Origin of the sequence: Winogradskyella ouciana (assembly GCF_009709615.1) — a bacterium.
Classification (GTDB): Bacteria; Bacteroidota; Bacteroidia; order Flavobacteriales; family Flavobacteriaceae; genus Winogradskyella; species Winogradskyella ouciana.
Genome location: NZ_WJYA01000006.1, coordinates 173014 through 230684 on the forward strand (window position 1 = coordinate 173014; position 57671 = coordinate 230684).

Consider the following 57671-nt stretch of genomic DNA (forward strand, 5'->3'; position numbering starts at 1 on the left):
TAATAAGGTAGATATAACGTACTGCTAATGCGACAAGCAAAGGTGCGAGTCCAATAGCAAATACTTGCACGCCAATTATCCAGTGCAATGTCATTAGACAAAGCATTATAATTAAAAACTTAAGATAGCTTCTAAACCAGTTCTTTGGTTGTTTCTTAAATAACTGACCAATTACAACAATGTTCAAAGGTACAGCCCATAAAAGATTATAATTATGTGCAGTAGCTGTATGGTCCGTGGCAAACCACAATAACAATAATAAAACACCTATTATCCCGGTAATGCTGAATAATGTTACATCTAACCAATGACTTCTTTTTTTGTTTTTATAATCTTTATAAGTGATGTAAAGTATCAATAAAGCAATAAGACCAAGTATCACTAAAGGACTTAATAGAAAATCAAAAGAAGCTTTTCTTTCTTTTCTTTCGTAGAGCGTAGAAGAAGTTTTTACAAAATCTCGATTCCCAATTTTAGCAACTTCAAAAAAGGAATGGATATACTTTGGTAAAAACATATATTCATTTGCACTTGCATTTCTATCTATTACAGAACCTAAAGCCATATCAATACCCAAACTTCCCCAAGAATTTCGGTCAACATGTTCATGAATAAGTTCTCTAAACGTTTTTTGCTGAAAATCTTCAGGTAAACTAAAATTTATAGGACTATTGGTAACAGTTTCAGAAACATCCCTAATTTTTGTAGCACAATTGTCATAAAAAAAATCGTAAAGATACCTCCGGTTTTCTGGCTTATAGTTATTCTCTAAAAAATCAAAGAGACTTTGTTTTTCTTTAAGGTTAAAATTTAAAACCTGTTGGTCAATAGAACGATTGTAACTCGTATAGTGATAATATATATTTGAAAAATTATGTCTACTGATGAGGTAATTCAATTTGCCTCTTGCAAATTTTAAGTAGAAGTTGGGCGCATCAAAATCATATTCGCCATAACCATATACTAAATCTATTCCTTTGGACTTGTCTTTTATTCTAAAAGCATTATGCCCAAAAGCATCATTAAGCGATTCGCCTGGCCCAAAAGTAAGCACAGAGACTTCTGCGTCCTCGGTTAATTGAATCTGTTGGCCCAAAGAGGAAACGTAAACAAAAAGAAAAAGGAAAAAGGATAGTTTTAGTTTCATTTTTGAAATATACTATCTAAAAACACTAAAATCAATTTTTAACGAGAATACGTTGGAATATAATGCAGCACTTTGATCACCAATGTCAGTAAAGGCATAATCGATCTGAATGCCTTTGTATTTAAATCCAACACCGAAGTTAGGCTGAAACGTTAAATCTTCAGAATTATCAATCTGTCTTTCATTCTGAAAATTACCAACACCGCCTCTAAGAAATACCAAATCCGTGTAACCGAACTCAAAACCTAATGCAGGATTTATACTCGCTACAGAGGTGGAAAATACATCATTGTTCTCTTCAAAACGCACATTAAGATTTGCAGCACCCAATAACGAATAGTCATAGTTGAAAATCCATTTTTTAGACATGCCCAACTGTAGTTTAGGTATAGTAACCTCTGTAGTTTCAGGTAATTCTTGATTTTGCCCTTCTACCGCTCCGCTTATTTGCTCAAATTTTTCTTCGTCTATAGACCAGGCATTATAGGTAGTGGAAATATCTCTTGCCATTAGTCCAAACTTCCAACCAGATTTATTCTCAAACTGAATACCAGCATCAAGGCCAAATCCCCAAGATGACGCAAAATCACCAATAATTCGTCGTATTATTTTAGCATTAACGCCAAAATTTAGTCCGTCCAAAGGTAATTTTCTGGCGTAAGAAAAGGTGAGTCCATAATCTGCTGTAGAAAACGTATTTATTCTATCGTAATTGATATTGCCTTGGTCATCTATCAACTGTGTTGTGTCTAAAATATCATCGACACCAAATCTAATTAGTGAAATACCAACGGCACTTCTATCATCCAAGGGCATACCGTAACCAATGTAGTTGTAGTTGGCAATATTGGCAAAATAACTAGAGTGCATTAGAGCAAGTTGGTTGTCTTCGAGATGTACCAATCCTGCAGGATTCCAATATCCCGAATTTACATCCGCAGTTTGGGAAACCACAGCATTGCTCATACCCAATGCAGCAGCATCTACACCAATATTCATAAATTCATTCGAATACTTTCTGGTGGTTTGGGCCGAAGCAAAAAGTGTAGCAAGTGTTAAGAGAATTACAGCGTAATTTTTCAACAGCAAAATTTTTTACAAATATGCACAATTTTTCTATCTATTTAACTTATAATAAGCGCACTTATTGTTTTATGTACTGGCTATTTGAAAAAAAAGTGAGCTATGCCCAAATACTTTTTTATTTTTACAAAAACTAACCATATATGAGTTTTAAGAGACACATTCCTAATATTGTTACACTACTTAATTTATTTTCCGGATGTATTGCCGTTATTTTTGCCGTTTATGGCAATTTTGTTGCTGCTGCAATATTTGTGTTTTTAGGTATATTTTTCGATTTTTTTGATGGTCTTTTAGCGCGTAAGCTCAATGTACAGAGTCCTCTTGGAATTCAGCTCGATTCCTTGGCAGACTTGGTTACCAGTGGCGTAGTGCCTGGAATTATAATGTTTAAATTAATTTCTATAACAGTTGATGCGCCAGACTACGCTGCTTATAGTGATAGTTGGAATTCTATTTTCCATTGGCAAGGTTTTAAACTATCGGTTTTACCACTCATTGGTTTGTTGATTCCATTAGCATCAGCATATCGATTAGCAAGGTTTAATCTCGATGAAGACCAACAGGCTTATTTCAAAGGTTTGCCTGTGCCTGCCAACACTTTGTTAATTTTATCCTTACCCTTGATTCTAGAATATCAGAATAGTGATGTAATGAATAGTATTATCATCAATAAATGGTTTTTGATAGGTCTAACGCTTTTAAGCTGTTATTTGCTTAACTCTAGAATCAAATTATTCGCACTAAAATTTAAGGATTGGAGTTTTAAGAACAATGCCACACGCTATATCTTTTTAATTATAAGCATCGTGGCACTTATAATTTTGCAATTTGCAGCAATACCAGTTGTAGTTGCACTTTATATTGTTCTGTCTATTATAGACAAAAAGAACATTCACTAATAAAATTTTAAAGACATGGCATCAGGCTTCTTTGCTTTACTAGATGATATTGCGACACTTATGGACGATGTAGCTACTATGACCAAAGTGTCAACTCGTAAAACTGCAGGTATTTTAGGTGATGATTTAGCGGTAAATGCCGAAAAGGCTTCAGGCTTTAGCCCATCTAGAGAATTACCTGTGCTTTGGGCTATTTCAAAAGGATCATTAATAAATAAAATCATCATTTTGCCACTGGCATTTTTAATGAGTGCTTTTGTTCCTAAGTTGGTCGTTGTTGTTTTATTATTAGGAGGCCTATATCTTGCTTATGAAGGTGCTGAAAAAATTTACGAATTCTTTTTTCACAAAAATGAAGATAAAGTAATAGCAGCTACAAAGGACGTATCTCCAGAGGAACTTATAAAACTTGAAAAATCAAAAATAAAATCTGCTATTATTACTGATTTTATACTTTCTGTTGAAATTGTAATTATAGCCTTAGGTACAGTGGTAGAAGAAGTATTAACGACTCAGATTATTGTAGTTTCAATAGTTGCGCTTATTGCTACGGTAGGTGTTTACGGTATCGTTGCCTTCATTGTCAGAATGGACGATATGGGCCTAAAATTAATTAAAAAGAGCAAATCCAAATCTAGCTTTGTATTTAATCTTGGTACAGGATTGATAAAGGCATTGCCATGGGTGGTAAAATCTTTATCCGTAATCGGTACTTTAGCCTTGTTGTTAGTTTCGGGAGGAATTTTTGTTCACAATGTGGAATTTTTACATCATGTTTTAGAAGGTATTCCAGGAATTTTGAGAGATTTTATTATAGGTCTCGGAGTAGGAATAGTTTGTTTGTTGGTTGTAAAAGCTATTAAATTGATGTTGCCAAAAAAGACTTAGCATTTAAAACTCCAACTTCTTCTTACGAAGCTCAAAGTTCTGACCTAAATAAACCTTACGAACCATTTCATCATTTGCCAATTCTTCTGGCTCACCAGCTTTTAGGATACCACCTTCAAACATTAAATACGTTCTGTCGGTAATAGCCAAGGTTTCCTGTACGTTGTGGTCGGTAATAAGAATACCAATATTCTTTTTGGTCAGTTTTGCGATAATACGTTGAATATCCTCTACTGCCACAGGGTCTACACCTGCAAATGGCTCATCCAACAGAATAAAATTTGGGTCGGTCGCTAGAGCACGAGCAATTTCGGTACGTCGTCGTTCGCCACCAGAAAGCAAGTCACCTCTATTGGTTCTAATATGCCCCAAACCAAACTCCTCGATTAGGGATTCCATTTTTTCGTGCTGTTCTTTCTTGCTTAATTTGGTCAATTGAAGTACACTTAGAATATTATCCTCAATACTGAGTTTTCTAAAAACAGAAGCCTCTTGTGCTAAATATCCAATACCGTTTTGGGCACGTTTGTACATTGGGTACTTGGTGATGTTGGTGTTATCCAAGTAGATATTTCCGCCATTGGGTTTAATAATGCCCACAATCATGTAAAACGATGTTGTTTTACCAGCGCCATTAGGACCAAGTAAACCGACAATCTCTCCTTGGTTGACTTCAAGAGAAACATCCTTTACTACTTTTCGTCCGCTGTAGGACTTCATTAAATGTTCTGCACGTAACTTCATAAATACTTGCTTATAACGCTAAAAATAATAAAATGATATAGACTCAGATAAGTGTTGTCCCAGTTTTATTAAAAGTTTAACCTTGTGAGTGATGTTCTTCCAAAGCTTCCCAATACTCATGCGCACGTCTTAAATGCGGAATGACGATTGTACCACCAATTAATGTGGCGATACCCAGCGCTTCACTAATTTCAGCTTTGGTTAAGCCTTCTTTGTGCGAAGACTCGAGATGATATTTTACGCAATCATCACATCGCAAAACAGTTGATGCTACCAAGCCTAAAAGCTCTTTGGTTTTTTTATCGAGAGCACCTTCAGCAAATGCATTGGTGTCGAGATTAAAAATGCGTTTTACAATTTTATTGTTGTCCGCTAAGATTTTATCGTTCATTCTAGAACGGTAATCATTGAATTCTTTAACGATATCAGACATAATTATTTGGTCTTAACTTTTGATTGTTTTCTATTTTGATTTTTCACCACAACTGCCGAAATATAAATACTTACTTGGTACAGTATTAAAATTGGTATGGCTACAATTACCTGACTCGCAATATCTGGAGGTGTAATAATTGCCGACAATATTAAAACAATAACAAGGGCATATTTTCTGTATTTTTTTAAAAACTGCGGAGTCACCAAACCTATTTTAGTTAAAAAGTATATGATAATAGGTAACTCAAAGACAAATCCTGAAGCTAAAGCAGACGAGCGTACTATGGCAATAACAGAGCTAACATCAAACTCGTTGGAAATTTGTTCACTAATCTGGTAGTTGGCTAAAAAGTTAATGGATAACGGAGTCACTATATAATAGCCAAATAAAACTCCTGTAAAAAATAGTAGCGAAGCCACTACCAGAAACCCTCTCGAACTTTTACGTTCGTTGTCCTTTAAGCCAGGACTGATAAAGCTCCATAGTTGATAAAGTACATAAGGAAAAGCGACAATAAATCCTGCGTAAATGGATGTCCAGATATGAGCAGAAAACTGTCCTGCAACCGTTCTATTCTGAATTATAAATGGAAATTTATCAGCACAAAACGTGTTGTCTGTCATTCCGAAAAACTTTGAAACTTGGCAAAGTCCATTATAGGTGAGGAAATCCATTCTTGTTGGTCCAAAAATAATGACATCAAAAATAAATTTCTTGCAGATAAATGCTAACGTCGCAGCAATTACAATGCCCAGAGTCGCTCTTATTAAATGCCATCTTAAATCTTCAAGATGATCTAGAAAAGACATTTCGTCAATATTCTTCTTCGCCATTATATAATGCCTTCTTTTATTAAATCATGAAGATGAACAACACCAGCATATCTGCCATTGCTCTCCACAAGTAATTGTGAGATTCCAAATTCTTCCATAACCTCCTTAGCATCAACAGCCATAGCATCTTCGTTGATAAGTCTTGGGCTATTGCTCATTATATCCTTTGCTTTTAGACCAGCAATATCATCACTTTTGCTCAGCATTCGTCTTAAATCTCCATCAGTGATAATACCAACAATGTTGTCATTATCTATCACAGCGGTAACACCAAGCATCTTTTCTGTGATTTCAACAATCACCTCTTTTAAACTGGCTTCGAGTCCCACTTGAGGTTTCATGTTTTGAGATGATAAATCGTTTACCCTTAAATACAGACGTTTGCCAAGCGCACCACCAGGATGGTATTTAGCAAAATCCTTGCTAGAGAAGCCTCTTAAGTCTAGCAAACTTACTGCCAACGCATCTCCCATAACCAGTTGCGCTGTAGTACTTGTTGTAGGTGCCAAGTTATTTGGGCAAGCTTCTTGCTCCACATAGACATTCAATACAAAATCGGCTTGTTGACCCAGAAAAGAATCTTTATTGCCTGTAATAGCAATCATTTTATTTTTGGCATTCTTAATAAGAGGTACCAAGACTTTAATTTCGGGAGTGTTGCCACTTTTAGATATGCAAATAACCACATCATCTTTAAGTATCAACCCTAAATCGCCATGAATGGCATCCGCTGCATGCATAAAAATGGCAGGTGTTCCTGTGGAATTTAAAGTGGCTACAATCTTATTGGCAATTATAGCACTTTTGCCAATGCCAGTAATGATAACACGACCTTTTGAGTTATATATCAATTCAACCGCATGGGCGAAGTCTTCTGTAAGTAAATCCGACAAGTTTGCAATCGCTTTACTTTCAGTATCTATTGTGCTTTTAGCAATGCTTAAAATGGATGATGCAGTGTTCAAAACTAATTTTGTATTGGGTTTTTTAAATTTAAAGAAATTACTATCTTTAAAGTTATTGCAAATGTATATAAAATAGTTATAGGGATTAATGAGTATTGCAGAAATTGACTTACACTCCGCACTAAAAAAATACTTTGGTTTTTCTGGGTTTAAAGGTCTTCAAGAAGAGGTTATAAAAAATGTTGTAAACGGTAACAATACTTTTGTTATTATGCCCACTGGTGGTGGGAAATCGTTATGCTACCAATTACCGGCTTTAATAAAAGAAGGTACCGCAATTGTTGTGTCTCCGCTTATCGCGTTGATGAAAAACCAAGTGGATGCTATTAGAGCGGTGTCAGAACACGAAGGTGTTGCGCACGTTTTAAATTCATCTTTGAATAAAACCGAGGTAAAACGTGTTAAGGATGATATCAGCAACGGTATTACAAAGTTGTTGTATGTGGCACCAGAGTCGTTGACCAAGGAAGAATATGTGGACTTCTTAAAAACACAGAAAATTTCTTTTATGGCCGTGGACGAAGCGCACTGTATCAGTGAATGGGGACACGATTTTAGACCAGAGTACAGAAATTTAAAAACCATCATTAAACGAATAGGTGATGATATTCCGATTGTTGGATTAACCGCTACGGCCACTCCAAAAGTACAGGAAGATATTCTAAAGAGTTTAGGGATGCCAGATGCCGTAACTTTTAAGGCGTCGTTTAACAGACCCAACCTATTTTACGAAGTACGTCCAAAAACCAAAAATGTTGATGCGGATATTATCCGATTCATTAAACAAAATGAAGGAAAATCTGGTATTGTATATTGCCTGAGCAGAAAACGTGTTGAGGAATTGGCACAGGTGCTACAGGTCAACGGAATTAAAGCCGTGCCTTACCATGCAGGATTGGATGCCAAAACCAGAGTGAAACATCAAGATATGTTTTTGATGGAAGATACAGACGTTGTTGTGGCGACCATTGCATTCGGAATGGGAATCGATAAACCCGATGTGCGTTTTGTGATCCATCACGATATTCCTAAAAGTATAGAAAGTTATTACCAAGAAACGGGTCGTGCTGGTCGCGATGGTGGCGAAGGTCACTGTTTGGCGTACTACGCCTATAAAGATATAGAGAAGCTCGAAAAGTTTATGTCTGGTAAGCCTGTGGCAGAACAAGAAATTGGTCATGCTTTGTTACAGGAAGTTGTGGCATTTGCCGAAACCTCCATGTCTAGACGAAAATTCATCTTGCATTATTTTGGTGAGGAATTCGATAATGAAACTGGCGAAGGTGGAGATATGGATGATAACGTCCGTAATCCTAAAAAGCAAGTTGAGGCACAAGATGATGTTAAGATTCTTTTAGATACGGTACAAAAAACCAATGAAAAATATAAAGCCAAGGATTTAGTACAAGTAATCATTGGTCAATCCAATGCACTTATTGGTTCGCATAAAACAGACACACAACCATTTTTTGGCATCGGGAAACATAAAGATGCCAGATATTGGATGGCGTTGATTCGTCAGGTGATTGTGGCAGGCTACCTTAAAAAGGATATCGAAACCTATGGTGTGTTACGATTGAGCGAATCTGGAAAATCATTTATTGAGAAGCCAAAATCATTTATGATGGCAGAGGACCACGTCTATGACGAAGGTTCTAATGATGGCATTGTGACCAACGCCAAAGGAGGTGGAGCTGTAGCTGATGAAAAGCTAATGAGCATGCTTAAGGATTTACGAAAGCGTAATGCCAAAAAATTAGGTGTGCCACCATTTGTTATTTTTCAGGATCCTTCCTTAGAGGATATGGCTTTAAAATATCCGATAACCATAGACGAATTGTCTAACGTGCATGGAGTAGGTGAAAGCAAAGCCAAAAAGTATGGAAAAGACTTTGTAGCTCTGATTTCGGATTATGTTGAAGACAATGATATAATGCGACCAGATGATATGGTGGTGAAGTCCACAGGCTCTAACTCTGCGCTAAAACTTTACATTATCCAAAATGTGGATAGAAAACTACGCTTAGATGATATTGCGTCTTCAAAAGGTATGGAAATGCCTGATTTTATAAAGGAAATGGAAGCCATTGTCTATTCTGGTACCAAACTTAACATCAATTACTGGATTGATGAAATCCTAGACGAAGACCAACAGGAAGAAATCCATGACTACTTTATGGAATCTGAAAGCGATAAAATCTCTGATGCTATTGAAGAATTTGATGGTGACTACGAAGACGAGGAACTCCGCCTATACCGTATTAAGTTTATGAGTGAGGTGGCGAATTAGAAGAGATTCTTATTATTAAAATTTACGATTCAAGATACTAGAATGGCATTATTTAGAATAGAAAAGCACGAGCAGTTAAAAAACATTAAAGAACAGCCCTTTAAGCTCGAAAAAGATATTCAATCACTAACAGAAAATAATTTAGAGACAATATTCGGACTTGAATTTGTGAAAACCGAATTTAGACTTAACAGTTTTCGAATTGATACATTGGCATTCGATCGTGAATCAGGAACTTTCGTGATAATTGAGTATAAACGAGATAAAAATTTTAGCGTAATTGATCAAGGCTATGCATACTTGTCTTTAATGTTAAACAATAAAGCTGATTTCATCTTGGAATTTAATGAAAATTCAATTGACACCTTAAAGAGAAGAGATGTTGACTGGTCTCAGTCAAGAGTAGTATTTATCTCACCATCTTTTACTACCTATCAAAAGGAGGCTATTAATTTTAAAGATTTACCAATTGAGTTGTGGGAAATTAAAAGGTACAATAACCAAACAGTAAATTTTAATCAAATTAAGACTTCTGGTGCACAGGAAAGTATTAAGTCAATCAGTAGACAAGATGAAACTATAGAAAAAGTAAGTAAAGAGATTAAGGTTTATACGGAAATTGACCATATAAACAATGGAAATACCGAAATTCAGGAATTATATGGTAGATTGAAAGAAGGTATTCTAAATTTGGAAGATAATATTTCTATTCAAGCTAAAAAACAAACCATTGGTTTTAGGATTGAGAACAATATTTTTTGTGATATAGTTGTTTTAGCAAAGAGCATAAAAATGTATTTAAATTTAAAAAGTGGAGAACTAAAAGATGAAAAAGGCATCACTAGAGATGTTTCTAATGTTGGTCATTGGGGAAATGGATCGTATGAAATCAAAATGAGTGATACTGAAAATCTCGAGTATATTTTAAGCTTAATTAAGCAATCCCTAAGAATAAATAAAAATAAAATCTAAGAATAGACTAGATCTAAGAAAACTTTATATAACAACTATTCCTCCTCATCAAAACCTTCATACTTACCAAAGGTAATCTCCTTATTTTTAACCTTTAGTAAGATATTCTTCAACTTAGCTTTTTCTAAAGCCTTAATATCAGCTTCCTCAATCTGAAAGTCTATTTTGGTAATATATCGTCCTTTGACGTCGGTAGGGTCAGATTCAAATTCAATGGAATCAGAGTCTAATTGTAATTCAAAACTCTCACCACTAAAGATCAGCTGAGCACCATTTTTAACCTTAACCTTTAACTGGCCAACAATAATGGTTTGAAAAAAGAAGTAGCCACCCAATTCATTAAGACCAGCAAAAAGCACATTGTTATCAGACACCGCATAAGGTTGATGCTCTATAGACGCAATAATAGCCTCAATAGTGTCATCGGTGTTTTGTGTTGACTCTGTTTTATTAAATAGTTTAGAAAATGAAAAGGCCATAAATTAAATTTTGCCAAAACTAAGAAATTTAATCGTCTAATTTAAAAGATTGCCGCGCTCGTACCTCGCTCGCAATGACACTTAAATTTTATATGGCTGGTTTTTCAACTTACTACTTCGAGCTTCGAGCTTCCAACTTTACTTTGTATCTTTGCACCCTTAAACAAAAGAAAACACAATGCAAGACGGTTTATACGCAAAATTCAACACCTCAAAAGGTGAGATATTGGTTAATTTAGAGTTTGAAAAAACACCAGGTACAGTAGGTAACTTTGTGGCACTGGCAGAAGGGAATTTAGAAAATTCGGCTAAGCCTCAAGGCACACCTTATTATGATGGTTTAAAATTCCATAGAGTGATTCCAGATTTTATGATTCAAGGTGGTTGTCCACAAGGTACTGGTACAGGAAATCCAGGTTATAAGTTTGATGATGAGATCCATCCAGATTTAAAACACGATGCACCAGGGAAATTATCCATGGCAAATGCTGGTCCTGGCACTAACGGAAGTCAATTTTTTATTACTCACGTAGAAACACCTTGGTTAGATGGTAAACATACTGTTTTTGGAAATGTTATAGAAGGACAGGATGTGGTAGATGCTATAGCACAAGGAGACAAGATTGAAAGCTTGGAAATTATTAGAGAAGGCAAAGCCGCTGAAGATTTTAATGCTGTTGAAGCATTTAGAACGTTTGAAGGTGCGCGTGAAAAGCGCGTAGCTGCCGAGCGTGAAGCTGCAAGAGCTGAACTCGATAAATTAGCTGCTGGTTTTGACGAAACGGATTCTGGTTTACGTTATAAAGTCATCCAAAAAGGGGATGGTAAAAAAGCCAATAAAGGAGATATGGTATCTGTACACTACAAAGGTCAGTTGGCAGACGGAACTGTTTTTGATTCCTCATACAAGAGAAACTCACCATTGGATTTTCAGGTTGGAGTAGGGCAAGTGATTCCTGGTTGGGACGAAGGTATCTGTTTACTAAATGTAGGTGATAAGGCACGTTTGGTGATTCCAAGTGATTTAGGTTATGGTTCTGCAGGTGCAGGAGGTGTAATTCCACCAAATGCTACTTTGGTTTTTGATGTTGAGCTTATGGATGTGAAGAGCTAAACGCTTACTTTTTTCGTAACAAAATGTAATTAAAATCGTCTCACTTTTAGTGAGACTTTTTTATTTTCAACAAACCAATCATCTAATCAAAATGAAAACCAAAAGCATAATCTTTATTCTATTACTTACAATAATTACTGTTAGTTGTTCAAAATCAGTAGAATATTCAGAGGAATTCAAAAAGCAGACTTCAGGGAAATATCTTTACAATCCTGATGAATTAATCTTAGTGTATTATGAAGGTGACAAACTTCTTCTCAATTGGAAAGGCGGTGAAATAAAACCCGTAACATTAAGTGAGAATGAATTTTTTGTACCAGATATGTATAAGAAATTTCGATTTGTACAGCATCCTAAAACTAAAGAACGTTATCTGTCCGTGATACCAGAAGATAATGAAGACAAAGTCACGTATGACTATTTAAAGGTTGCGGAAGACTATAAAACACCAAGTCAGCATTTAGTAGATGGAAACTATGAGAAAGCACTGGCTGGTTACTTAGAAATAAAAAAACAAGACTCTACCAGTTCCTATATAAGGGAGCGCGACTTTAATAGCATTGGTTACAACCATTTAAGAAAAAACAGATATGACGAAGCTATTGCGGTTTTTAAGCTAAACACTGTTTTACACCCAAATAGTTCTAATGTGTACGATAGCCTTGCAGACGCTTATTTGCGCAGTGGTGATAGCTTACAGGCTTATAACAATTATAAAAAAGCACTTGAAATGGATCCGCACAACCCACGTGCAGAACGCTATTTGAAAGCTTACAAGCCTAAAAAGAACAATTAAAGTTACATATTATGGGGTAGAAGCTACAACACCAAGCGTATATAATTGCTCCATAGTAGGGCTTTCGCTACCTCCTTCTGGCTCTAGGGTAATACCAAATGCCTGACTTTCGTTAGCATTTGCTATAGCAAAGATTTTATTATCATCGGTATTGAAGTCATCGATTGTACCTAGGCTTGTTGGTATTAACGGATTGAGCGTTAAAGACCATACTTGCCATACTTTACCTTCTGGTGCGTTAGGTAAACCTTCAGCATCTAGATAAATGGTGTTATCAGCTTTGTTCCAATAGACTTTAGCATAAGAATTTGCAAAATCTCCTTGGCCACCAAGTGGTACTGAAATTATATCCTTATCTCTAATAGCATTTAATAGATTCTTAGTTGCTGCCAGGTTCTCTCTAGCATCTTCTATTTGTATTTCGAGATAATTCCTTTCGGTTTCAGCAGTTTGTAACTGCTCTTCTAGTTCAGATTTATTATTCAATGTCCACAATAAGCCTCCAGCCAATAAAATTGAGGCAGCCCAACCAGTGTAGGAAATCCAATTAGGTTTTTGAGGTTTAAGATCAACGACTTTCGTTTCTGTATTGCCTAACTTTCCTTTGAAAGATTCAAAATCTATAGCATGAGGAGATACTGCAGCAGTTAATTTTACAACAGCAGCTTCAATCTCTAAAACTTCTTGCAATATTTCAGGATGTTGTTGCATCAACTCATAGACCTCCTGATTTTCTTTTTCAGAAAGTTGACCAGCTACGTATAGCTCTAAAATACCTGATTCTATGTATGCGTTTATATCCATAATTTATAATACCATGTCTCGTAACTGCTGTATACAGTTTCTATTTCTTGTTTTTACCGTGCCAATAGGCATTTGCAATTCTTCAGAAGCTTCTTTTTGAGTGAATCCTTTAAAATAGAGGAGCTCAATAACTTCTTTACATTTTTGGCCGAGGTTGGTCACAAACTTTTTAATTCCGATAGCATCAGTGCTCCTATCTAAATTGTCATTGCTTGTTATTATATCTACGAAATAATCCGAGTTGAGGTTTTGTTTGGATTGCTTAAATGCTTTAGATCTTGTTTTGTCAATAGCTGCGTTGCGTGCTATATTTAAAATCCAAGTAAAAAATCTTCCCTTTTTTGATGAGTAAGTATCTGCTTTATGCCATGCCTTTATAAAAACATCTTGCATAAGCTCATCAGCAATACTAGAATCTTTTACGATATTGTAAACTACACCATGTATGCTATTGCTATACATACCATAGAGTTCTTTAAACGCCACCTGATCCTTGTTTTGAAATTGTTGTACTAGTGTTTCTAAATCCTTCATAAGGGGTTATTTTAGAATTTTTGCAGACTAGGGGAAGGATAGTGACGCAATAGCTCTAGTTATAAAAAATGTATTTGTTAATGTTGATTATTCAATAATTCCACCACAACTAACTCTGCTACCAGCAGCACCAGAAGGTTGAGATGTAAAGTCGTCTGTACCTTGATGCACAATAATGGCTTTACCTAAAATATCTTTTGTCTCGTCTCCACAGCCAATACACCATTGGTCTGTTGAGAATAGAACATTACCTGTCCCATCTTCTCCAACTTCAAAATTTCCAATATCTCCTTTGTGGTATCCAGCTTCATCTCCCCATTTTCCATGAGGTTGGGCAGTCGGGTTCCAGTGACCTCCAGTCGATGTTCCATCTGGTGAAGAACAATCAGCCTCAGCATGGATATGTATGGCGTGAGTTCCTGGTGTTAATCCACTCATTTTAGCAGACATAGTAACTTTATTTCCTTTTTGTTTAAATTCAACCTTACCAGAAACATTGCTATCGCTCTTTGGAGTAAGCTTAAAGGAGAGCTCTTTACTCATTACCTTTTCATTCTCCATGGTTTCTTCAACCTCGGTTTCCATTTCTGTTTCAGTTTCCTTTTTGTTGTCTTTACAAGCCGTAGCAAATACAATTGATAAGGCTAGTGCTAATAATTTTATATGTTTCATTGGTTTGTTATTTATGTCCATAAAGTTAAATATATATCTATGGTATCGCAAATTCAAACTGAATTGAGTTAAAATTTTCACTAATATAATTAAAATCTGTACGATTTAACATAAAAGGCAACGAGATTAAGAGCTAATTGATTTTTAGCAACAATTTTGGATCTTTTATGCCTCTTTTAAGGTTTTCAGTGAGCAGAATGGATTTATCAATACGCGTTTGTGATGCTTTATATCTAGAAATGGCATAGATAATAGTACGCTGCTTACCTGGTGTCAGATGTTCAAAAATTTGAAATGCGTCATAGTCACTTAAGAGTACAGCTTCTAATTCTTCGGACATTTCAACTCCATATTTTGAAGTGTCTTCAAGTATTTGAAGCTTAAAATAATCATTCGGAAAAACCCCAAGTTCTTTCTGTTTTGCCTTACTGAAATAAATACGAAACAAACCGGTTTTTTCTTTCTTTAGTGCAGCATAGAATTCAATTTGTTGATTTTCGAAAGACGCTATAACCTTTACGCGCTTATGATTATTCTTTATAAAGTCTATAATAGGTTCCTCTGTCAGAATAACACTGTATTTATCTGCCAACGTTACTTCAAACGGTAAACTTTTTAGCATATCTATAAATTAAAGTCTGACATGACAAAAGTCATATTTTAATACCATACATACTAGTAATTTTGAAATATAATAATTAATAGGTATGTGCAACGCTCTAGTAAATAAATATAATGTGGCTGGGCCAAGATACACCAGTTACCCAACGGTTCCTTACTGGGATATAGATTCCTTTTCATTGCACCAATGGAAGGATTCATTAAAACGATCTTTTGATGAGTCCAATACTGCTGAAGGTCTCAGTCTATACATACACTTACCTTTTTGCGAAAGCCTGTGTACGTTCTGTGGTTGTCATAAACGCATCACCAAACGACACGACGTGGAATCTCCATATATAAAAGCAGTTTTAAATGAATGGGAATTATATCTCAATTTATTGGGTGCTAAGCCCGTAATTAAGGAGCTTCATGTAGGTGGAGGTACACCAACATTTTTCTCTCCAGAGAATTTAAGATTTTTGATATCAGAATTGCTAAAAACCGCGACTCTGGCTGAAGCATATGAATTCAGTTTTGAAGGGCATCCCAATAATACGACTGTAGAGCATCTACAAGTACTATATGATTTAGGCTTTAGACGTGTAAGTTTTGGAGTTCAGGATTATAACTTAAAAGTACAGAAAGCTATCAATCGCATTCAACCTTTTGAAAATGTAAAGCGTGTTACCGATTTAGCTCGAAAAATAGGTTACACTTCGGTTGGTCATGATATTATTTTCGGATTACCATTTCAAACTGAAATTGACGTCATAGAAACCATAAGCAAAACCGAAACCTTGATGCCAGACCGTATTGCCTTTTACAGTTATGCGCATGTGCCTTGGATAAAAGGAAATGGGCAGCGTGGTTTTAAGGACGAAGATTTACCATCCGGTGAATCTAAACGTCAACAATACGAAACAGGAAAGCTCCTTTTAGAGAAAATAGGCTATACTGAAATTGGTATGGATCATTTTGCGTTAAAGAGTGATTCGCTTTACAAGGCCATGGAAACCGAAACCTTACACAGAAACTTCATGGGTTACACGGCTTCAAAAACACAAGCTATGATAGGACTTGGAGTATCGTCTATCAGTGATAGTTGGTATGGTTTTGCGCAGAACGTAAAATCCATAGAGGAATATTACCATTTGGTAAGCCAAGGCATTATACCTGTTTATAGAGGTCATATTTTAAATGTTGAAGATCTTAAAATCAGAAAGCATATCCTCAATCTTATGTGCAACTTTAATACCTCATGGCAAAATGCTGAATTGGATTTTGAAGAATTGCCAGATGTCCTAATTAAACTAAAAGAATTTGAACAGGATAATTTGTTGGAATTTTTGAATAAGGAAATAACGGTTACCGAAAAAGGAAAACCTTTTATAAGAAATATATGTATGGCTTTTGATTTGCTATTGCAAAGAAAAAAGCCAGAGACACAATTATTTTCAATGACCATTTAAAACCAAAAAACATGAAAAAAATTATAGTACCCATAGATTTTTCTGAACATTCTGAATATGCCTTGGAAACTGCGGCCTCAATAGCCAAAAAGTTTAATTCTGAAGTGTATGTTTTGCATATGCTACAACTATCTAATGCTATTATAACGGCAAGCGCAAACTCTTTAAATGAAGAAGCTGTTTTTTATTTAAAACTAGCCGAGCAAAAAATGGAAACGTTTTTAGATAGACCATATCTAAAAAATGTAAACGTAATACCAGTGGTAAAACACTTTATGGTATTTAAGGAAATAAATGAATTGGTTAAAGCCCAAGATGCAGATTTAATAGTTATGGGTTCTCATGGCGCATCAGGTGCCAAAGAGGTGTTTATAGGGTCTAACGCAGAAAAAGTAGTAAGACATGCAGAAATCCCAGTGCTGATTGTAAAGCATAATCCTATCTTGGTAGAATTTGATACGATAATCTTTGCCAGTGATTTTTCTCAGGACTCTGTTGAGAGCTACATAAAGGCCAAGTCCATTTTTAATAAGTTAGAGGCTAAAGTTCAATTGGTTTACGTCAATACTCCAAATTCAGGCTTTAAAAGTTCTGTAGAAATTGACCAACTGATCTCTAAGTTTTTAAAAATAGCCGAAGGTAACTTAGATATGTTTAAGGACGTAGCCGTAGTATCAGATTATTCCGTAGAACAGGGTATTCTAAGTTACGCTAATAGGGCAGGAGCAGATTTAATTGCTGTGGCTACGCATGGTAGAAAGGGTTTGGCACATTTCTTTGAAGGTAGTATTTCTGAAGATGTTACAAATCATTCTACGCTACCAGTAATGACTTTTAAAATTTAGATCTTGATGTTGTTATTAGTTAGTGTTATTAATGTCAAGTTAAAACGCCAAGGATCTAAGGCTTTGGCGTTTTTTTAAACTGTAGATTTATCCAATAACTGATAAATATCATGTTTTATGATGTCAATACACGGTATCTTCGCTTATAAATAAGATAAAATTGTCTTATTTAATTAAAACTATATTAGAACCCATGCAAATACTAACAAAAAACCAGATTAAAATGAAGAAACGAAACATAATCAGTTGTGGAGCTCTACTTATAATGATTCTTTTTATGTCTTGTAAAGATAACAATCAAAAAAAAGAAGTAAGTACAACGGATATGCCTATCAGTAGAGAAATGAAGGCAGAACTAACTTCTCCTCCAAATGTACCTAGAAGTGTAGGAAGAAGAAAAGCTAAAAAGCTTATTGTTAATATGGAGATTCTCGAAGAAGAAGGAGAATTAACGGATGGCGTAAAATATGTCTATTGGACCTTTGGTGGTTCTGTGCCAGGTAGCTTTATTAGAACCAGAGTAGGAGATGAGGTAGAGTTTACTTTATCCAATCATCCAGATAACAAATTACCACATAATATCGATTTACATGCTGTAACTGGGCCAGGTGGAGGAGCAGAGTCTTCATTTGTTGCTCCAGGTCACGAAAAAACATTTTCATTTAAAACCTTAAATCCAGGACTTTACGTTTATCATTGTGCAACAGCGCCAGTGGGTATGCACATAGCAAATGGTATGTATGGTCTAATATTGGTTGAGCCAGCAGGTGGTTTACCTCAAGTGGATAAGGAATACTATATAATGCAAGGTGATTTTTACACCAAAGGCAAAAATGGAGAACGAGGATTACAACCTTTCGATATGCAAAAAGCAGTTGATGAAAATGCAGATTATGTGGTCTTTAATGGTAGTGTTAATGCCCTTACGGGAGATAATGCTATAACCGCTAAAGTTGGTGAAACCGTTAGACTTTTTGTTGGTAATGGTGGTCCTAACCTTGTATCTTCTTTCCATGTTATCGGTGAAATATTTGATAAGGTACACGTTGAAGGTGGTGACACTGTTAATGAAAATGTACAAACTACATTAATACCTGCTGGAGGTGCTGCTATAGTAGAGTTTAGGGTAGATGTTCCAGGTACGTTTATCCTGGTAGATCACTCTATATTTAGAGCCTTTAACAAAGGAGCTTTAGGTATGCTTAAGGTGGAGGGTGAAGAGGATAAAAGAATATATTCGGGTGAAATACGCGAAGGTATTTATTTACCTGAAGGTCCAGGAATACAGAATATGCCTACAACTGATGAAGTTGTAGAATCTGAAATTCCGGCAAAATCTTTTGACGAACAAATGAAGTTTGGTAAACAAACCTACATGCAGACTTGTTTTGCTTGTCACCAAGCAGAAGGTCAGGGTATTCCGAATGCGTTTCCTCCTCTTGCCAATTCAGATTACCTAAATGCTGATGTAGAAAGAGCAATAGATGTAGTTGTTAACGGATTGAGCGGTGAAATTACCGTTAATGGCGAAAAATATAATAGTGTAATGACTAAACAGCTGTTGTCTTCAGAAGATGTGGCAAATGTGTTGACCTACGTTTATAATAGTTGGGGAAATTCTGGTAAAGTTGTTACCAAAGAGATGGTAGAAAAAGTAAAAAATAAATAAATCAATAATATGAAAACCAAAGTCTTTAGTCTGTTGTTAATTTGTTTTGTGTGTCAATATTTAACGTATGGGCAGACTGAAGACATGGTTTTAATTGAAGGTAGCAGATACATTCCGCTTTATGGGCGCGACTCTACAGTCGTTGAGGTAAACGATTTTAAAATGGATAAATATCCAGTAACGGTTGAGGATTTCGAGTTGTTTGTTAAAGAAAGCCCCAAATGGAGAAAATCCAATGCTATTAAATTATTTACCGATAAGACTTATTTATCCAACTGGAAAAATGATTTAGAAAGTAAAGATTCAGTAAAATCTAAAAGTCCTATTACCTATGTGTCATGGTTTGCGGCAAAGGCGTATTGCGAATGCCAAAATAAACGTTTGCCAACAGTAGATGAATGGGAATATGTAGCCATGGCAGACGAAACTACGAAAGACGCACGCATAAAACCTACCTATAATGAACAAATTCTATCCTGGTATGAAGCTCCGCGCACTAATGAAAATATCATTGGTGAAACACCTAAAAATGTTTGGGGAGTTTACGATTTGCATGGCTTGGTATGGGAATGGACCTTAGACTTTAATTCGGTATTGATTACCGGAGAATCCCGTAAGGATGTGGATAAAGACAGTAATCTGTTTTGTGGAAGTGCTGCCGTTAATGCCACGGACTTAATGAATTATGCAGCGTTTATGCGCTACGCTATAAGAGGAAGTTTAAAAGCTAAATACTCAATGAAAAATTTAGGTTTTAGATGTGTACAAGATGTTAAAACTGAAAGCGAATGAAACATATTAAAATTATATCATCAGTGTTGGTATTACTTGTGTTGGCAATCTCATGTAATTCAGATAAATCAAAAGCATCAAATGATGCCTTGGCAGTTTATCAATGTCCTATGCTGTGTGAAGGAGCTAAATTCTATGATGAAGCTGGTAGTTGCCCTGTTTGTAAAATGGATTTGAAGCAGATAGAAAAGGCTTCAAAAGAAATGGAAACCGATGAAATTTCAGAAGAATCTATTTTCAATTTAATGAGCAAGTGGCATACTGAAGAAGGTAAAGAAATTCAACTTGAAGATTTAAAAGGCAAAACACTAGTAGTGGTCATGATTTATACATCATGCAAAGCAGCTTGCCCAAGATTAGTAGCAGACATGCGAAATATTGAAGCTCAAATTCCTGATGAAAAATTAAAGGATTTAACCTTTGCGTTAGTCAGTATAGACCCAGAAACCGATACACCAGAACGTTTAAAAGCCTTTGCCATCGAGAACCAAATGGATGATGAGCAATGGACCTTTTTACACGGCACAGAAAGTGGTGTAAGAGAATTTGCCAATGTATTGTCTGTAAAGTATAAAGAAATCTCACCTATAGATTTTTCACATTCTAATATTATAAGTGTGTTTAATGCTAAAGGCGAATTAAAACACCAACAAGAAGGTTTAGGAGTTGACAACAAAGAAACCATAGAGACTATCCTTCAACTCATTCAATAAAAAATACTGAAATGAAAACGATTCTAACAATCCTATGCTTAGGACTTGTAATGACATCCTATACACAAGAATTTGAACTTTCAACAGAGATAAGACCACGTTTTGAGTATAGACATGGATTTAAAACCTTAATTCCAGATGATGAAGATGCGGCATCATTTGTTTCGCAGCGTACGCGATTATATCTGAATTATAAAAGTGAAAAGTTGAATGCCTTTGTCACGTTTCAAAATGTAAGAGTTTGGGGAGATGTCGCTACGTTATCAACTTCAGATAAAAACGGAATTGCTATTCACCAAGCTTGGGCTCAATTACTTTTAGACTCTAAATTCTCATTAAAAATGGGACGACAAGAAATTAGTTATGATGACCACAGAATTTTTGGAAATGTGGGTTGGGCGCAACAAGCACGTAGTCATGATGCACTTATTGCAACATATCAACCTAATGCTAAAAACCGTCTGGATTTTGGATTGGCAATGAATGAAAATGCCGAAATCTTATTCGATACCGAGTATGCGGTTAACAACTATAAAGCGTTTCAATATTTATGGTATCATACCGATTTTAATGCTGTAAGTCTAAGCCTTTTAATTCTAAACAACGGATTGCCATATTTTGATGAAAACGAGGAGCAGCAAGTAGATTATAACCAAACCATAGGTTTTAGGTTTACATTTAATAAAAACAAGCTAAAAGCAGATGCTTCAATTTATTTTCAAACGGGTAAGATCGCAGATACAGATCTCAGTGCTTATAATATGGCAGCTAATGCTTATTATAATATTAGTGAAAATTTCACCACTGGTTTGGGAGTGGAATACCTTTCTGGTACTGATATGAATACAACGGAAAATACACTGAAATCATTCAATCCTTGGTTTGGAACCAATCATAAATTCAACGGATTAATGGATTATTTTTATGTTGGCAATCATGCTAATTCTGTAGGATTATTAGATGTTAATGCCACATTAGCTTACCAAAAAGAGCAGTTTTCGGTAAAGCTGGTGCCTCATTTCTTTTCTTCTGCAGCTATTGTAGTTGATAATACAGGGAAAAAGATGAGTAATGCTTTAGGGACAGAACTCGATTTGGTTTTGGGTTTTAAATGGACTAAGGATATCAATTTTCAAGCAGGATATTCCCAACTATTTGCAACGGAAACCATGGAAGTTTTAAAAAGTGGGAACAAAGACAATACCAACAATTGGGCTTGGTTGATGGCAACCATTAAGCCAAGTTTGTTTAAAACGGTATTTAAGGAAGATTAAAGCATTTATATTAATTTCGTCTCATTTTACCAGTCATTTCTTCGATATTAATAACAAAAACTATAGGAATATCATCACTATCAATTTTTGCAGAGAATTCATTTATAAAATCCAAATCTCGTAATTCTTTTCGCATAATTACATCTTTAACGCCTAAGGAAAATTCGTGTAGCAAGGCTTTTGCACTGCTGCCTTCGAGTTCTTGGTATAAACCATGTACTACAACAGATTGCCAATTGGTTACAGATTTTATTTCACTAACTTCTAGTGCTACGGCATTATGTTGTCTTAAGGCATGGATTTTATGACCATCGCCAGAATAACAAATAATTTTATCGCCTTTATGAAAATAAGTGATAGGCAGAACAAATGGTTTGTTTTGATAAATATATGCTAAGTGACCAATGTAGTTTTGGTGTAATATGAGTTTACATACTTCTTGATTTAATGACTTTATCATAGTTTTTGGTTTAAGTTAACTTAAGCTAAAGGTACTTCTCAGAAAAGAGAAAAATTATGACATATATCAGTTTCAAGATGTTTGTGTTGTTATTTCCAAAATAGGTCTTTTTCGTTTTCTACAAATTTTTCAGGCTGATGAATTTTTTCAATGTGAAAAAATTCGTCTTCAGTTGCTACTTTCTGAATTTCAGGAAAAAGCACACGTTCTTCAAACCTGATGTGCTGTTCTAATTCTTCTTCAATCTTACTTAAAGTTTTTATATCATCCTCACGTTCTTCAAATAACCGTTTTAAGCGTCTATGTTCTGCCAGAGCACGTTTTACCAATTCGTTTTCGTCTTCTAAAATTGGAAAAATGTGATTTTCCTCTATTTCAAAATGAGGAATAAGATGGTTTTTGTAAAACCAATCTGCATAGGTTCTAATACGTTTTGGATCGATGTTTTTACTGAATCCTGTTCTGATTTTCCAGGATAATAATAAACCATGATGATGCTCTCGACTCAATGGTTGAAGTGCTTTATGACGTTTTAGAGGTTTTGGCTGCATAAGTATAGAGTTTAATAATATTGATTAATAGGAAGCTGATACCTAATGGCAATAAAATGCTAAATAGAAATAACAACAGATAGTAATGCCGTAGCATACCGCTTCCGAAGTAAAACATAGTACCTTGAATTAACAAGAGTAATTCTGTTAATACAAAGCCTAAAAGAAAACTATAAATACCAAAATATAGAGGTTTTGAAAACCTTACCAAATCACTTTTCAAGATAAATGCAAATAGAAATCCTGTGATGACACCTAGCATTAACAAATGGATAAAACCTATTACAAAATTTCTATGGTTATAGACAACTTGAGAAAATTCTGGTAAAATTGATAGCGACTGAAATGCTACTTTTAAGATAAAGCAGAGCAGTGCGAAACTGTACATATAAAACACAACTTTGTTTTTGTAATTCAGCATTGATTTGAGATTTGGTTTTATAAGTTGAAAAAAATTAACAAGCGCTATAATTTGAAGAATAACACCAAGTCCATTAATCCACAGCAAACTTTTATGAGGTGCAAACCACTGAATTGGCAAGGCCAAGGTCAATAGGGTGGAAAGAATTAATAACCAAAAAAACTGTTTGAATTCTTTAGGGTTTTCAATTTTTAAAAGATGAAAAAACACCGCCAAAACGGCAATTAAAAACCAACCATTAAACTGAAAGTGCAAAAAGAACTGAATCGCTATTTGATAAAATGCTGAGGTCTGTCCAAGCGTCACAACAGCTGGTCCCAAACACCAAACGCCAATGGTTGAAATAACCATAAATATTAAAGAAGTCTTTACTAATTTTTGGCTTACGGTTGAATTGGTCTTATGATGTTTCCAAATCAAATAAACAAAGTAATAACTACAGAAAATATGCAATGTTGAAAATGAAATAGAAATTGCCGCATAACCTTGAAATGGAAAACTCAACATCATACCAATTACAGCGAATTCCGTTAGCCAAAACAACCGATTAAAGATTTTGGGTTCATTGGGTACAAAGTAATGAACAAACAGTGCGAAAATCATTAAATACCCCCAACCTAACATGGCAACATGTGAGTGAGCATGCGTTAGAAATCTATAATTTATACCAATGGATTCTATGAACGAAAAACGCAATGCCAAACCCATAAGGGCAGCAATTAAAAAGTTAACTAAGCATATAATGACTAACTTTTTTGGCATTATTATAATTTAGGAATTAGAAATTTAAGGATTCTAAAGAAGAAAATCCTGAATTGTTTGTGGAAAACATATCAGGATTTCTTCGGAAACTGGAATTAATTAGGGATTGCTATTAACCAAATTGTTGCTCTAATTTTATAGCTTCAGGAAACAGAATATTGTTTTCCAAATGAATATGTAGATGCAAATCTTTTTCAAATTCATCTAACATTGCAAAGGTGACTTTATATGTATTACAAGCATCTGCTGGTGGATTGTAGTTATCTGTTAGTTCTGCGATCTGTCTAAAACGGTCTCCTTCATTATCATGCTCGTCTTTCATCATGGAGATTGGGTTTTCTACGATGCCAAATTGAGGAGATTGCACAACTCCGTTTTCTAATTTTGCTTTTACCATTTTCTTTATGAAAGGGAAGAGGATAAGTTCTTCTTTTTTCATGTGTGATGCCAATTCGCCTGCTGAAGCTGTAAATAGTTCGTTTATTTTATGTAATTCAGGGTGACGTTGACCATGAACACGACATAACTTATCTAAAAATTGACGTATGACAGGAATTTTTTCTTCAACATATCTATGGTGTTTCTTTTCAATATACTCAGCCAACAAATCTAATGGCCAAGACTTATAATCAATAGTTTCTCCAGTTTTCGCATTTATTATTTGATTAATTTCATCCATTAGTTTAGAACTGTCGAGTCCTTTTTTCTCACAGGCTTCTGCAATAGTTCTATTGCCATTACAGCAAAAATCAATTTTGTATTTAGAGAAAATTGCTGCGGTTCTAAAATCGTCTGCAACATACTGTCCTATTTCTTTTTCGGTGTTTTTTTGTAGTACTTCCATGTTTTTGTTTATTTAAGATAAATTTATCCTATTTATATTCAAATTTTTTTAAATTTTTAAAAATGAGACACCAGATTTAATATCTAATGCTAATTGTTCTAAGGTTGTATGTTCTAACATATCCTTTAGTTCTTCCCTGACTACCTTAAATTTGTCGTGTACAGGACATGGGTGATTTTCATTACAAGTATGTAAGCCTAAACCACAACCTTTGTAAATATTATCTCCATCAATGGCATATACTATTTGCGATAGTTTGGTGGTTGCAATTTTATTCCTATCCATCTCAAAACCACCATGTGCACCTCTAACCGAATTTACAACTCCATGTCTCACTAAGGCTTGAAGTATTTTAGCCGTAAATGCTTGTGGTGAGTCGATTTCTTTAGAAATTTCCTTGGGAGTAACACGTTTGTTTTCAGAAGAATTTACAGCAATAAAAATTGCTGCTTTTATACCATATTCACAAGCTTTTGAAAACATATTAACTGTGTTATTACACCACAAAGATAAGCTATTATTTTAAATAAGACAAAAATATCCTAATTAAAAAATATTAATGACATTCTATACTACTAGAAGCCATTTCCACAACCGGAGCAGGTGAGAGGTAAGGTATTCCCAAACCTAAGCCACGAAGAATAAAAAGAACTCCAATAATTACAACAAAAACAGGTATCGCTTTTTGAATACGTTGCTTTATGGTACTGTTTAAAAATTTTCCTAGATAAATAGCTGTGGTCATTAATGGAATAGTCCCAACACCGAATAAAACCATGTATAAGCCACCTTCTGCTAAACTGCCAGTAGCAATAGCACCAAAAACAGCCATATAAACCAGGCCGCATGGTAAGAAGCCATTCAAAAAGCCAATGGTTAAAAAGGTGTCTGCGGTTTTCTTTTTTAGGGCTTTTCCCAACGATGATTTTACTTTAGAAATTAATCTATAAAGTGGTTTTGAAAGATTGTATTTACCAATGCTTTTGTGTGGTAAAAGGACAACGACAATCATTAAAATTCCAATGATAATAGAAAGCTGTTGCTGAACTCCAAAGATGTAAAGACTTTTGCCTACTAATCCAAAGACCAGACCAATTAAGCTATAAGCTAATAATCTACCGAAATGGTAAATTGCAATCTGGCTTATTTTTTTTAAGGAATTAGAACGATCAACAGGCAACATAAAGGCTATCGGTCCGCACATACCAACGCAGTGCAGACTTCCCAATAAACCCAATATGAACGCCGAAACCAACATTAGTAAAGTATTTCCTTTTTATAGAGGTAGGCTGTATTTTTATATGTCCAATCTACTTTAATGTTCCAACGACCATCTAACAAACGTTTGTCAGGTATGAGCAAATTGTGGTCGGACAGTGAAATCGGTGTTTCAAAATCCAATTGCTTATTAGATGGTCTATATAGGAACACTGAGCCTTCAATAGCTTCGAAATCCATTTGTTTAGGAAAAACGATTACGATGCCTTCAGTTGTTTTGTTCCAAGATATATTGGTTGCCAATTTTCTGGCATTTGTTTCTTTATCAATATCAGATTGAAATTGTAACTCTTGTTTATAATAATCTTCAACGACTAAATCATGATCATATTTATCATCCGTACTCATATTAATAACAAAGTATAGGATGAAGGCTATAAAAGCCACAAATGCAATTACAATTGCTGTTCCCCAGTTTATTTTCATGTTTTCTACTTCCCTAAAAAACGGGAATCTCTTTATTTAATTCTTTTGTCATCCTGAACTCGTTTCAGGATCTTTATTAAAACGCACTAGTTTTTTTGATTAATTATAACTTCGAGGGCCCAAGAAATTAACCGTAGTTGTTTCTATGAGTTCATCGTAGCTATAGACATCAATTCTCAATTTATTTTTATCACCAGATAAATCACTTTGCTTAAGTTCAATGAACATGGTGCCTTCTGCAATACCTTGTGGCTCAACTATAAATGTATCTGAAATGGATACTAATTTAATTTCACCATCAATACCTCTCAGTTTAAAGCTAACATTTGTTATGGTATCAGTTGTTTTGTTAACTAATTTGTAAGTAAAGACATTGCTTATAACGTTATTATCCTTACGCTCATAAAGTTGACCAGGCAGTCTTAATATCCTTGCTTCAACATCATTTCTTAAGGCCAGCATACCTGCTAAAACACCAATTAAAATGACCAGTACCGCGATGTATCCTTTAAGACGAGCCGTTAATTTAAAGGGTGCTTTCTTTTCAATGTTTTCTTCACTTGCATATCTAATCAATCCTTTAGGAAGGTCGATGCTTTCCATAATATGATCACATTCGTCAATGCATGCTGTGCAGTTTACACACTCTAATTGTGTGCCGTTTCTTATGTCTATTCCCGTTGGGCAAACGTGTACACATTGTAAGCAATCAATACAATCTCCATAACCCAGGGCTTTTCGGTCCTCATTTTTTCTGAATTTTTTTCTTCCGTTCTCACGTTCTCCACGTTTATGATCGTATGCTACAACAATAGATTTATTGTCTAGGAGTACTCCTTGCAATCTTCCATAAGGACAAGCGATAATACAGACCTGCTCTCTAAACCATACAAAAACAAAATAGAACACACCAGTAAATATGACTAGTGGAATTAACGTGCCTATATGCTCAAAAGGACCATCAGTTATATATCTCAATAATTTGTCACTTCCAATAAGATAAGCCAGAAAAACATTAGCAATAAGAAATGATACTACTAAAAATATAAACCACTTTAAAAGGCGCTTTCTTATTTTCTCGGCATTCCATTTTTGTCTTGCCAAGCGTCTTTGTTTGTTACGGTCGCCATCGATCCAATATTCTATACGTCTGAAAACCATTTCCATAAAAATGGTCTGTGGACAAATCCAACCACAGAAGATACGACCAAATCCCACTGTAAATAATGTGATGAATACCACACCGATAATCATCGAAATTACAAACAAATGAAAATCTTGAGGCCAGAACGGAAAACCGAAAATGTTAAAACGCCTTTCTATAACATTGAACAATAAAAACTGATTGCCATTAATCTTAATAAATGGTGCAACAAACAGGAAAGCTAATAAAATGTAGCTTACTATTTTTCGTTTTTCGTAATATGGGCCAGATGGTTTTTTGGGATAGATCCAGTTGCGCTTGCCCTCTTCATCGATGGTGCCGATAGAATCCCTAAAAACTTCATTTGGTGGCGTTTCCATTTATGGCGTTATTTTCTATTGATAATCAATAGAGGTTTCTAGAGAATCTGGGATTACACGTTCTACTTCTATATTAACGTCGTGTACCTCTTTTCCTGTTTCAGTATCTTTTAAAGACGCTTCAATCCAAACTTCACCTTCGGCTTCTTTTGGTTCTGCTGGCGAAGTACCTTGAAATTTTAGAACATAACTCGCTACCTGTGCCATTTCCAACGGTTTTAATTCCGTTTTCCATGGTACCATTCCCTTTCCGTCACGCCCACCTTCTGATATGGTATTAAAGACATTTTTTATGCCTCCACCTAGAATCCAGTATTCATCAGTTAGGTTGGGGCCAATACCACCTCCGCCATCAGATTTGTGACAAGCGATACATCTTTCTTCAAAAATTTTCTTTCCAGCATTTAAGTCACTGGCATCAACCAAGATTTCTACGGTATTTACATCCACTAAGTTTTTGGCAGTTCTTTTGTATTCTGCTATTGCTCTTTCTGCCTCTGCATATTCAATTTCATATTCGTCATATTGGTCATCAGCATTAAAGACGTGATAACGAGCCATATATATAAATCCGAAAATTATGGTAAGATAAAAACTGTAAACCCACCATGGAGGAAGATTGTTATCGAGCTCTTTGATGCCATCATAGTTGTGGTCGAGGATAATTTCACCTTCTTCCTCAATTGGTTTAGTACCTAAAAGTTTGTTATAGGCGCGTTTTAGCCAACGCACAAATTTTGGGGTTTCAGCACGCTTTAGGTCATAACGAATTTTGGCTTCTTCGTCTAAACTTTGGTATAAAATGTTGTCCATTGAGCCAACAATAGCCTCTATGGCAAGAAGAATCAATAAAACCAATAATAAAAACAACATTATGGCTGGTTGCTCCATAAATGCTGGTTGATCGCCAGAATCAACGAAATATTCAACAAGACCTGCAATAAAGAAAAATACGACAGGTACTCTTATATATGAAGGAATTAAATGTCTCATAATAATTGATCGTTTTGGTTGTCTAATGGTAAATTGCTAACAGTTTTGATGTATTCTTTTTTTGCTGTAATTACCCAATAGAATAACACTACAAAGAAGATAAAGAATATGAGGAGCGATATCAAAGGGTAAATTTCTATACCTGTGATACTTTCCATATGGTTTTTTACAAATTTCAACATGACGTTATTGGTTTTGAGCAGTTTCTTTTATGTCCTCTACTTTGATATCGGTTCCCAACCTTTGCAAATAAGCGATAAGCGCTACAATTTCGCGGTTTTTCATTTCAATAAAATCTTCTCCAGCAGCGGCTTTATCTGCTTCGTAAGTTTTAGCAAAATCAGGATCAGCGTATAGGTTGGTTTCAATTTGAGTACCTTGTTCTAACATTGAGGCCTGTGCATTTGCAATATCTTCTTCAGTATAAGGTACTCCTAGATCTACCATAACTTTCATTTTGTTTTCAGTCATGGATTTATCAAGTTCATTTCTAATTAACCATTGATAAGCAGGCATTATGGAACCACTGGATGTGCTTTGTGGATCGTACATGTGATTGAGGTGCCAGTTATCTGAATACTTTCCACCAACGCGGTGCAAATCTGGTCCTGTACGTTTACTTCCCCAAAGGAATGGGTGATCGTACACATATTCACCTGCTTTAGAGTATTCGCCATAACGTTCTACCTCACTCCTAAATGGACGAATCATCTGTGAATGACAACCTACACAACCTTCTCTAATGTATATATCACGTCCTTCCAACTCAAGAGGTGTGTAAGGTTCTACACTACTGATTGTTGGAATATTGGATTTTACAACTATCGTTGGTATAATCTGTACAATACCACCAATGAGAATGGCAACCGTTGCATAAATAGTTAATAATACTGGCTTACGTTCTAACCAAGTGTGCCATCCCTCACCAGCAACACGTCTTTTAGAAACACGTTGCAATGCAGGTGCTTCAGCAAGCTCGTCTGTTACTTTGTTGTTAGACCTTACAACAGTCATAATAACGTTGTACACCAAAATGAGCATACCTGTAATATAAAGCGTTCCTCCAATGGCTCGCATCCAGTACATTGGCATGATTTCAGTAACAGTTTCTAAAAAGTTGCCATATACTAAAGTGCCATCAGGATTAAATTGCTTCCACATACTAGCCTGGGCAAACCCAGCAACATACATAGGCAGGGCATAAAGAATAATACCCAATGTGCCTATCCAAAAATGAGCATTAGCCAGACCAACAGAATGTAATTTGGTTTTGAATAACCTTGGAATTAACCAATAGATCATGCCGAAAGCCAAGAATCCATTCCAGGCTAAAGCACCTACGTGCACATGCGCAATAATCCAATCTGTGTAATGGGCTATGGCATTTACGTTTTTAAGTGAAAGCATAGGGCCTTCAAACGTTGCCATACCGTATCCTGTAATGGCAACTACCATAAATTTTAGAACAGGGTCTGTACGGACCTTGTCCCAAGCACCACGCAAGGTCAACAAACCGTTAATCATTCCTCCCCAAGATGGAGCCAATAACATAATTGAAAAAGCAACACCCAAATGTTGAGCCCATTCTGGTAATGCTGTGTATAATAGATGATGAGGTCCTGCCCAGATATAAATGAATATCAATGACCAAAAATGGACAATGGATAATCTATAAGAGTAAACGGGTCTATTTGCAGCCTTTGGTACAAAATAGTACATCAATCCTAAGAAAGGTGTCGTTAAGAAAAAGGCAACCGCATTGTGTCCATACCACCATTGCACAAGTGCATCCTGCACACCTGCATATACAGAATAACTTTTTAGGCCACTGACAGGCAATTCTAAACTATTGAAAATATGAAGTACTGCAACGGTAACAAAAGTTGCTAAGTAAAACCAGATGGCAACATATAAGTGACGTTGGCGACGCTTTAAAATGGTGCCGATCATATTGATGCCAAATGCAACCCAAATGATGGCAATAGCAATATCAAAAGGCCATTCTAATTCTGCATATTCCTTAGAGGTCGTATATCCTAGTGGAAGTGTGATTGCTGCGCCAACAATAATAAGTTGCCAACCCCAGAAATTAATGTTGCTTAATAAATCGCTAAACATCCTGGCTTTAAGCAAGCGTTGTAGTGAATAATAGACTCCAGCAAAAATCGCATTACCAACAAAAGCAAAAATCACAGCATTGGTGTGCAAAGGACGTAAGCGACCAAAACTAAGCCAAGAAATTCCGTCTGTCATATTTGGGAATAAAAACATAAAGGCCAGAATAAGACCTACTAGCATACCAACAACTCCCCAAAGTATGGTGGCATAGAGGAATTTTTTAACGATTTTGTTATCGTAATAGAATTGTTGCATTTCCATATTAAAAAAATTAGTCAGTTTTTGTATTGATTGGTTTTTCGGTTTTTGATTTTACAAGCTCGTCTTCAAAAAGCATGCGCACGGAAGGAGTATAGCTGTCATCATATTGACCAGACTTTACAGCTGCAATGAATATGAAAAAGAATACCACACCAACTATGACGCTTATAGTCAATAAAATATATATAACACTCATACCTATTTGAAGTTACGGTTCAAAATTACTATTGAACTTATTTTTAAAACATGACATTTGTCATATAGAATCATTTATTTTAATCTTCTTCCTAATAGGTTTGTGCAAATGGTTGTGAATACCACAATGCTTATAGAACTTAAGGGCATTAAAATAGCTGCAATCACAGGCGCTAATTGACCTGTTACAGCAAAGTATAAACCAATGATGTTATAAAAGAACGAAAGCAGAAAACTCCATTTAATGATTTTTATAGCAGATTTTGATGCCATTATGTAAGAGTATAATTGTCTGAATTTTGAAACATCTAAAATGGCATCACAAGCTGGTGAAAAGACATTAACATCTTCAGAAACCGCAATACCAACATTGCTTTGTGCCAAAGCTCCAGCGTCGTTTAAACCATCACCGACCATTAAGACTTTTGCACCCTCAGATTGATGGTATTTAATAAACTCTAATTTGTCTTCTGGTTTTTGATTGAATATCAATTTGGTTTTTGCAGGAAGCAACTTCTTTAGATTTTCTCTTTCCCCTTCATTGTCACCAGAAAGAATAACCAAATCAAAATGTTTTTTGAGTTGGTTAAAAAGTTTGGACACACCTTTTCTGTAACTGTTATAAAAGGTGTATTTCCCTTTGTACTCATTGTTACTACTTATATGAACTGTGGTATTTAAAACTGCAGTGTTCTGTGGATTGCCAACGAAATTTGCAGAGCCAATTTTAAGATTAATATCGTTATGTTGGGCCTCAATACCTTTACCTATATGTTCTTCAAAGGTGTCTAAAGTTATAATATTGTGTTCGTCCAATAAGTTATAAAGACTTCTACTCAAGGGATGGTTAGAACCTCTTAAAGAATTTTTAAGAACTAAATTTTCAAAATCAGAAAGTGATTCCCCTTCATAAACGACGTTACTGGTTTTATTTGATGTAATGGTTCCTGTTTTATCAAAAATAACCGTGTTAATTTGTGCAAGTTGCTCAATAACACTGGCATTTTTAATGTAGAACTTTAGTTTACCAAAAATTCTCAATAAGTTTCCAAAGGTAAAAGGAGCCGAAAGTGCAATAGCACAAGGACAGGCAATAATGAGAACGGCTGTAAAAACGCTCATTGCTTTACTGGCATCTGTAAATAACCAAAATGTAGTGGCTATAAAGGCAATGGTTAGTATGGCAATGGTAAAGTGTTTGCTAATGTTGTTGGTAATGTTTGTAAAACCTTCTTCCTTGTTCTTGTTGAAGACATCATTACTCCATAACTGCGTGAGATAGCTTTGCTCAACAGATTTAAGTGCTTCTAGCTCTATGACACCAGCCGTTTGTTTGCCACCTGCAAATAACTTGTCACCAGATTGTTTTGAAACGGTTTGCGATTCACCAGTTACAAAACTGTAATCTATTTTGGCTTTACCATTAATCAAAATACCATCAACAGGAATTAGCTCTTCATTTCTAATGAGAAGCCGGTCTCCTTTTTCGATATCATAAACCTGAATGGAGTTTTCGCTTCCGTCTCTTTCAATTTTTGTAATGGCGATTGGGAAGTAAGACTTATAATCGCGCTCAAAGGATAAGAAGTCATAGGTTTTTTGCTGAAAGAACTTTCCAACTAAAAGAAAGAATACTAAACCAGCAAGGCTATCAAAAAAACCTGAACCCAAATCGAGCATAATCTCGATAGTACTTCTAATGAAAAGCACGGAAACTCCCAAGGCAATAGGCACATCGATATTAAGCAACTTGGCTTTTAGACCTTTAAACGCCGAAATAAAATAATCTTGAGCCGAATAAAACACTACAGGAACAGAAAGGGCAAACATCAGCCAACGGAATAGAGGCTTGTATTGCTCTAACCAATATTCATTGACTTCAAAATATTCTGGAAAAGACAAGAACATAATATTACCAAAAGCAAAGCCGGCAACACCAAGTTTATAGATTAAGGTACGGTTAATATGTTTTTTGCCAGATTTAAAATCGTCTAAACTAATGTAAGGTTCATAGCCAATTGAGCTTAGCAGTACAACTACGGATTTTAAATCGGTTTCTTCAGAATTGTATGTAATTCTAACAGTTTTTTTACCAAAATTGACCTGTGATCCTGAAATATTAGGGTTCAGCTTATGGAGATTTTCAAGTATCCAAATACAAGAACTACAGTGAATATGAGGAATGTAGAGGGTAGCAATTTCTACATGATCACTTCTAAATTCAGTTAGTTTGTCAATGATGTTTTCTTGAGATAAAAAATCGTATTTACCGTCAATCTCCTTAGGGATTGCACCAGGCGAATTCTGTAAGTCGTAATAACAGGTGAGATCATTTTCGTTAAATATCTCGAAAACGGTTTTACAGCCATTACAGCAGAACGACTTTTCCTGAAAAGAAATGACATGATTACCACAATTGTCACCACAATGAAAACACGTTTTGTTTTCCATTTTATTTGCTCATTTATACCTGTAACAAAGGTCACATAAGCTTAACTTTTAAAATATGATATTTGTCATGTTATTCTTATATTTGGAATACTATCCGAGAATCAATCAATATGAGTAAATGTCAGTCGTGTATAATTAAAGAGTTTAACGCATTAAAATCCTTGACAAGAGATGAATTAATGCGTGTTTCGGCTTGCAAAACAGGAAAACTCTATAAAAAGGGGGAGGTTATTTTTGAAGAAGGTGAAACGATTAACGGAGTGTATTGTGTTAAGGATGGTGTTTGCAAGCTTTCTAAATTGAGTGAAAACGGTAAGGACCAAGTTGTAAAGTTAGTTGTAAAGGGTGGTTTACTTGGTAAACGCTCATTGGTATCGGATCAGAAAACCAATTTAAGTGCTATTGCTCTAAATGATATGGAAATGTGTTTTATTCCTAAGAGTGAAATTATGTCTGACCTTTCAAAAAATCCGAAGTTTACCATGGATGTATTGAAGGAAATGGCAAACGATTTAAAAGATTCTGATGATTCGTTGGTTGACATGGCTCAAAAGTCGGTTAAAACCAGAATGGCAGATATTCTATTGTATATACATGATAATTTTGGTACTGACGACGAAGGTTATTTAAGTATTATCTTATCTCGTGAGGATTATGCTGGTATTGTAGGCACAGCTACGGAATCTGCAATTAGAATCTTGTCTCAGTTTAAAAAAGAAGGATATATTTCAACTAAAGGAAAACGTATAAAAATTGAAGATGATAAGGGTCTAAAATGGATAGAGTAAAAAGATCATAGAAAATAAAAATCCCATAGCATTTACTATGGGATTTTTTATTGATTTTATATAAATTATTCAGTCTCAGATTCAATTTTTTTAGATGAGGTTTCACCATCAATAGGTTCATTTTCCTTTTTAAGATGTACATCTAAAAACTCTATAATTTTACTATAGGCTTCAATTTGATTTTCCTTTTTTATAAACCCATGACCTTCATCTTCAAACAATACATACTCAACAGGAACACCGTTTTTTCTAACTCCAGCTACAATTTCATCAGACTCAACTTGTAATACTCTTGGATCCTTTGAGCCTTGAAGCACAATTAGTGGTTTGGTAACTTTATCAGTATGGAATAATGGTGAAATCTTTTTGAGTCGTACAGAATCTGCTGAAAACGGGTCACCCAATTCATCATAAAGTGCTTCTCTAAAAGATTCCCAATATGGTGGAATACTTTTTAAAGTTCGCATCCAATTAGTGACTCCAAAAAGGTTGACACCCACATCAAATTCTTCTGGTGTGTAGGTTAATGCTGCCATGGTCATATAACCACCATAAGAGCCACCAATAATACCAATTTTATCACCATCTATTTCTGGCTGCGTCGCTAACCAGTTTTTACCTTCAACACAGTCTTGTAAATCCTTCTCACCATGGTTTTTGTCATCCATTTGATAGAACGTTTTTCCATAGCCACTACTACCACGATTATTAACGGCAAGAACCGCATAACCTTGGTTGACCATATATTGAATCAATGAACTAAAGTTTTGGCGCGTCTGGCCACCAGGACCACCATGTACCCATACCATAGCTGGCACTTTATTGTCCTCAGAGGCCTGATGTGGTAAGTAATAAATCGCTGGAATCTCAACACCATCAAACGATTTGTAACGAATCACTTTTGCTGTTACCAAATCTTCTGGATTGATCTCTTCGTTAAGTACATTTGTGAGTTTATATTGTTCTTGAGTATCGAGATTATAGGTGTATAAGTCAGAAGGCGAATTTGATCCACCAACATACATACGCATCCATTTTTCGTCGTCATTAAAGCTTACGCTTGTAATACTTTTTCCTTCAAAATCTGGTAAGTCTATTGGTTCCATGGTTTTGGTATCCAATACTTCAATAGCATTTTTACCATCTTCGTTAACGTAAACAACCATATAAGTTCCTTCTGAAGTAAAACCACTGCCCATAATATCCCAAGATTTCTCAATTTCTTTTTTCTTTTCCTTAGTGTTTAAGTCATAAGACATTAAGTATGAAAACTCAGAACCATCATCAGTGGTGTAATAGAGTTTGCTGTTATCCTTCGAAAAGTCCTGAGCCGAATTACCGCTCATGTTATCATTTATCTTGGTAGTTTCCTTGGTTTTAGCATTGTAAATAAATAAATCACTATCGTTGGTATTTACGGTTTTTGACAAAGCGAAATAGTTTTCATCTTCAGACATACCACTAAAATCCATCCCATCGTTGTTTTGGTATAGCATTTCTGATGAATAGTCATCAATAGACATTTTGTAAACATCAAAATACTTAGGGTCTCTTTTATTAGAGCCATAGTACAGATACTTGTCGTCTTTAGACCAACCGTAAAAATTGGCTTTTGCACCTTCTATAGGTGTAATGTTCTTAATGCTACCATCGGTTTCTCTAACAAACAAATGGTCAATTTCATCACCATTGCCATCAGCACTTAATAACATTCTATTATCATTAGGAAAATAGGCATTGGCGAAGTAAGATGTACTATCTGATTGTGTAATCGGAGTCATCTCAACACCTTTTGTAGGTATGGTATAAACGTTATAGATGCCAGAACGGTTACTTGAAATTAAAAGGTTACTATTATCTGGTGAAAAGCTTCCACCTCCCACAGCTTCGTTATCCATAAATTGATTTATGGTATAATTTTGAATGTCGCGCTGCGCTGTCTGTTGTCCTTTTTTGCCTTCTTTACAAGAAAACATGGAAAGCACAATACATAATGTTAAGAATTTTGATTTCATAATTTATTGTTTTTTGATTGTTAGTCGATACTAAACACCTTGGTCTCTTTAAATGGATCCATTTGAATTTGTTTCATTTGGTCTTGGTATTCTTTCCACTCTTTATTAAAGAAACTGTTGGTTTCACCTAGAAGCTTATCTATAGCGTCTTTAGCATGTTTTATTAAGGTCGTCTCAGTAGAGGTTATACCATTTTGACTGTTGTACACATAACTTTGGGCTGTTCTCAATCGCTGTAAAGGTGTTACTTCAGGATTTCTGGTTATCCCTTGGCGCTTATCTATTTTACCTAAATATTTATCAATTAGACTGTCTATGGCTTTTACAGTATTTTTTGAAGCTTCTATCTGTTCTTTATACGTCTCCTTATCTAATTGAGATAGTTCTTTTTTATACTTTTCAGCAATGTCTTTACTTTCTACTAACTGCTCAATGGCATTTGCAACTGTTTCTTGTACTTGCTCAAGTTGTTTAGCCGTAGCATAGACTTCATCAATGTTCTTTTGAGATACATTTAACCTCGGGTCTGATTCTACTTTGATACTAGTTTCAGAAGTTTGATCTCCATAATGCAATACAGCTCTATATGTTCCTGGTTTTACACTGACACCTCCAGATTCTCTGGTCTGTTTTCTGATACGTCTAGATGGTCTGCTTACACCAGCTTCATCCATATACCATGTCCATTTATGGATACCGTTTTCCTTTGGTGCTTTTTGTTTTAACGTTCTGATTAATCGATCTCCATCATAAATTTTAAGTTGAAGTGAGTCCCATTTTACGGTTTTTTCCTTGTCTGAAGTTGAATCCATGTTAGCTTCTTCGTCTTCCATGTTATCATCCTTTGCTTTGTTTTCATCAGTTTTCTTTGGTTGCTCTTTTTTGTTGAATAAGTACGAGAAACGTGCTCCACCACCACGATTTTCACCATGATACATCGCATCAGCACCAAAACGGCTTCCAGTTGGTTGCTGGTAAGCAGCCTGATAAGCTGTTGGTGGATCGAACAATTCAATATTTGAATTCATTATAGATGAATTCTTCGCCATTTCCCTTAATGGTCTAATATCATCCAAAATCCAAGCAGCACGTCCAAAAGTTCCAATAACCAAATCATGTTCTCTTGGATGAATCACCAAATCCTTAACCGAAGTTGTTGGGAAACCTTCTGTCCATTTGATCCATTTTTCTCCAGCATTTAAGGAGACATATAAACCATCATCAGTACCTAAGAACATTAAGTTGGGTTCTTCTAAGTCTTCAACTATGGCTAAAGTGTAACTCTCTACATCATTTTCATCAACGATGCGCTCCCAAGTTTTACCGTAGTTTTTAGTTCTGTACGCATAAGGTGTGTAGTTGAATCGTCTATAATCATTCGCGATTAAAAGGGCCTCACCTTTATTTTTGTTAGATGCTTTTATTTGAGCAATCCAACTCCCTTCAGGCAAACCTTTTATATTTGAAATGTCTGTCCAGTTGTCACCTCCATCTTGAGTGTAATGTACACGACCATCGTCTGTGCCAACCCAAAGCATATCTTTTTCAACAGGTGAAGGTTCTATTACTAAAATCGTAGTATGGTTTTCGGCACCAGTAGCATCCATGGTTAATCCACCACTTTCCGATTGTTTTTGCTTTTCAGGATCGTTGGTAGTTAAATCTGGGGAAATCACTTCCCAAGTTTCACCTTTATCCGTGGATTTGTGAACAAATTGACTTCCGAAGTAAATAGTACTATTGTCAAAAGGATCAATATTTATAGCTGAATTCCAGTTGAACCTTAATGCCACATCCGGATCTGGATGTGTTGGTCGTACACCATAATTATTACCGGTTTTCCAATCGTAACGACTTACAAAACCTTGCTGACTCATAGACCAACCATAACGACTATCGTCTCTGTCTGGTACCACGTCAAAACCATCTCCAAAACTAATTTCTTGCCAATAGCTATTTCTTATGCCTTGTGCGCGCCAAACATAAGCTGGACCTCGCCAAGAACCATTATCTTGCATTCCGCCATAAACATTATATGGAAATTCATTGTCTACATTAATATGGTAGAACTGGGCTACAGGTAGGTTACCAATAAAACGCCAAGTTTTACCACCATCTTTAGTGATGTTCATTCCACCATCATTACCATCTATCATAAAACTACCATCTTCTGGATGAATCCACCACGCATGATGGTCAGGGTGAATGCCGTTACTCACTCCGTAAGCTGGCATAAGTTGTTCAAAATTCTTGCCGCCATCTTCAGAAACATTTACATAAGTAAACACTGAATAGACTCTATTTTCATTTTGAGGGTCAACATAAATTTCCGAATAATAAAACGGACGGTTTCCAATATCATTCTTGTCGTTGATTTTTTTCCACTTAAAACCACCATCTTCACTTTTATAAAGTGCATTCTTTTTGGCCTCCACTAATGCATAAATGATATTCGGCTTGTTTGGAGCAATAGCCACTCCAATTCTACCCAATTCTCCTTTTGGAAACCCATCATCTTCTGTGATTTTTTTCCAAGTTTCACCACCATCGTGCGTGATGTGCAGTCCTGAGCCTTTACCACCTGAATTAAAAAACCAAGGGTCGCGCTTATGTTCCCACATAGCAGCAATGAGCTTATTCGGATTTGTAGGATCCATCACTAAATCGGCAACTCCTGTTTTGTTATTGGCAAAAAGGATTTTGTTCCAGGTTTTTCCTCCATCAGTAGTTTTAAACACTCCACGCTCTGGATGTTCTCCCCAAGGTGAACCGATGGCACCAACATAAACCACATCCGGATTGGTAGGATCTACTATAATCCTATGAATATGCCTTGTGTTTTCAAGACCCATTGCCATCCAACTTTTTCCACCATCGAGCGATTTGTATACACCAAAACCACCATTGAGTGAGTTACGAGGATTCCCTTCTCCTGTACCTACCCAAATAACACTTGGATTGGATTGTTGAATTTCTACAGCACCAATGGATGCCGTTAATTCGTTATCAAAAATAGGTTCCCATTTAATGCCGCCAGAAGTTGATTTCCAAAGGCCACCAGATGCTGTGCCAACGTACATAACATCAGGATTGTTGAGTACAACATCAATTGCCGTAACACGACCAGACATTCCACCAGGCCCAATATTGCGAGGTGCCATATTCTTGACCATGTCCATTGAAAATTCTTGTGCAGAGAGTAGTGCTATGCAGAAGAGCATAACAAGCGTCGATAATTTCTTCATTTGTTTAAGGTTAGTTAACTAAAGCCTTAAAGTTAATGAAAAGATAAGTGCGATTTCTAAAAGAGATGTTAAGGTCTCAATTAATCTTCAACAATTATTGGTATAGGTGTATTGGCGTCATCGTTGGTTAATTTCCAACGTGCTCCGTAAACATCCTCATATTCAATAGAAAAATCAAGATTTTTTTCTGATAACACCTTTTGAAAGCGCTCTCTACCGATATCACTTCTTAGTGTAAAAACATCGATTTGTTTTCCTGCTGGTAATACTAAGCCGTCAGTAAATGTGCTATGTGAATATGGGATTGAGTCCAGACGGTATTCTTCGCTGAAAATATGTTCAAAAAGTGGATCTGTATTGTCGAAGTTATGTTTGTCATCAAAAAGAATGTCAACTTTTTTTACAAATGCCGGGCCAACGCCTCTATTATCAATTATAATTTTAAAATGCTCACCGTTAGAACTGAAATAATAACTTAAATAAGGTAGTACAGTTGCACTTTGTTGCACTTGGATGAGCTTGTTCTCTTCTCTTGCCAAATAGGATTGATACAATAACGCTATAAGAGAAATAACACTAATAAATAAAGCTGAGGTGCTCATTATTTTATCAGTTGTCCAAATGATTTTCTTTTTTGGTTTATCTAAACTTTCATCTATTTCTTCTGACATTTTTGGTTTGTTTTAAGTAAAGTTAATAAAATGTTAGAATATAAAAGTGCTGTATTGTTGACAGGTTAAAAAGCCTTATTTTTATGCTGCAATGAAAGAAAAGTTAAAAAAGTCTGGTTTTATCTTTAAAACCTATGAAGCTCCCAATCAATCACCTTTTGATAAGCTCTTTGAGATCTTCAAGGAATTGATCACATATACTTCGGGTGATTTTGATGAGGCTATAGATTGGTTAAAGCAATTAGACAAAGAATACAAACTGACCACACCAGAGTATACCATAGACGATTTTATTGAAGACCTAAAGAACAAAGGTTATATAAGAGAAGAATTAGACCCAAATGGAGAAGGTGATGGCACTGGTGACGGAAAGGCGAGATTAACTATTACGGCAAAAACAGAACGCGCTATACGTCAACAAGCACTAGACAATATTTTTGGTAAAATAAAACGCAGTGGTTCTGGTAATCATAAAAGTAAAGGTGTAGGACTTGGTGATGAGCATACAGGTGATTTTAGAGCGTATCAATTTGGTGATGCTTTAGACAAAGTATCGATGACCGAAAGTTTGCGTAACGCTCAAATTAATCATGGAATCGGTAATTTCAATCTTACCGAGGACGATTTGGTGGTAGAAGAGACCCTTCACAAAAGCCAGATGAGTACGGTTTTGATGATAGATATTAGTCATAGTATGATTTTATATGGAGAAGATCGTATTACTCCAGCTAAAAAAGTAGCCATGGCATTATCTGAACTGATTACAACGCGCTACCCAAAAGACACTTTGGATATTTTAGTATTTGGAAACGATGCTTGGCCAATTAAAATTAAGGATTTACCTTATCTAAAGGTTGGGCCTTATCATACCAATACCGTTGCAGGATTGCAATTAGCAATGGACATGCTACGAAGAAAGCGTAACACCAACAAACAGATTTTTATGATAACCGATGGTAAACCAAGTTGCTTGCGTATGCCTGACGGTCAGTATTATAAAAACAGTAATGGTTTAGATCCATATATTACCAATAAATGTTATGCTATGGCACAACAAGCAAGGCGTTTGCATATTCCTATAACCACGTTTATGATCGCTGAAGATCCGTATCTCATGCGATTTATTAGAGAATTTACACAAGCCAATAGAGGTAAGGCCTTTTACACAGGACTGATAGGGTTGGGAGAGATGATTTTTGAAGATTACGAAAACAACAGAAAAAAGAGAATTAAAGGATAAATAAAAGCTGTTAGCTTTTAGGTGTTAGCCCTTAGCTCGTGAAGAGTATGCTAACAGCTAAAGGCTAAGAGCCAAAAGCTAGAAAATGAAAGACATAAAAACACTAGGTGAACTAAAAAAAGCAGGTTACCAATCAAAATCTATTAAAGATGAATTAAGAGATAATTTGATTGAGAATATTAAAAACAAAGTGACCACGTTTCAAGGTATTCATGGTTATGAAAACACCGTGATACCTGAATTGGAACGTGCCATTTTATCGCGACATAATATCAATCTTTTGGGATTGAGAGGTCAAGCCAAAACGCGTTTAGCACGTATGATGGTCAATCTTTTGGATGAGTATATCCCAATTGTGGAAGGCTCTGAGATTAATGATGATCCGTTACAACCGATCTCAAGATTTGCTGTTGAATTAATCAATGATAAAGGTGATGACACACCAATTACATGGTTGCATCGCGATGAGCGTTTTGCTGAAAAACTCGCCACACCAGATGTCACGGTAGCAGATATTATAGGTGATGTAGACCCAATAAAAGCGGCGAATTTAAAATTGAGCTATGCCGATGATCGTGTGATTCACTACGGTATGATTCCACGTGCCAACCGTTGCATTTTTGTCATTAACGAGTTACCAGATTTGCAAGCTAGAATTCAGGTGGCATTATTCAATATTTTACAGGAAGGCGACATTCAAATAAGAGGCTTTAAATTACGATTACCCTTAGATATGCAATTTGTGTTTACAGCAAACCCTGAAGATTATACCAATCGTGGGAGTATCGTAACGCCTTTAAAGGATAGAATAGGTTCACAAATCTTAACGCATTATCCAGATTCTGTAGATACAGCAAGAACGATTACCTCGCAGGAAGCCAAGCTTGATGAAAGACAGTCTTCATCGGTGTATGTTCCGGATTTAGCTAAGAATTTATTAGAACAAATCAGTTTTGAAGCCCGCGAAAGTGAATATGTCGATGTAAAGAGTGGTGTAAGTGCACGTATGAGCATTACAGCGTTTGAAAACCTGCTAAGTACAGCTGAGCGACGTGCGTTGTTAGCTGGTGATGAAAATACCACGGTAAGACTTTCAGATTTTATTGGTGTTATTCCATCAATTACTGGTAAGGTAGAATTGGTATATGAAGGGGAGCAGGAGGGCGCTGATTTTGTGGCTAACACACTTATTGATGAAGCAATAAAAACTTTATTTCCTAAGTATTTTCCTAAAATTGAAAAGTTAGAAAAGCAAGGGGAAGAAACACCTTATGATGATTTAATTTCTTGGTTTTTTAATGGAGATGGATTTGAGCTTTTAGATAATTTTGATGATGCTGCATATAAAGCAAAGTTAGATGAAGTAAAACCATTAGATGCCTTACTGGCAGATTATCAACCAGATATCGATAAACGCGATGTTTATTTCGAAAAAGAGTTTATACTTTGGGGCTTGGTTCAGTTCAAAAAACTCAGTAAATATCGTTATTCCGAAGGCCTACAAATAAAAGACCCTTACGGTAGTTATATAAGTGGGTTATAGCTCTACCAAGCATCACGACTCTTAATATTTGCTTCACAGAGCTTTATAATTTCTGAAATTCTTTTTTGCCGTGTGGCTTCCCGTTTTGCACTATGTAACCAAGATAAATAACTTTTTCTATAGCCTTTTGCGAAGTTTTGGTAATTTTCAAAAGCTTTAGGGTTTTTGTCAAAAGCGTCTTGAAGTTCTTTTGGAATGACACCATTTTCAACATCATCCATCTCAGTCCATTTGCCAGATGTCTTAGCGTGTTCAATAACTTTGTAGCCTTGTTCTTGGATTAAGTTGTCTTTCTCAAGTTCTGCAATATATTTTTTATTGAGGGCACTCCAAGTACTTTTGGGATTGCGAGGGCAGAAGTATTGCTTACGCTTTCCTCCACCAAGACTTTTTACTGTGGAATCTATCCAACCAAAACACAATGCCACTTTAACAGCTTCTTCCCAGCGCATGGTTGGGATACCGGTATCTAGTTTATAGAAGATGAGATATACTGCGTCGTGTTTGTCGTGGTTATGAAGAAGCCAATCGTACCAGTCTGTGTCACGTTCAAAATAGAGTTCTGGGAATTCCAATGTATTTAGATTCGTTTAGAATAAATATAATAGTCTCTATCAACTTTAAAGTCTTCACCTTTAATAGCTTTGGTTTTCCATTCCGAGCTTGGGAAAATCCATTCTGTTTTACCACCAATTTCAACTTCTATTGGCATATCGAAATTCTCAACAATATTCATATAACGAAATTTTAGTTCACCATTTTCAATTTTATACTCTAAATTTGGGATGCGAACGTCTCGCAGATACTGGTTAAAAAACGCTGATAAATCTTTATTTGTCTTCTCGCTGATATAATCTTCGATTTGTTTTGTAGTCACGGTCTGATGATAAAAATCTCTATTCAAGCCTCGAAGAATGTCTCTCCATAAGTCGTCATCTTCAATCAATTGTCTTAAGGTGTGCAACATATTGGCACCTTTGTAATACATATCGCTAGAGCCTTCTTTGTTCACATTGTAATAACCAATGAGAGGTCTGTCGTTCTGAATATTGGCCCGTGTACCAATGACATAATCCGCAGACGCTTCTTTACCGTAATAGTAATCTAAAAACAGATTTTCTGAGTAAGCTGTAAATCCTTCGTGAATCCACATATCAGCAACATCCTTATTCGTAATATTATTGGCAAACCACTCGTGGCCACCTTCGTGAATGATAATAAAATCGAACTTTAAGCCCCAACCTGTACGCGATAAATCGCTACCTAAATACCCTTTTCGATACTTATTTCCGTAAGTAACAGAACTTTGGTGCTCCATACCCAAGTAGGGCACTTCAACGAGCTTAAAACTGTCTTCATAAAAGGGATATGGCCCAAACCAATGTTCAAAAGCTTCCATCATTTTTGGTGCATCTTTAAAGTGTTCTTTGGCTTTTTCGAGATTATAGGAGAGTACCCAATAATCCATATCTAATTCGCCTTTTTCACCATCATATACTTCTGAAAAGTTGACATAGTCACCAATATTGATATTAACACTATAATTGTTGATTGGGTTAGACACAAACCAATGCGATTTTAATTTGTCTCCTAAATCTTCGAGTTTGCGTAAACGACCGTTGGAAACATTAGTCAATCCTTTAGGAATGGTTACACTGATTAGCATACTATCCACTTCATCATACATATGATCTTTGTTAGGCCACCAAACACTTGCACCCAATCCTTGATTGGATGTTGCAATAAAGTGCTTCCCGTTTTTATCTTTCTTCCAAGAAAATCCACCGTCCCAAGGTGCGCGTTTGGCTTCACGTGGAAAGCCTTCGTAATGCACCTCTAAAGTATTAATATCACCACTATTTTGATTCTTTTTAAGTTGAACGAAATGTGCATTACCATCATGTTTTACTTCGAGTTCTTTTCCATCTTGAAGTACTTTCAGCATTTGCATTGGTACTTGAAGATCAATTTGCATGACCTGATGCGGTTTTAATACCTTGTATTGAATGGTGTTTTTACCTGAAATGAATTTCTGATTTGGTTTAACTTCAACATCTAAGTGGTAATAGGTTAAATCCCACCATTCGCGCTCTGGAGTAATACTTCCTCTAAGTGTATCTTGTCTTGTAAACTCTGTTTTATCTTGAAGTAACTGTGCTTCTGAGCATGAGAAGCATGTTATAAAACATAGTAATACAATATATTTAAGCGACATGGTTTTATTTGGGTATTTCACTATTAGTTAATTTTTTGTTTTAAATATTTAAAGAACATTGCACTAGCCATGATTAAAGTAGTGCCGAGATATAGGGAACCAAAAATCAAGAGATTATTAAAATTTTGGGTGGCTTCACTAAATTCAGATAATTCTGAAATCAAAGCAAGTACCATAAATAAGGTAAGTAATATAACTATAGTAGAAATCACCAAACCTAATGTGGATTTTTTACCTATAATCTGAAAAGTAAGTAAAGCTAACAACCCAATAGCAAATGGATTGAAGAGGTTAGAGGTCAGCGTCCAATAGTAAAGTACCGAAGCCATTAAAAAGAATTCGGGAATCAATGATTTTAAATGAGCTCTACCCATCATACTTTATCTAATAATCTTATTTGGAAATACCACCACACTTTCATGTCCATCTTTACCAACGGCTGCGACACCAAACAAGAAATTATCAATAACTATTCCCTCTAAAGTAAATTCCGTGACATCACCAACGTATCGACTATGGTCCCAAGTCGGAGAGGTAGTATCTCTCCAATAGATTTTGTAGCCAGTTGCACCATCAACTTTGTTCCATTTTAATTTTGCTGAAGGCTCTACGATACCTCCAATACCAACTTCACTTGGAGCAGGTGGAGCAGAGGCGAGGCTTGCCATAGTGATGGCATTGACCGCAGTTAATTTTTTACAATATGGAAAGTTAACATGCTCAAATGTGTCTCCGTAATCTATTCCGTTTTCGGTTCTAATATCTTGATGTTGTTGTGTATAATTTTCATGCGCTTCCATTATTCTGATGCCGGCAAAGCCAACATCATTAAACGGTCTATGATGTCCACCACGACCAAAACGGTCTAATCTGTAAACCATCATTGGATTCATTTCTGGCATGTAAGTTTCTGTGGTCTTATGCACATAACGTGCCAATTGGCGAGAAATGCCATCGACTTCACCACCATAAAATCGTCTTCCTCGTGCTTGTCTTGCCAATCTTTCAGGAGCCGTTTCGGCGGTTGTAATAGGTTCAGAGAAGATTCGAAACGTTCGGTTGTCAATGACTCCATCAACTCCTTCGATGTTTCCAATCATATCATTATTTAAAACACCAATAATATCCCAGTTATTTTCTTGTGCATATCTTGCCATGCCTTGTCCACCAAATAAGCCTTGTTCCTCGCCAGAAAGACCTAGGTAAACGATACTGCTTTCAAATTTATATTTTGATAATACTCTAGCTGCTTCAATGGCGCCTGCCATACCTGTAGCATTATCGTTGGCACCTGGTGAATCTGACGTGAAATCTGTTGGATCTGATACTCTCGAATCTATGTCACCACTCATAATAATGTAACGGTTTGGGTATTTTGTACCACGTTGAATGGCTACCACATTAACGACCATAACGTCTTTAACAATCCGTTGATTGGTGCCTTTAGCAACCAAATCTTTTTGAAAGAACACTTCTAGGCAATCGTTACAATCTTTAGAAATATTATCAAATTGTGATTTTATCCACCGACGAGCCGCACCAATACCTCTTGTATCTGAAAGTGTATCGCTGAGCGTGTGTCTAGTACCGAAATCCGCCAAGGTTTTTACATCGTTGCGTAACCTTTCTTCTGAAACGGCTTCAATGATATCGTAGATTTTTGGATCCGTTTGAGCAATCAGTAGAATAGAAAATGTTAAGAATATTATAGTAATTAAATTTTTCATTTGATTTTTTTGAGAATTAATTTATACTAAGTTTTATTGAACAAAGGTAACTTTAGAAATTAAACCATCATTAACTTCGTAGATAGCGATGGCGTAAAATGTTTGACCATTAATTATAACTTTTTCCTTATCTATGACTTTATTGCCAAGGACTATTCTGTTAACAATTTCAGCATTTAGATCTGGTGTTTGTTGAAAAAATAATCCATATTCTGTTTTTAGAGCCGATAGACCTTCTAAAGTAATTGTCTCTGGTAGTTTGTACAGTTTTATATCCTCAGTATAAGTTTCAACAAAGCCTTTGATGTTTCTTTCATTGTATTTTTCTAATTGTTTATTCACAATAATTTCTGGGTTTGAGGATGTGTTTTTATTCCGAATGAAGGTCATGGATTTTATTTTTTCTCTTTCAACTTCATAAATTGTGGCTTGTCTAATCGTCATATTATTAATGGTCACTAATTCCTCATCAATAACAATATTGTCTAAAGCCATGCGATTTAGGACTTTTACATGTGCCTTCGCATAATTATTAAAGAAGTTCTTATAGTTTTCCTCAAGTGTATTTATGCCAGCATACATTGGCTCGTTTGGAAATTGATTAACCTCGACGTTATAAGCAAAGGCATCAACAAATTCATCCAAATTCTTATTATTAAAGGGCTCTATATGTTTTTGTACAATGTCTTCAGCTTTTACCTCTGTAATTATTGTGTCTGTGTTTGGGTTTTCAGTGTTTATATTTTCAGGCAAGTGAGTTGCGGAATTATCATTAATGGTATCTGTTTCGGCTGCGATTAAGAGCTTTGTTGCTTGGTTATTAACCGCTAAACGTGAAATATTTGTAATTCCATAAGAAGACAAGTCAGCGACTTTTTTCCAATTATTGTCTTGTTTTAGTGTTAATTTATATAGTATTTCTTCCTTTCCTGTAATTATAGTTTTGTTATCTAACCAACAAATATCTTCTACACCCTCAATCGTATAAGCGATGAGTCTTGTTCTACCTGTTTGAGGATTTAAAGATCTTATCTGCCATTGTTTATCATTTTCCTTGTAAATAAAACTTACTAAATTAGAGTTGGGTATTTTATGAAATGAGCGTCCAACATTGGTAGCATATCTTTCACTTTTACCATTTGTTATATCAGTTACATATAGGTTGAGTTTTTCATCTTCAATTACAGCAGAAACAATAGTATTCTCATTACACCAAGTATAATAGGCAACTACTAGATCTTCTATAAGTTCAGTAGATTCACCATTGCCTAAATTATAGGAATACAAACGTTGTTTTCCGTCTGTATCTAATCTTACTGCAGAAACAGCGTTTTTATTAGGAATTTTTATTGGCGTATATTCCCCTCCTTCAGTTGAGTTAATGAAAATTTTTGCTTTATAGTTAATTTGGTATTGTGCAATATCGGTTTGTCCATTTCTGGTTGAGGCATATAATATTTTTTCATCATCGATAAACGATGGTTGATTATCATAACCTTTGTTGTTCGAAATATTTTTACCGTTTTTAACTTCAATTTTTTCACCATTGTTCTCAAGATCAAAGTAAAAAATTTCTGTTTCAGATTGTGAATGAACAACAGTAATAAGCGAGGTGCACAGGGTTAAAAATAAATATTTCATCAGATAGCAAGATTGATTGTTTAAATATAGTAATTATCTGAGTTAAAAAAACGAGGATAGGTTTAATTACTACAACAAAATTTATCATAATATTTTTAATGTTATATAGCTAAATATGCTATAAACACGCAATCAGGCTATTATTACGCTTCATCGATAAAAATTACATAGCTATGAGTTTTAACGATTTATCGTACTTTTTACAGAAGCAATGTTGATACACAAAGAATATTCAGTTTGTTTGTATAGATGAATTGTAAAAACCTACTTATGAAAACTTCTACGCTTAAAATAGTATTTAGACTAGTACTAGTTTCTATTATTTTTATTGGAGAGTCATTTGCGAAAGATAGAGCTACATATGATAGTTCTTACTCAGCAAGTGAAAAGTCTTCATACTTTAATTCTCCTGACGACAATAGACGTAAGATTCGATTAGGTTTTACAGCACCAAGCACTATGCACAGACAGTTGCTTTTAACAGAGGATGAAAATGCTACTTCTGGCATAGATTGGGGATATGATGGTGAGTATTATGAAACAGAATATGATGACATGTATTGGTTAATTGAAGGTCAGTTATTTACCATTCAAGGTACAAATGTTGTAGATGAAACATCAAATTTTCCTCTAGGATTTCACACCAATGATGACGGTATGAATAGTATTGGTATTGATGCGCTAGAAAATATTTCTGGAGATTTCAACCTATATATATTTGATAAAGAGCTTGAAGTTTACCATAACTTAAGAGATAGTGATTATGAGTTTTATGCAGATGCAGGTGAATACTTTGATCGCTTTGAATTGGTTTTTAGAGTCCCTGTAGAATCTTCTCCTGATTTACCTAAAGATGAGAGTGAAATAACTGATTTTAGTATTTATTACAACAGTGCCTCAAACATCTTAACGCTCAATAGTCCTTCTAATACCATATTAAAGGAGTTGTTTATCTATAGTATTTCAGGCCAATTAATTTACAGCCAATCATTAGATGAAAACACATCTAAACAAGAAATTCGTTTTAATAATCAACGCGCTAAAGGCACTTATATTATCTTAATTGAAACAGATCAAGGTACTGTTTCTGAAAAGACCATACTATATTAAGCTAGTAGTTTTTAAAATAAATAAAAAAAGCCAATTCAATTGAATTGGCTTTTTCATTTCTAACTTAAACTTAATTTAAAAGCAGTACTTATTTTCTGCTTTTACTCTTTCAGCAATCTCGTTTCTTAAGTCAACGATGTCCGGATAATTTTGATATTTTGTATAACGCTTTAAGCCCATAAGCATCATACGTTGCTCATCGCCTTCAGCGAAAGAAATAATACTTTCTTTACCTTTATCTTCAACGGTATTTACAGCGTTATATAAATACAGTTTAGACATTGCAATTTGAACAGATTGCGCATCCTCACCATAGCGCTTTGCGTTCTTCTCAGTTCTTAAAATTGCAGACTCTGCCATATAGATTTCAATTAATATATCTGCAGCAGCAATCAATAATTGTTGATGTTTTTCCATCTCAGGGCCAAATTTCTGTACAGCAGCACCAGCTACCATTAAGAATACCTTTTTAAGTTTTGCTACCATTTCCTTTTCTTCAGAAAACAATTCTGAATAATCTGGTGTATCAAACGAAGGAATACCCATTAATTCTTCTTGAACAGCTTTTGCAGGACCTAAAAGATCTACGTGCCCTTTCATAGCTTTCTTCACCAACATACCAACAGACAACATTCTGTTGATTTCATTTGTACCTTCATAGATACGGGCAATACGAGCATCTCTCCAAGCCGCTTCCATTGGTGTTTCTTCAGAGAATCCCATTCCACCAAAGATTTGAATACCTTCGTCTGCACAATTTTGTACATCCTCCGAAACAGCCACCTTTAATATTGAGCACTCAATAGCATATTCCTCAACACCTTTAAGTTCTGCTTCTTGATGAGAATTACCTGCAGCTTCTCTAATAGCTATGCGATCTTCGATGTTCTTTGCAGCTCTATATGTTGCAGATTCACCAGCATAAGCATCAGCAGCCATTTTGGCTAATTTCATTTTTATAGCACCAAAGTCAGCGATAGGAGTTTTAAATTGTTTACGTTCATTAGCATAGTTAACAGCAGTAGTAAGTATTCTTCGTTGAGAATCTAAACAAGCTGCAGCTAATTTTATACGACCAACGTTTAAGGCATTCATTGCAATCTTAAAGCCTTCGCCACGACCTGCTAACATATTTTCAACTGGCACAACTGTGTCATTAAAGAATACTTGGCGCGTAGAACTCGCTCTAATACCTAATTTATGTTCCTCTTCTCCTAAAACAATACCATTCGGATTCTCTGGGTCGTACTCAACTATGAATCCAGTAATGTTTTTATCATCTTCAATACGCGCAAAAACGATCATCAAACTACAGAAACCTGCGTTTGAAATCCACATTTTTTGCCCATTGATTTTATAAGCTTTTCCGTCTTCTGTTAGCTCTGCTGTAGTTTTACCTGAGTTCGCGTCGGAACCTGCTCCTGGTTCAGTTAAGCAATAAGCACCAAACCACTCACCAGTCGCTAGTTTAGGAACATACTTTTGTTTTTGCTCTTCTGTACCATAAAGTGTAATTGGCATAGTGCCAATACCTGTATGAGCGCCAAAAGCCGTACTGAAAGAACCTGTACCAGATGAAATGTAATCACATGTTAAACATGTAGAAACAAATCCCATGCCTAAACCTCCATAGGCTTCAGGAACTGCAACACCCAAAAATCCTAATTCACCGGCTTTACGCATCACTTCTTCAGTAAGCGCATAATCTTTAGCTTCAAATCTGTCTTTATGTGCAATAATTTCACGGTCATTAAATTCCATAACCGCTTCTTTCATCATTTTTTGCTCCTCAGAAAAATCTTCAGGAGTAAAAACGTCTTCACATTTTGTTTCTTTAACTAAGAATTGACCTCCACGAAGGATATCTTTTTCAATTGCTTCCATTTTATAAGTATTGTATTAAGTTCTTTTAATTTAAAAATTCAAATATCCCACAAGCACCTTGTCCTGTACCAACACACATGGTTACTGCACCATATTTCCCTTTCATGTCGCGCTTACGCATTTCATCAAATAATTGTACAGAGAGTTTAGCTCCAGTACATCCAAGTGGATGACCTAAAGCGATAGCACCACCATTAACGTTAATGATGTCAGGATTTAAGTCTAATTCTCTAATTACAGCTAGAGATTGTGATGCAAATGCCTCATTTAATTCAATCAGTTCTAAGTCCTCTTGTTTTAGGCCTGCTAACTTCAATGCCTTTGGAATGGCCTTTACTGGACCGATACCCATTATTCTAGGTTCAACACCAGCCGCAGCATAATTTACAAGTCGTGCTATAGGCTCTATACCTAACTCTTTAACCATATCTTCGCTCATCACCATAACAAAGGCTGCACCATCACTCATTTGAGAAGAGTTCCCTGCGGTAACACTACCGCCTTGGGCAAATACAGCTCTTAATTTTGCTAAAGCTTCTTTATTAGTTCCTTTACGCGGACCTTCATCTTTTGTTACAGTATAAGATCTTGTTGCCTTTTTTCCATTGTCATCAATATATGTTTCGTCAACAGTGATTGGTACAATTTGATCTTGAAAACGATCTTCCTCCTGTGCTCTTAAAGCTTTCATATGTGAATTGTACGCAAACTCATCTTGGTCTTCACGAGAGACATTGAATTGCTTAGCAACCGCTTCAGCCGTGTTTCCCATTCCCCAATAATATTCTTCGTGACCAGCTTTTACAGTATCATAGTTCAATTCTGGTTTAAAACCTGTCATTGGTACGGAACTCATACTTTCAGACCCGCCTGCAATGATACAATCGGCCATTCCGGCTTGAATTTTTGCTGTGGCAATTCCAATCGTTTCAATTCCCGAAGAACAAAAACGGTTTACGGTTACACCAGGTACGTCAACACTGTTCAATCCTATTAAGGAGATAAATCGTCCCATGTTTAATCCTTGCGAACCTTCTGGCATTGCATTACCAACAATAACATCGTCAATTCTTGAGACATCAAGGTTTGGTAATTCTTTCATCATATGCTGAATGGTTTCAGCTCCAAGTTCGTCAGCTCTTTTAAATCGGAATACACCTTTTGGTGCTTTACCAACTGCTGTTCTGTATGCTTTTACTATATATGCTTGTTTCATAATTTTGATTTTTTAGATAATTAGATTTTTAGACTTTTTAGATTTCTAACATTCTAGAAATCTAACCTTCTAAGGGGTCTAATTACGTAACGGTTTTCCTGTTTTTAACATATGCTGAATACGTTCTAACGTTTTACGTTCTGTACACAATGACAAAAATGCTTCGCGTTCTAGATCTAATAGATACTGCTCGCTTACTAAAGTTGGCTCGGATAAATCTCCACCAGCCATCACATATGCCAATTTATTGGCGATTTTTTGGTCATGCTCACTGATGTAGTTACTGTCTTCCATAGAATCTGTACCTACTAAGAACATACCTAAAGCTTGTTTCCCCAATACTTTAATGTCTTTACGTTTTACAGGTTGTGTATAGCCTGCGTCAGCTAATAATTTTGCATGAGCTTTAGCCGTTGCTATTTGTCTGTCTTTATTTACAACAACAATATCTTTTCCTTTTTGAAGGATACCTAAATCAAAAGCTTCGTAAGCTGAAGTCGCTACTTTAGCCATTCCGATAGTTAAGAAATATTCTTGAAGCACATTCAATTCAACATCACCTTTTCTAAAAGTGTCTTGAGCTCTTAAGGCCATTTCTTTAGAACCTCCACCACCAGGAATAACTCCAACACCAAATTCAACGAGACCGATGTAAGTTTCTGCTGCAGCTACTACTTTGTCCGCATGCATGGATAATTCACATCCTCCACCAAGTGCCATACCATGAGGTGCAGCTATAGTTGGAATGGCTGAATAACGCATTCGCATCATTGAATCCTGGAAATATTTAATAGCCATGTTTAGCTCATCATACTCTTGTTCTGCAGCCATCATAAAAATCATGCCTATGTTGGCTCCAACTGAGAAATTTGCCGCTTGGTTACCAACGACCAATCCTGCGAAATCTTTTTCGGCAATGTCGATAGCTTTATTCAGACCAGCTAGGACGTCAGCACCTATAGTATTCATTTTTGATTGGAACTCTACATTAAGAATGCCATCTCCTAAATCTTCTACTACAACTCCAGAGTTTTTAAAGACCTCGTTTGATTTTCTAATATTATCAAGGATGATAAAACTATCTTGACCTGGGATTTTTTGTTGTGCTTTTGAAGGAATGTCATAGGCATAAGTCGCACCATTCTTTACGGTGTAGAAAGACTTGCTGCCAGATTCCAACATTTCATTGACCCAAGCATTAGGCTCTAAACCTTCAGCTTTCATCATTTCTATACCAGCTTCAACACCTATGGCATCCCAAATTTGAAAAGGACCGTGTTCCCATCCAAATCCAGCTTTCATAGCGTCATCTATTTTGTATAGATCATCAGTGATTTCTGGTATTCTATTAGATACATAAGCAAATAGCGCAGCGAAACTCTTTCTATAGAATTCACCGGCTTTATCTTTTCCTTTTACCAAAACCTCAAAACGATCAACAACCTTATCAATAGTTTTGGTCAATTCTAAAGTTGCAAATTTTGCGCGTTGCTTTTCTCTATACTCTAAGGTGTTAAGGTCTAAGGCTTTAATTTCCTTTCCTTCTTTTTTGTAGAATCCTTGTCCGGTTTTACTTCCTAACCATTTATTTTCTACCATGGTATTGATGAAATCGGGAAGTACGAATAATTGGTTACGTTCATCATCAGGACAGTTTTCTTTAATACCATTTGCCACATGAACCAAAGTGTCCAATCCAACAACATCAACCGTTCTGAAGGTTGCTGATTTTGGTCGACCTATAACTGGTCCAGTTAGTTTATCAACTTCTTCAACGGTAAGATCCATATCCTTTACAGTATGGAATAAGCTCATAATACTAAAGATCCCGATTCGGTTACCGATAAAAGCAGGAGTGTCTTTGGCAACTACAGAGGTTTTTCCAAGGAATTTCTCACCGTATTCATTTAAGAAATCTAAAACGTCTTGATCTGTTTTTGGTCCAGGAATTATCTCGAATAATTTTAAGTAACGTGCAGGATTAAAGAAGTGAGTGCCACAGAAATGCTTCTGAAAATCTTCGCTACGACCTTCACTCATAAACTTAATAGGAATACCAGATGTGTTTGATGTAATTAACGTTCCTGGTGTTCTATGCTTTTCTAGTTTTTCAAAAACCTGTTGTTTAATGTCTAAACGTTCAACAACGACTTCCATAATCCAATCAACATCAGCAACTTTAGCGATATCGTCTTCAAGATTACCTGTTGTAATTCTATTTTTGAAAGACGGATGATAGAGTGGAGCAGGCTTGGATTTAATGGAAGCGGTAAGTGCATCGTTTACTAAACGATTTCTTACTGCTTTGTCTTCTAAGGTTAAACCTTTTGCTTTCTCCTTTTCATTTAATTCTCTCGGAACAATGTCCAATAAAAGTACATCAACACCAATATTGGCAAAGTGGCAAGCAATGCCGCTTCCCATAATACCTGAACCAATAATAGCTATTTTATTTATTCTTCGTTTACTCATCTTATTTTATACTGTGTTCGTTTTGGTTGTAAATTTGTTTATTTGAAATCATGTTGTTGATGATTTCCGCTACCTTATAAAAACCTATCAGTTCATCTTCAGTGACATTTGCTCTAATAGTTTCATTAAAAGTCAACACTTTCTCTCTAGAATAAGCCCTTTTTTCCCTTCCGAATTCGGTTAAATGGATTAAAACCCCACGGCCATCTTCTGGATTTGGCTTTCTAATGATTAGACCTTTTTCCTCCATCATTTTTAATGTGCGAGATAAGCTAGTGGCTTCCATACCCATTTTAGGACCAAGAGATGTTGAAGGTGTACCATTTTCTGGGTCTATACTCAATAAAGCAAACCCGGTAGCCATTGTAGAGCTGAATTTTGCAGCTTCCTCGTTGTACATTTTGTTAACTGCTAACCATGTGGTTCTCAGTATGTAATCGATGGTTTTGTCTTTCATATAGTTTTAATGAATTCCAAAGATAATAAAAAATACTATGCGTGCATAATAAATTTATTTAAAATTGTTCTATATAAAAAGCGTTTCGGTGAGAAACGCTTAAAATTTATTGGGTAAGGTGTATGGGCCTTAATTCACTTTTCCGTTTACTAGACCTATCACAGCACCCACAATTGCAGCCATAACGATTGATATGGCAATATCTGTAGCAAATGTTTGAAAGTCTGCACTCGTATCCATTGCCATATTAAAGAAGTTGGCTATTAGTCCCATAAAGAGGCCTATTATGGCACCTGCTTTTGCACCAGTAGCGAGCGTAGTAATTTGTGCCCACTTATTATAAATATAAGACATAAAGAAACTAAAAGAGAAGCACCCTAGCGTTATGTACAATAAAGCATTAGAACCTTCCTCTGGTTGTGGAAAAATGTCGGAGAATATAATGCCATAGAATAGCCAGCCTAAAAGCCAATCTACAACACCACCTACCAGTCCTGCAATTACAAAAGTTTTTGTTTTCATAATATTATATAATTTAGTTAGTATGTCTAAATATATAACAAAATGCCTAAAGTATTAATAATGAGTAGGTAATGGATTACAATGTAATTTAGGATCTATAAATCTTTTCATAAAGTGCATCATACTTTTCGCGTATAACACTACGCTTCATTTTCATGGTAGGAGTAAGGTGACCTTCTTCTATGGTCCAAGCTTCTGGTGTGAGTTCAAAACGTTTTATTTGTTCCCATTTCCCAAATTTCTTGTTGTATTTGTCAACTTCTTTCTGAATACGTTCAATCACAATTTCAGAAGTAGAGATTTCTTGTTCGGTATTCCCTACGTTGTGCCCTTTTAGTTCTATCCAATCCCGAACAAATTCAAAATTAGGCTGAATGAGTGCACATGGCATTTTTTCACCTTCACCAACAACCATAACCTGTTCTATAAATAAGGACTGTTTTAAATCGTTTTCTAAAAGTGTTGGAATAATATATTTTCCACCAGAGGTTTTAAACATTTCTTTTTTACGACCAGTGATTTTTAAGAAACCATCCTCATCAATTTCACCTTTATCACCAGTATGAAAGTAATCTCCCGTCATAACTTCCGCAGTCATTTCAGGATCTTTGTAGTAA

At 35.6% G+C, this 57671-nt stretch carries 54 protein-coding genes (2 of these 54 only partly in view); 16 read left to right on the forward strand and 38 right to left on the reverse strand.

Annotated features, from left to right (window positions below; all coding sequences use genetic code 11):
* Both F1003_RS10755 and F1003_RS10760 read right to left on the reverse strand, forming a co-directional pair.
* A protein-coding gene (locus tag F1003_RS10755; protein ID WP_155089425.1) for a lipoprotein N-acyltransferase Lnb domain-containing protein crosses the window boundary here: on the reverse strand, window positions 1–1147 show its 5' portion. Its footprint begins 14 nt before the window's first position; the window shows 1147 of its 1161 coding nt (coding positions 1–1147); the start codon lies at window positions 1145–1147; its stop codon lies off the left edge, out of view.
* Window positions 1148–1159: 12 nt separating this feature from the next.
* Window positions 1160–2230 carry a putative type IX sorting system protein PorV2 gene (locus F1003_RS10760; protein WP_155089426.1) on the reverse strand — a complete coding sequence of 357 codons (1071 nt, stop codon included), beginning with the start codon at window positions 2228–2230 and terminating at the stop codon, window positions 1160–1162.
* A gap of 143 nt (window positions 2231–2373) precedes the next feature.
* Here F1003_RS10760 and F1003_RS10765 point away from each other — a divergent pair, with 143 nt between their 5' ends.
* Complete coding sequence (locus F1003_RS10765; RefSeq protein ID WP_155089427.1) at window positions 2374–3132, forward strand: CDP-alcohol phosphatidyltransferase family protein; 759 nt, start codon at window positions 2374–2376, stop codon at window positions 3130–3132.
* Between the two features lie 15 nt (window positions 3133–3147).
* Complete coding sequence (locus tag F1003_RS10770) at window positions 3148–4020, forward strand: DUF808 domain-containing protein (protein ID WP_155089428.1); 873 nt, start codon at window positions 3148–3150, stop codon at window positions 4018–4020.
* Window positions 4021–4023: 3 nt separating this feature from the next.
* Here F1003_RS10770 and lptB read toward each other — a convergent pair whose 3' ends face one another.
* The 4 genes from lptB to F1003_RS10790 all read right to left on the reverse strand — a co-directional run bounded on the left by lptB (window position 4024) and on the right by F1003_RS10790 (window position 6998).
* On the reverse strand, window positions 4024–4764 hold the full coding sequence (gene lptB / locus F1003_RS10775) for an LPS export ABC transporter ATP-binding protein (RefSeq protein ID WP_155089429.1): 741 nt from the start codon (window positions 4762–4764) through the stop codon (window positions 4024–4026).
* Window positions 4765–4840: 76 nt separating this feature from the next.
* A complete protein-coding gene (locus tag F1003_RS10780; RefSeq protein ID WP_155089430.1) occupies window positions 4841–5197 on the reverse strand; it encodes a carboxymuconolactone decarboxylase family protein in 357 nt (118 codons plus the stop codon).
* Between the two features lie 2 nt (window positions 5198–5199).
* On the reverse strand, window positions 5200–6033 hold the full coding sequence (tatC, locus tag F1003_RS10785; RefSeq protein ID WP_155089431.1) for a twin-arginine translocase subunit TatC: 834 nt from the start codon (window positions 6031–6033) through the stop codon (window positions 5200–5202).
* A complete protein-coding gene (locus F1003_RS10790) occupies window positions 6033–6998 on the reverse strand; it encodes a KpsF/GutQ family sugar-phosphate isomerase (RefSeq protein WP_155089432.1) in 966 nt (321 codons plus the stop codon). The genes tatC and F1003_RS10790 overlap by 1 nt, the downstream gene beginning before the upstream one ends.
* A gap of 88 nt (window positions 6999–7086) precedes the next feature.
* On the opposite strand from F1003_RS10790, the gene recQ reads away from it, so the two are divergent.
* Window positions 7087–9288 (forward strand): DNA helicase RecQ, encoded by a 2202-nt coding sequence (gene recQ / locus F1003_RS10795; RefSeq protein ID WP_155089433.1) that lies wholly within the window; start codon window positions 7087–7089, stop codon window positions 9286–9288.
* Window positions 9289–9330: 42 nt separating this feature from the next.
* Window positions 9331–10260, forward strand: coding sequence for a DUF5655 domain-containing protein (locus F1003_RS10800; RefSeq protein WP_155089434.1), 930 nt, complete (start codon window positions 9331–9333; stop codon window positions 10258–10260).
* 35 nt (window positions 10261–10295) lie between these two features.
* Here the strand turns inward: F1003_RS10800 and F1003_RS10805 are convergent, their stop codons facing one another.
* Window positions 10296–10739 carry a hypothetical protein gene (locus tag F1003_RS10805; RefSeq protein WP_155089435.1) on the reverse strand — a complete coding sequence of 148 codons (444 nt, stop codon included), beginning with the start codon at window positions 10737–10739 and terminating at the stop codon, window positions 10296–10298.
* Window positions 10740–10917: 178 nt separating this feature from the next.
* On the opposite strand from F1003_RS10805, the gene F1003_RS10810 reads away from it, so the two are divergent.
* Window positions 10918–11853: a peptidylprolyl isomerase gene (locus tag F1003_RS10810; RefSeq protein WP_155089436.1), complete on the forward strand. Its 936-nt coding sequence runs from the start codon at window positions 10918–10920 to the stop codon at window positions 11851–11853.
* A gap of 91 nt (window positions 11854–11944) precedes the next feature.
* Window positions 11945–12649, forward strand: a complete 705-nt coding sequence (locus tag F1003_RS10815; protein ID WP_155089437.1) for a tetratricopeptide repeat protein — start codon at window positions 11945–11947, stop codon at window positions 12647–12649.
* 9 nt (window positions 12650–12658) lie between these two features.
* Here F1003_RS10815 and F1003_RS10820 read toward each other — a convergent pair whose 3' ends face one another.
* The 4 genes from F1003_RS10820 to F1003_RS10835 all read right to left on the reverse strand — a co-directional run bounded on the left by F1003_RS10820 (window position 12659) and on the right by F1003_RS10835 (window position 15281).
* Window positions 12659–13453: an anti-sigma factor gene (locus F1003_RS10820; protein ID WP_155089438.1), complete on the reverse strand. Its 795-nt coding sequence runs from the start codon at window positions 13451–13453 to the stop codon at window positions 12659–12661.
* A 3-nt stretch (window positions 13454–13456) separates the two neighbouring features.
* Window positions 13457–13987, reverse strand: a complete 531-nt coding sequence (locus F1003_RS10825) for an RNA polymerase sigma factor (RefSeq protein WP_155089439.1) — start codon at window positions 13985–13987, stop codon at window positions 13457–13459.
* An 87-nt stretch (window positions 13988–14074) separates the two neighbouring features.
* Window positions 14075–14659: a superoxide dismutase family protein gene (locus F1003_RS10830; RefSeq protein ID WP_155089440.1), complete on the reverse strand. Its 585-nt coding sequence runs from the start codon at window positions 14657–14659 to the stop codon at window positions 14075–14077.
* Window positions 14660–14792: 133 nt separating this feature from the next.
* A complete protein-coding gene (locus F1003_RS10835; RefSeq protein WP_155089441.1) occupies window positions 14793–15281 on the reverse strand; it encodes a YdeI/OmpD-associated family protein in 489 nt (162 codons plus the stop codon).
* A gap of 85 nt (window positions 15282–15366) precedes the next feature.
* On the opposite strand from F1003_RS10835, the gene hemN reads away from it, so the two are divergent.
* From hemN to F1003_RS10865, 6 genes are all read left to right on the forward strand, one after another.
* Window positions 15367–16731, forward strand: a complete 1365-nt coding sequence (hemN, locus tag F1003_RS10840; protein WP_155089442.1) for an oxygen-independent coproporphyrinogen III oxidase — start codon at window positions 15367–15369, stop codon at window positions 16729–16731.
* 11 nt (window positions 16732–16742) lie between these two features.
* Window positions 16743–17576, forward strand: a complete 834-nt coding sequence (locus tag F1003_RS10845; RefSeq protein WP_155089443.1) for a universal stress protein — start codon at window positions 16743–16745, stop codon at window positions 17574–17576.
* A gap of 277 nt (window positions 17577–17853) precedes the next feature.
* Window positions 17854–19245 carry a copper-containing nitrite reductase gene (gene nirK / locus F1003_RS10850; RefSeq protein WP_438695862.1) on the forward strand — a complete coding sequence of 464 codons (1392 nt, stop codon included), beginning with the start codon at window positions 17854–17856 and terminating at the stop codon, window positions 19243–19245.
* Window positions 19246–19254: 9 nt separating this feature from the next.
* Window positions 19255–20037, forward strand: coding sequence for a formylglycine-generating enzyme family protein (locus F1003_RS10855; protein WP_155089445.1), 783 nt, complete (start codon window positions 19255–19257; stop codon window positions 20035–20037).
* Window positions 20034–20750: an SCO family protein gene (locus F1003_RS10860; RefSeq protein ID WP_235898316.1), complete on the forward strand. Its 717-nt coding sequence runs from the start codon at window positions 20034–20036 to the stop codon at window positions 20748–20750. Before F1003_RS10855 ends, F1003_RS10860 begins: the two co-directional genes overlap by 4 nt.
* A gap of 11 nt (window positions 20751–20761) precedes the next feature.
* Window positions 20762–22024 carry an alginate export family protein gene (locus tag F1003_RS10865; protein ID WP_155089446.1) on the forward strand — a complete coding sequence of 421 codons (1263 nt, stop codon included), beginning with the start codon at window positions 20762–20764 and terminating at the stop codon, window positions 22022–22024.
* A 10-nt stretch (window positions 22025–22034) separates the two neighbouring features.
* Here the strand turns inward: F1003_RS10865 and F1003_RS10870 are convergent, their stop codons facing one another.
* The 13 genes from F1003_RS10870 to F1003_RS10930 form a co-directional block, all read right to left on the reverse strand.
* A complete protein-coding gene (locus F1003_RS10870) occupies window positions 22035–22484 on the reverse strand; it encodes a pyridoxamine 5'-phosphate oxidase family protein (protein ID WP_155089447.1) in 450 nt (149 codons plus the stop codon).
* A gap of 89 nt (window positions 22485–22573) precedes the next feature.
* A complete protein-coding gene (locus F1003_RS10875; RefSeq protein WP_155089448.1) occupies window positions 22574–23035 on the reverse strand; it encodes a hemerythrin domain-containing protein in 462 nt (153 codons plus the stop codon).
* Entirely contained in the window at window positions 23007–24218 is a 1212-nt protein-coding gene (locus tag F1003_RS10880; protein WP_155089449.1) for a hypothetical protein, read from the reverse strand. The genes F1003_RS10875 and F1003_RS10880 overlap by 29 nt, the downstream gene beginning before the upstream one ends.
* Window positions 24219–24330: 112 nt before the next feature.
* On the reverse strand, window positions 24331–25062 hold the full coding sequence (gene ric / locus F1003_RS10885) for an iron-sulfur cluster repair di-iron protein (RefSeq protein ID WP_155089450.1): 732 nt from the start codon (window positions 25060–25062) through the stop codon (window positions 24331–24333).
* 48 nt (window positions 25063–25110) lie between these two features.
* The gene (locus tag F1003_RS10890; protein WP_155089451.1) at window positions 25111–25545 is read right to left on the reverse strand and encodes an RrF2 family transcriptional regulator; all 435 of its coding nucleotides are present in this window, start codon (window positions 25543–25545) and stop codon (window positions 25111–25113) included.
* A gap of 73 nt (window positions 25546–25618) precedes the next feature.
* Window positions 25619–26320: a sulfite exporter TauE/SafE family protein gene (locus F1003_RS10895; protein ID WP_155089452.1), complete on the reverse strand. Its 702-nt coding sequence runs from the start codon at window positions 26318–26320 to the stop codon at window positions 25619–25621.
* Window positions 26320–26766, reverse strand: a complete 447-nt coding sequence (locus F1003_RS10900; RefSeq protein ID WP_155089453.1) for a FixH family protein — start codon at window positions 26764–26766, stop codon at window positions 26320–26322. The genes F1003_RS10895 and F1003_RS10900 overlap by 1 nt, the downstream gene beginning before the upstream one ends.
* A 99-nt stretch (window positions 26767–26865) precedes the next feature.
* Window positions 26866–28290: a cytochrome c oxidase accessory protein CcoG gene (gene ccoG / locus F1003_RS10905; RefSeq protein WP_155089454.1), complete on the reverse strand. Its 1425-nt coding sequence runs from the start codon at window positions 28288–28290 to the stop codon at window positions 26866–26868.
* A 15-nt stretch (window positions 28291–28305) separates the two neighbouring features.
* Window positions 28306–29283 carry a cbb3-type cytochrome c oxidase N-terminal domain-containing protein gene (locus F1003_RS10910; RefSeq protein WP_155089455.1) on the reverse strand — a complete coding sequence of 326 codons (978 nt, stop codon included), beginning with the start codon at window positions 29281–29283 and terminating at the stop codon, window positions 28306–28308.
* Window positions 29280–29465 (reverse strand): CcoQ/FixQ family Cbb3-type cytochrome c oxidase assembly chaperone, encoded by a 186-nt coding sequence (locus tag F1003_RS10915; RefSeq protein ID WP_155089456.1) that lies wholly within the window; start codon window positions 29463–29465, stop codon window positions 29280–29282. The genes F1003_RS10910 and F1003_RS10915 overlap by 4 nt, the downstream gene beginning before the upstream one ends.
* Before the next feature lie 4 nt (window positions 29466–29469).
* Window positions 29470–31662, reverse strand: coding sequence for a cytochrome-c oxidase, cbb3-type subunit I (gene ccoN / locus F1003_RS10920; RefSeq protein ID WP_155089457.1), 2193 nt, complete (start codon window positions 31660–31662; stop codon window positions 29470–29472).
* 10 nt (window positions 31663–31672) lie between these two features.
* Window positions 31673–31858: a cbb3-type cytochrome oxidase assembly protein CcoS gene (ccoS, locus tag F1003_RS10925; protein WP_155089458.1), complete on the reverse strand. Its 186-nt coding sequence runs from the start codon at window positions 31856–31858 to the stop codon at window positions 31673–31675.
* Window positions 31859–31932: 74 nt separating this feature from the next.
* Window positions 31933–34308, reverse strand: a complete 2376-nt coding sequence (locus tag F1003_RS10930; protein WP_155089459.1) for a heavy metal translocating P-type ATPase — start codon at window positions 34306–34308, stop codon at window positions 31933–31935.
* A gap of 161 nt (window positions 34309–34469) precedes the next feature.
* On the opposite strand from F1003_RS10930, the gene F1003_RS10935 reads away from it, so the two are divergent.
* On the forward strand, window positions 34470–35096 hold the full coding sequence (locus F1003_RS10935; RefSeq protein WP_306461429.1) for a Crp/Fnr family transcriptional regulator: 627 nt from the start codon (window positions 34470–34472) through the stop codon (window positions 35094–35096).
* A 65-nt stretch (window positions 35097–35161) separates the two neighbouring features.
* Here F1003_RS10935 and F1003_RS10940 read toward each other — a convergent pair whose 3' ends face one another.
* The 3 genes from F1003_RS10940 to F1003_RS10950 form a co-directional block, all read right to left on the reverse strand.
* Window positions 35162–37111: a S9 family peptidase gene (locus F1003_RS10940; RefSeq protein WP_155089461.1), complete on the reverse strand. Its 1950-nt coding sequence runs from the start codon at window positions 37109–37111 to the stop codon at window positions 35162–35164.
* Between the two features lie 20 nt (window positions 37112–37131).
* A complete protein-coding gene (locus tag F1003_RS10945; RefSeq protein WP_155089462.1) occupies window positions 37132–40356 on the reverse strand; it encodes a VPS10 domain-containing protein in 3225 nt (1074 codons plus the stop codon).
* A gap of 80 nt (window positions 40357–40436) precedes the next feature.
* Window positions 40437–41027, reverse strand: coding sequence for a DUF8453 domain-containing protein (locus F1003_RS10950; RefSeq protein WP_155089463.1), 591 nt, complete (start codon window positions 41025–41027; stop codon window positions 40437–40439).
* 91 nt (window positions 41028–41118) lie between these two features.
* Between F1003_RS10950 and F1003_RS10955 the strand changes: the two genes are divergently transcribed.
* Both F1003_RS10955 and F1003_RS10960 read left to right on the forward strand, forming a co-directional pair.
* Window positions 41119–42267 (forward strand): vWA domain-containing protein, encoded by a 1149-nt coding sequence (locus F1003_RS10955; RefSeq protein ID WP_155089464.1) that lies wholly within the window; start codon window positions 41119–41121, stop codon window positions 42265–42267.
* 85 nt (window positions 42268–42352) lie between these two features.
* On the forward strand, window positions 42353–43810 hold the full coding sequence (locus F1003_RS10960) for a MoxR family ATPase (protein WP_155089465.1): 1458 nt from the start codon (window positions 42353–42355) through the stop codon (window positions 43808–43810).
* Between the two features lie 2 nt (window positions 43811–43812).
* Here F1003_RS10960 and F1003_RS10965 read toward each other — a convergent pair whose 3' ends face one another.
* From F1003_RS10965 to F1003_RS10985, 5 genes are read right to left on the reverse strand one after another with little or no spacing between them, the layout of a single operon-like run.
* Complete coding sequence (locus F1003_RS10965; RefSeq protein ID WP_155089466.1) at window positions 43813–44385, reverse strand: YdeI/OmpD-associated family protein; 573 nt, start codon at window positions 44383–44385, stop codon at window positions 43813–43815.
* A gap of 5 nt (window positions 44386–44390) precedes the next feature.
* Window positions 44391–46025, reverse strand: a complete 1635-nt coding sequence (locus F1003_RS10970; protein WP_155089632.1) for a M1 family metallopeptidase — start codon at window positions 46023–46025, stop codon at window positions 44391–44393.
* A gap of 23 nt (window positions 46026–46048) precedes the next feature.
* Window positions 46049–46402 (reverse strand): hypothetical protein, encoded by a 354-nt coding sequence (locus tag F1003_RS10975; protein ID WP_155089467.1) that lies wholly within the window; start codon window positions 46400–46402, stop codon window positions 46049–46051.
* A gap of 3 nt (window positions 46403–46405) precedes the next feature.
* Window positions 46406–47752: a M28 family peptidase gene (locus F1003_RS10980; RefSeq protein WP_155089468.1), complete on the reverse strand. Its 1347-nt coding sequence runs from the start codon at window positions 47750–47752 to the stop codon at window positions 46406–46408.
* 33 nt (window positions 47753–47785) lie between these two features.
* Window positions 47786–49393 carry a nuclear transport factor 2 family protein gene (locus F1003_RS10985; protein WP_155089469.1) on the reverse strand — a complete coding sequence of 536 codons (1608 nt, stop codon included), beginning with the start codon at window positions 49391–49393 and terminating at the stop codon, window positions 47786–47788.
* Between the two features lie 270 nt (window positions 49394–49663).
* Between F1003_RS10985 and F1003_RS10990 the strand changes: the two genes are divergently transcribed.
* Window positions 49664–50503, forward strand: a complete 840-nt coding sequence (locus F1003_RS10990) for a DUF8693 domain-containing protein (RefSeq protein WP_162306961.1) — start codon at window positions 49664–49666, stop codon at window positions 50501–50503.
* A gap of 75 nt (window positions 50504–50578) precedes the next feature.
* Here the strand turns inward: F1003_RS10990 and F1003_RS10995 are convergent, their stop codons facing one another.
* From F1003_RS10995 to F1003_RS11020, 6 genes are all read right to left on the reverse strand, one after another.
* Entirely contained in the window at window positions 50579–52387 is a 1809-nt protein-coding gene (locus F1003_RS10995) for an acyl-CoA dehydrogenase FadE (protein WP_155089471.1), read from the reverse strand.
* A 25-nt stretch (window positions 52388–52412) separates the two neighbouring features.
* Complete coding sequence (locus tag F1003_RS11000; protein WP_155089472.1) at window positions 52413–53603, reverse strand: acetyl-CoA C-acyltransferase; 1191 nt, start codon at window positions 53601–53603, stop codon at window positions 52413–52415.
* Between the two features lie 78 nt (window positions 53604–53681).
* Window positions 53682–56075, reverse strand: a complete 2394-nt coding sequence (locus tag F1003_RS11005) for a 3-hydroxyacyl-CoA dehydrogenase/enoyl-CoA hydratase family protein (RefSeq protein WP_155089473.1) — start codon at window positions 56073–56075, stop codon at window positions 53682–53684.
* A 1-nt stretch (window position 56076) separates the two neighbouring features.
* Entirely contained in the window at window positions 56077–56532 is a 456-nt protein-coding gene (locus F1003_RS11010; RefSeq protein WP_155089474.1) for a MarR family winged helix-turn-helix transcriptional regulator, read from the reverse strand.
* 129 nt (window positions 56533–56661) lie between these two features.
* Window positions 56662–57054, reverse strand: coding sequence for a hypothetical protein (locus F1003_RS11015; RefSeq protein WP_155089475.1), 393 nt, complete (start codon window positions 57052–57054; stop codon window positions 56662–56664).
* An 88-nt stretch (window positions 57055–57142) separates the two neighbouring features.
* Window positions 57143–57671: the 3' portion of an AMP-dependent synthetase/ligase gene (locus F1003_RS11020; RefSeq protein WP_155089476.1), read on the reverse strand. It continues 1247 nt past the right edge of the window; only the last 529 of its 1776 coding nucleotides appear in the window; its start codon lies off the right edge, out of view; it ends in the stop codon at window positions 57143–57145.

Coding starts and splice junctions, on each gene's coding strand:
- F1003_RS10765 (WP_155089427.1), top strand. CDS start 2,374: ATGAGTTTTAAGAGACACATTCCTAATATTGTTACACTACTTAATTTA.
- F1003_RS10770 (WP_155089428.1), top strand. CDS start 3,148: ATGGCATCAGGCTTCTTTGCTTTACTAGATGATATTGCGACACTTATG.
- lptB (WP_155089429.1), bottom strand. CDS start 4,764: ATGAAGTTACGTGCAGAACATTTAATGAAGTCCTACAGCGGACGAAAA.
- F1003_RS10780 (WP_155089430.1), bottom strand. CDS start 5,197: ATGTCTGATATCGTTAAAGAATTCAATGATTACCGTTCTAGAATGAAC.
- tatC (WP_155089431.1), bottom strand. CDS start 6,033: ATGGCGAAGAAGAATATTGACGAAATGTCTTTTCTAGATCATCTTGAA.
- recQ (WP_155089433.1), top strand. CDS start 7,087: ATGAGTATTGCAGAAATTGACTTACACTCCGCACTAAAAAAATACTTT.
- F1003_RS10800 (WP_155089434.1), top strand. CDS start 9,331: ATGGCATTATTTAGAATAGAAAAGCACGAGCAGTTAAAAAACATTAAA.
- F1003_RS10805 (WP_155089435.1), bottom strand. CDS start 10,739: ATGGCCTTTTCATTTTCTAAACTATTTAATAAAACAGAGTCAACACAA.
- F1003_RS10810 (WP_155089436.1), top strand. CDS start 10,918: ATGCAAGACGGTTTATACGCAAAATTCAACACCTCAAAAGGTGAGATA.
- F1003_RS10815 (WP_155089437.1), top strand. CDS start 11,945: ATGAAAACCAAAAGCATAATCTTTATTCTATTACTTACAATAATTACT.
- F1003_RS10820 (WP_155089438.1), bottom strand. CDS start 13,453: ATGGATATAAACGCATACATAGAATCAGGTATTTTAGAGCTATACGTA.
- F1003_RS10825 (WP_155089439.1), bottom strand. CDS start 13,987: ATGAAGGATTTAGAAACACTAGTACAACAATTTCAAAACAAGGATCAG.
- F1003_RS10830 (WP_155089440.1), bottom strand. CDS start 14,659: ATGAAACATATAAAATTATTAGCACTAGCCTTATCAATTGTATTTGCT.
- F1003_RS10835 (WP_155089441.1), bottom strand. CDS start 15,281: ATGCTAAAAAGTTTACCGTTTGAAGTAACGTTGGCAGATAAATACAGT.
- hemN (WP_155089442.1), top strand. CDS start 15,367: ATGTGCAACGCTCTAGTAAATAAATATAATGTGGCTGGGCCAAGATAC.
- F1003_RS10845 (WP_155089443.1), top strand. CDS start 16,743: ATGAAAAAAATTATAGTACCCATAGATTTTTCTGAACATTCTGAATAT.
- nirK (WP_438695862.1), top strand. CDS start 17,854: ATGTCTTGTAAAGATAACAATCAAAAAAAAGAAGTAAGTACAACGGAT.
- F1003_RS10855 (WP_155089445.1), top strand. CDS start 19,255: ATGAAAACCAAAGTCTTTAGTCTGTTGTTAATTTGTTTTGTGTGTCAA.
- F1003_RS10860 (WP_235898316.1), top strand. CDS start 20,034: ATGAAACATATTAAAATTATATCATCAGTGTTGGTATTACTTGTGTTG.
- F1003_RS10865 (WP_155089446.1), top strand. CDS start 20,762: ATGAAAACGATTCTAACAATCCTATGCTTAGGACTTGTAATGACATCC.
- F1003_RS10870 (WP_155089447.1), bottom strand. CDS start 22,484: ATGATAAAGTCATTAAATCAAGAAGTATGTAAACTCATATTACACCAA.
- F1003_RS10875 (WP_155089448.1), bottom strand. CDS start 23,035: ATGCAGCCAAAACCTCTAAAACGTCATAAAGCACTTCAACCATTGAGT.
- F1003_RS10880 (WP_155089449.1), bottom strand. CDS start 24,218: ATGCCAAAAAAGTTAGTCATTATATGCTTAGTTAACTTTTTAATTGCT.
- ric (WP_155089450.1), bottom strand. CDS start 25,062: ATGGAAGTACTACAAAAAAACACCGAAAAAGAAATAGGACAGTATGTT.
- F1003_RS10890 (WP_155089451.1), bottom strand. CDS start 25,545: ATGTTTTCAAAAGCTTGTGAATATGGTATAAAAGCAGCAATTTTTATT.
- F1003_RS10895 (WP_155089452.1), bottom strand. CDS start 26,320: ATGTTGGTTTCGGCGTTCATATTGGGTTTATTGGGAAGTCTGCACTGC.
- F1003_RS10900 (WP_155089453.1), bottom strand. CDS start 26,766: ATGAAAATAAACTGGGGAACAGCAATTGTAATTGCATTTGTGGCTTTT.
- ccoG (WP_155089454.1), bottom strand. CDS start 28,290: ATGGAAACGCCACCAAATGAAGTTTTTAGGGATTCTATCGGCACCATC.
- F1003_RS10910 (WP_155089455.1), bottom strand. CDS start 29,283: ATGAGACATTTAATTCCTTCATATATAAGAGTACCTGTCGTATTTTTC.
- F1003_RS10915 (WP_155089456.1), bottom strand. CDS start 29,465: ATGTTGAAATTTGTAAAAAACCATATGGAAAGTATCACAGGTATAGAA.
- ccoN (WP_155089457.1), bottom strand. CDS start 31,662: ATGGAAATGCAACAATTCTATTACGATAACAAAATCGTTAAAAAATTC.
- ccoS (WP_155089458.1), bottom strand. CDS start 31,858: ATGAGTGTTATATATATTTTATTGACTATAAGCGTCATAGTTGGTGTG.
- F1003_RS10930 (WP_155089459.1), bottom strand. CDS start 34,308: ATGGAAAACAAAACGTGTTTTCATTGTGGTGACAATTGTGGTAATCAT.
- F1003_RS10940 (WP_155089461.1), bottom strand. CDS start 37,111: ATGAAATCAAAATTCTTAACATTATGTATTGTGCTTTCCATGTTTTCT.
- F1003_RS10945 (WP_155089462.1), bottom strand. CDS start 40,356: ATGAAGAAATTATCGACGCTTGTTATGCTCTTCTGCATAGCACTACTC.
- F1003_RS10950 (WP_155089463.1), bottom strand. CDS start 41,027: ATGTCAGAAGAAATAGATGAAAGTTTAGATAAACCAAAAAAGAAAATC.
- F1003_RS10955 (WP_155089464.1), top strand. CDS start 41,119: ATGAAAGAAAAGTTAAAAAAGTCTGGTTTTATCTTTAAAACCTATGAA.
- F1003_RS10960 (WP_155089465.1), top strand. CDS start 42,353: ATGAAAGACATAAAAACACTAGGTGAACTAAAAAAAGCAGGTTACCAA.
- F1003_RS10970 (WP_155089632.1), bottom strand. CDS start 46,025: ATGTCGCTTAAATATATTGTATTACTATGTTTTATAACATGCTTCTCA.
- F1003_RS10975 (WP_155089467.1), bottom strand. CDS start 46,402: ATGATGGGTAGAGCTCATTTAAAATCATTGATTCCCGAATTCTTTTTA.
- F1003_RS10980 (WP_155089468.1), bottom strand. CDS start 47,752: ATGAAAAATTTAATTACTATAATATTCTTAACATTTTCTATTCTACTG.
- F1003_RS10985 (WP_155089469.1), bottom strand. CDS start 49,393: ATGAAATATTTATTTTTAACCCTGTGCACCTCGCTTATTACTGTTGTT.
- F1003_RS10990 (WP_162306961.1), top strand. CDS start 49,664: ATGAAAACTTCTACGCTTAAAATAGTATTTAGACTAGTACTAGTTTCT.
- F1003_RS10995 (WP_155089471.1), bottom strand. CDS start 52,387: ATGGAAGCAATTGAAAAAGATATCCTTCGTGGAGGTCAATTCTTAGTT.
- F1003_RS11000 (WP_155089472.1), bottom strand. CDS start 53,603: ATGAAACAAGCATATATAGTAAAAGCATACAGAACAGCAGTTGGTAAA.
- F1003_RS11005 (WP_155089473.1), bottom strand. CDS start 56,075: ATGAGTAAACGAAGAATAAATAAAATAGCTATTATTGGTTCAGGTATT.
- F1003_RS11010 (WP_155089474.1), bottom strand. CDS start 56,532: ATGAAAGACAAAACCATCGATTACATACTGAGAACCACATGGTTAGCA.
- F1003_RS11015 (WP_155089475.1), bottom strand. CDS start 57,054: ATGAAAACAAAAACTTTTGTAATTGCAGGACTGGTAGGTGGTGTTGTA.